At 41.0% G+C, this 43,361-nt stretch carries 47 protein-coding genes and 1 pseudogene (1 of these 48 cut by a window edge); 24 read left to right on the plus strand and 24 right to left on the minus strand.

Annotation, left to right across the window (positions count from 1 at the left end):
- From KME09_15075 to KME09_15090, 4 genes are all read left to right on the plus strand, one after another.
- A protein-coding gene (locus tag KME09_15075; GenBank protein MBW4535256.1) for a glycosyltransferase crosses the window boundary here: on the plus strand, nt 1-316 show its 3' portion. The gene continues 923 nt to the left of window position 1, outside the view; 316 of the gene's 1,239 nt are visible here — the last part of the coding sequence; its start codon lies off the left edge, out of view; its stop codon occupies nt 314-316.
- A 165-nt stretch (nt 317-481) separates the two neighbouring features.
- Entirely contained in the window at nt 482-2,425 is a 1,944-nt protein-coding gene (locus tag KME09_15080; protein ID MBW4535257.1) for a right-handed parallel beta-helix repeat-containing protein, read from the plus strand.
- A 148-nt stretch (nt 2,426-2,573) separates the two neighbouring features.
- Nucleotides 2,574-3,728 (plus strand): glycosyltransferase family 4 protein, encoded by a 1,155-nt coding sequence (locus KME09_15085; protein MBW4535258.1) that lies wholly within the window; start codon nt 2,574-2,576, stop codon nt 3,726-3,728.
- Between the two features lie 164 nt (nt 3,729-3,892).
- Nucleotides 3,893-4,624, plus strand: a complete 732-nt coding sequence (locus tag KME09_15090) for a pyridoxine 5'-phosphate synthase (protein MBW4535259.1) — start codon at nt 3,893-3,895, stop codon at nt 4,622-4,624.
- 210 nt (nt 4,625-4,834) lie between these two features.
- Here the strand turns inward: KME09_15090 and KME09_15095 are convergent, their stop codons facing one another.
- Nucleotides 4,835-6,019: an aminotransferase class V-fold PLP-dependent enzyme gene (locus KME09_15095; protein ID MBW4535260.1), complete on the minus strand. Its 1,185-nt coding sequence runs from the start codon at nt 6,017-6,019 to the stop codon at nt 4,835-4,837.
- A gap of 152 nt (nt 6,020-6,171) precedes the next feature.
- Between KME09_15095 and KME09_15100 the strand changes: the two genes are divergently transcribed.
- From KME09_15100 to bioF, 3 genes are all read left to right on the plus strand, one after another.
- Entirely contained in the window at nt 6,172-7,722 is a 1,551-nt protein-coding gene (locus tag KME09_15100; protein ID MBW4535261.1) for a TM0106 family RecB-like putative nuclease, read from the plus strand.
- Nucleotides 7,723-7,958: 236 nt separating this feature from the next.
- The gene (locus KME09_15105) at nt 7,959-8,180 is read left to right on the plus strand and encodes a hypothetical protein (GenBank protein ID MBW4535262.1); all 222 of its coding nucleotides are present in this window, start codon (nt 7,959-7,961) and stop codon (nt 8,178-8,180) included.
- 111 nt (nt 8,181-8,291) lie between these two features.
- The gene (gene bioF / locus KME09_15110) at nt 8,292-9,440 is read left to right on the plus strand and encodes an 8-amino-7-oxononanoate synthase (GenBank protein MBW4535263.1); all 1,149 of its coding nucleotides are present in this window, start codon (nt 8,292-8,294) and stop codon (nt 9,438-9,440) included.
- A 27-nt stretch (nt 9,441-9,467) separates the two neighbouring features.
- Here bioF and KME09_15115 read toward each other — a convergent pair whose 3' ends face one another.
- The 3 genes from KME09_15115 to argC all read right to left on the minus strand — a co-directional run bounded on the left by KME09_15115 (nt 9,468) and on the right by argC (nt 12,616).
- A complete protein-coding gene (locus KME09_15115; GenBank protein MBW4535264.1) occupies nt 9,468-10,340 on the minus strand; it encodes a sulfotransferase in 873 nt (290 codons plus the stop codon).
- Nucleotides 10,341-10,435: 95 nt separating this feature from the next.
- Nucleotides 10,436-11,272: an amino acid ABC transporter substrate-binding protein gene (locus KME09_15120; protein ID MBW4535265.1), complete on the minus strand. Its 837-nt coding sequence runs from the start codon at nt 11,270-11,272 to the stop codon at nt 10,436-10,438.
- Nucleotides 11,273-11,563: 291 nt separating this feature from the next.
- Complete coding sequence (gene argC / locus KME09_15125) at nt 11,564-12,616, minus strand: N-acetyl-gamma-glutamyl-phosphate reductase (GenBank protein MBW4535266.1); 1,053 nt, start codon at nt 12,614-12,616, stop codon at nt 11,564-11,566.
- 305 nt (nt 12,617-12,921) lie between these two features.
- Between argC and KME09_15130 the strand changes: the two genes are divergently transcribed.
- The 4 genes from KME09_15130 to KME09_15145 all read left to right on the plus strand — a co-directional run bounded on the left by KME09_15130 (nt 12,922) and on the right by KME09_15145 (nt 15,448).
- Entirely contained in the window at nt 12,922-13,959 is a 1,038-nt protein-coding gene (locus KME09_15130) for a metallophosphoesterase (protein MBW4535267.1), read from the plus strand.
- A gap of 27 nt (nt 13,960-13,986) precedes the next feature.
- A complete protein-coding gene (locus tag KME09_15135; GenBank protein MBW4535268.1) occupies nt 13,987-14,475 on the plus strand; it encodes a GNAT family N-acetyltransferase in 489 nt (162 codons plus the stop codon).
- The gene (locus tag KME09_15140; GenBank protein MBW4535269.1) at nt 14,462-14,989 is read left to right on the plus strand and encodes a GNAT family N-acetyltransferase; all 528 of its coding nucleotides are present in this window, start codon (nt 14,462-14,464) and stop codon (nt 14,987-14,989) included. Before KME09_15135 ends, KME09_15140 begins: the two co-directional genes overlap by 14 nt.
- Nucleotides 14,990-15,085: 96 nt before the next feature.
- Nucleotides 15,086-15,448, plus strand: a complete 363-nt coding sequence (locus KME09_15145) for a YdcF family protein (GenBank protein MBW4535270.1) — start codon at nt 15,086-15,088, stop codon at nt 15,446-15,448.
- 219 nt (nt 15,449-15,667) lie between these two features.
- Here the strand turns inward: KME09_15145 and KME09_15150 are convergent, their stop codons facing one another.
- From KME09_15150 to KME09_15205, 12 genes are all read right to left on the minus strand, one after another.
- The gene (locus KME09_15150) at nt 15,668-17,773 is read right to left on the minus strand and encodes a TIGR00300 family protein (GenBank protein MBW4535271.1); all 2,106 of its coding nucleotides are present in this window, start codon (nt 17,771-17,773) and stop codon (nt 15,668-15,670) included.
- A gap of 53 nt (nt 17,774-17,826) precedes the next feature.
- Nucleotides 17,827-18,537 carry a class I SAM-dependent methyltransferase gene (locus tag KME09_15155; protein ID MBW4535272.1) on the minus strand — a complete coding sequence of 237 codons (711 nt, stop codon included), beginning with the start codon at nt 18,535-18,537 and terminating at the stop codon, nt 17,827-17,829.
- Nucleotides 18,538-18,752: 215 nt separating this feature from the next.
- Entirely contained in the window at nt 18,753-19,019 is a 267-nt protein-coding gene (locus KME09_15160; protein ID MBW4535273.1) for a hypothetical protein, read from the minus strand.
- Nucleotides 19,020-19,181: 162 nt separating this feature from the next.
- The gene (gene dusA, locus KME09_15165; protein MBW4535274.1) at nt 19,182-20,174 is read right to left on the minus strand and encodes a tRNA dihydrouridine(20/20a) synthase DusA; all 993 of its coding nucleotides are present in this window, start codon (nt 20,172-20,174) and stop codon (nt 19,182-19,184) included.
- Nucleotides 20,175-20,214: 40 nt separating this feature from the next.
- Nucleotides 20,215-20,565, minus strand: a complete 351-nt coding sequence (locus KME09_15170; protein MBW4535275.1) for a helix-turn-helix domain-containing protein — start codon at nt 20,563-20,565, stop codon at nt 20,215-20,217.
- The gene (locus KME09_15175) at nt 20,558-20,881 is read right to left on the minus strand and encodes a type II toxin-antitoxin system RelE/ParE family toxin (GenBank protein ID MBW4535276.1); all 324 of its coding nucleotides are present in this window, start codon (nt 20,879-20,881) and stop codon (nt 20,558-20,560) included. The genes KME09_15170 and KME09_15175 overlap by 8 nt, the downstream gene beginning before the upstream one ends.
- A gap of 307 nt (nt 20,882-21,188) precedes the next feature.
- Nucleotides 21,189-22,013, minus strand: coding sequence for a class I SAM-dependent methyltransferase (locus KME09_15180; protein MBW4535277.1), 825 nt, complete (start codon nt 22,011-22,013; stop codon nt 21,189-21,191).
- Nucleotides 22,014-22,220: 207 nt separating this feature from the next.
- Entirely contained in the window at nt 22,221-22,673 is a 453-nt protein-coding gene (locus KME09_15185) for a type II toxin-antitoxin system VapC family toxin (protein MBW4535278.1), read from the minus strand.
- A gap of 2 nt (nt 22,674-22,675) precedes the next feature.
- Complete coding sequence (locus KME09_15190; GenBank protein ID MBW4535279.1) at nt 22,676-22,912, minus strand: hypothetical protein; 237 nt, start codon at nt 22,910-22,912, stop codon at nt 22,676-22,678.
- Between the two features lie 138 nt (nt 22,913-23,050).
- Nucleotides 23,051-24,043 (minus strand): hypothetical protein, encoded by a 993-nt coding sequence (locus KME09_15195; protein MBW4535280.1) that lies wholly within the window; start codon nt 24,041-24,043, stop codon nt 23,051-23,053.
- Nucleotides 24,036-25,013, minus strand: a complete 978-nt coding sequence (locus tag KME09_15200) for a hypothetical protein (protein MBW4535281.1) — start codon at nt 25,011-25,013, stop codon at nt 24,036-24,038. The genes KME09_15195 and KME09_15200 overlap by 8 nt, the downstream gene beginning before the upstream one ends.
- A 5-nt stretch (nt 25,014-25,018) precedes the next feature.
- Nucleotides 25,019-26,023, minus strand: a complete 1,005-nt coding sequence (locus KME09_15205) for a serine/threonine protein kinase (protein MBW4535282.1) — start codon at nt 26,021-26,023, stop codon at nt 25,019-25,021.
- A gap of 264 nt (nt 26,024-26,287) precedes the next feature.
- On the opposite strand from KME09_15205, the gene KME09_15210 reads away from it, so the two are divergent.
- The 3 genes from KME09_15210 to KME09_15220 all read left to right on the plus strand — a co-directional run bounded on the left by KME09_15210 (nt 26,288) and on the right by KME09_15220 (nt 28,698).
- A complete protein-coding gene (locus KME09_15210; GenBank protein ID MBW4535283.1) occupies nt 26,288-27,412 on the plus strand; it encodes an aminoglycoside phosphotransferase family protein in 1,125 nt (374 codons plus the stop codon).
- The gene (locus tag KME09_15215) at nt 27,409-27,939 is read left to right on the plus strand and encodes a DOMON-like domain-containing protein (GenBank protein ID MBW4535284.1); all 531 of its coding nucleotides are present in this window, start codon (nt 27,409-27,411) and stop codon (nt 27,937-27,939) included. Before KME09_15210 ends, KME09_15215 begins: the two co-directional genes overlap by 4 nt.
- Before the next feature lie 207 nt (nt 27,940-28,146).
- On the plus strand, nt 28,147-28,698 hold the full coding sequence (locus KME09_15220) for a Uma2 family endonuclease (protein MBW4535285.1): 552 nt from the start codon (nt 28,147-28,149) through the stop codon (nt 28,696-28,698).
- A 98-nt stretch (nt 28,699-28,796) separates the two neighbouring features.
- On the opposite strand, the gene KME09_15225 is transcribed toward KME09_15220, so the two are convergent.
- Nucleotides 28,797-30,134: a histidine phosphatase family protein gene (locus KME09_15225; GenBank protein ID MBW4535286.1), complete on the minus strand. Its 1,338-nt coding sequence runs from the start codon at nt 30,132-30,134 to the stop codon at nt 28,797-28,799.
- A gap of 79 nt (nt 30,135-30,213) precedes the next feature.
- On the opposite strand from KME09_15225, the gene KME09_15230 reads away from it, so the two are divergent.
- Complete coding sequence (locus KME09_15230; protein ID MBW4535287.1) at nt 30,214-30,372, plus strand: hypothetical protein; 159 nt, start codon at nt 30,214-30,216, stop codon at nt 30,370-30,372.
- A 333-nt stretch (nt 30,373-30,705) separates the two neighbouring features.
- On the opposite strand, the gene KME09_15235 is transcribed toward KME09_15230, so the two are convergent.
- Nucleotides 30,706-30,900: an NblA/ycf18 family protein gene (locus KME09_15235; protein MBW4535288.1), complete on the minus strand. Its 195-nt coding sequence runs from the start codon at nt 30,898-30,900 to the stop codon at nt 30,706-30,708.
- A gap of 620 nt (nt 30,901-31,520) precedes the next feature.
- On the opposite strand from KME09_15235, the gene KME09_15240 reads away from it, so the two are divergent.
- From KME09_15240 to KME09_15255, 4 genes are all read left to right on the plus strand, one after another.
- Nucleotides 31,521-31,982 (plus strand): RNA-binding protein, encoded by a 462-nt coding sequence (locus KME09_15240; GenBank protein ID MBW4535289.1) that lies wholly within the window; start codon nt 31,521-31,523, stop codon nt 31,980-31,982.
- A gap of 243 nt (nt 31,983-32,225) precedes the next feature.
- Nucleotides 32,226-32,927, plus strand: coding sequence for a ribose-5-phosphate isomerase RpiA (gene rpiA, locus KME09_15245; protein MBW4535290.1), 702 nt, complete (start codon nt 32,226-32,228; stop codon nt 32,925-32,927).
- A 92-nt stretch (nt 32,928-33,019) separates the two neighbouring features.
- Complete coding sequence (locus KME09_15250; protein MBW4535291.1) at nt 33,020-33,478, plus strand: HXXEE domain-containing protein; 459 nt, start codon at nt 33,020-33,022, stop codon at nt 33,476-33,478.
- A 45-nt stretch (nt 33,479-33,523) separates the two neighbouring features.
- Complete coding sequence (locus KME09_15255) at nt 33,524-33,952, plus strand: c-type cytochrome (GenBank protein ID MBW4535292.1); 429 nt, start codon at nt 33,524-33,526, stop codon at nt 33,950-33,952.
- 11 nt (nt 33,953-33,963) lie between these two features.
- On the opposite strand, the gene KME09_15260 is transcribed toward KME09_15255, so the two are convergent.
- Entirely contained in the window at nt 33,964-34,503 is a 540-nt protein-coding gene (locus KME09_15260; protein MBW4535293.1) for a dual specificity protein phosphatase family protein, read from the minus strand.
- 194 nt (nt 34,504-34,697) lie between these two features.
- Here KME09_15260 and cofH point away from each other — a divergent pair, with 194 nt between their 5' ends.
- The 4 genes from cofH (at nt 34,698) to KME09_15280 (ending at nt 37,376) form a co-directional block, all read left to right on the plus strand.
- Complete coding sequence (cofH, locus tag KME09_15265) at nt 34,698-35,846, plus strand: 7,8-didemethyl-8-hydroxy-5-deazariboflavin synthase subunit CofH (protein ID MBW4535294.1); 1,149 nt, start codon at nt 34,698-34,700, stop codon at nt 35,844-35,846.
- Nucleotides 35,847-35,932: 86 nt separating this feature from the next.
- Nucleotides 35,933-36,280 carry a type II toxin-antitoxin system HigB family toxin gene (locus KME09_15270; protein MBW4535295.1) on the plus strand — a complete coding sequence of 116 codons (348 nt, stop codon included), beginning with the start codon at nt 35,933-35,935 and terminating at the stop codon, nt 36,278-36,280.
- A 69-nt stretch (nt 36,281-36,349) separates the two neighbouring features.
- Nucleotides 36,350-36,520 carry a hypothetical protein gene (locus KME09_15275; protein ID MBW4535296.1) on the plus strand — a complete coding sequence of 57 codons (171 nt, stop codon included), beginning with the start codon at nt 36,350-36,352 and terminating at the stop codon, nt 36,518-36,520.
- 520 nt (nt 36,521-37,040) lie between these two features.
- Nucleotides 37,041-37,376 (plus strand): hypothetical protein, encoded by a 336-nt coding sequence (locus KME09_15280; GenBank protein MBW4535297.1) that lies wholly within the window; start codon nt 37,041-37,043, stop codon nt 37,374-37,376.
- Nucleotides 37,377-38,081: 705 nt separating this feature from the next.
- Here KME09_15280 and KME09_15285 read toward each other — a convergent pair.
- The 4 genes and pseudogenes from KME09_15285 to KME09_15300 all read right to left on the minus strand — a co-directional run bounded on the left by KME09_15285 (nt 38,082) and on the right by KME09_15300 (nt 40,863).
- Complete coding sequence (locus KME09_15285) at nt 38,082-38,462, minus strand: hypothetical protein (protein MBW4535298.1); 381 nt, start codon at nt 38,460-38,462, stop codon at nt 38,082-38,084.
- A gap of 224 nt (nt 38,463-38,686) precedes the next feature.
- Nucleotides 38,687-39,073 carry a nuclear transport factor 2 family protein gene (locus tag KME09_15290; protein MBW4535299.1) on the minus strand — a complete coding sequence of 129 codons (387 nt, stop codon included), beginning with the start codon at nt 39,071-39,073 and terminating at the stop codon, nt 38,687-38,689.
- Between the two features lie 134 nt (nt 39,074-39,207).
- A complete protein-coding gene (locus KME09_15295) occupies nt 39,208-40,029 on the minus strand; it encodes an SDR family oxidoreductase (protein MBW4535300.1) in 822 nt (273 codons plus the stop codon).
- 77 nt (nt 40,030-40,106) lie between these two features.
- Nucleotides 40,107-40,863, minus strand: a pseudogene (locus tag KME09_15300) (SDR family oxidoreductase).
- Nucleotides 40,864-41,121: 258 nt separating this feature from the next.
- Between KME09_15300 and KME09_15305 the strand changes: the two are divergent.
- Nucleotides 41,122-41,736 (plus strand): TetR/AcrR family transcriptional regulator, encoded by a 615-nt coding sequence (locus KME09_15305; GenBank protein MBW4535301.1) that lies wholly within the window; start codon nt 41,122-41,124, stop codon nt 41,734-41,736.
- Nucleotides 41,737-42,094: 358 nt separating this feature from the next.
- Here KME09_15305 and KME09_15310 read toward each other — a convergent pair whose 3' ends face one another.
- Nucleotides 42,095-43,078 carry a proline iminopeptidase-family hydrolase gene (locus KME09_15310; protein MBW4535302.1) on the minus strand — a complete coding sequence of 328 codons (984 nt, stop codon included), beginning with the start codon at nt 43,076-43,078 and terminating at the stop codon, nt 42,095-42,097.
- Nucleotides 43,079-43,361: the final 283 nt, after the last annotated feature.

The raw sequence follows: 43,361 nt of genomic DNA on the forward strand, positions 1-43,361 counted from the left end.
GAGCCTGCACGATACAGGTGGCTGGGTGATTTTAGAAGCTATGGCATCAGGCAGACCAATTCTTTGTTTGGATTTAGGAGGGCCTGGAGAAACCGTAACCCCTGATATCGGCATCAAAGTTCCTGCTCATGATCCTGAACAGGCAGTAAGAGATCTGGCCAAAGCCATGGTGAAACTAGCCCAAAACCCAGATTTATGTGTGCAAATGGGCAAAATAGGACAGCAGCGGATTCAAGAGCTTTATAGCTGGTCGGCTAAAGGCAAGTGGCTGTCTGAAGTTTATCAAGAATGCGTTGATGAGTTTCACCACCGCTAACTACAGCAGTTTTCAATTGAGTAGACACATTAATTTATCGAAGTAATGGGTAATGGGTAATGGGTAATGGGTTCTATCAACTGAAATTCGCTGTAACTTCTATTCATTGCTAACTCTAGAGACAGAGATAACTTTAGCTGTTGGCTTCACTACTAATTTTGCGTTATGTCAATCAAAAAACTAAGAGCTGTAATTATTTTCGTAGGTGCTATTACCAGTTTAGGAATGTCTGGATGTGAAGCAGGGGGATATGAACTGGAGGGATATTTTGTCTCATCCCAAGGTTCGGATGATAATCCTGGCACGATTAAGCAACCTTTCAAAACAATTCAAAAATGTGCGGATGCAGTTCAGCCAGGATCTACCTGCTGGATTAGACAGGGAACTTATCGGGAAACGGTTCGACCCCTGACTTCTGGTTTTGACCAAGAGCCGATTACTTTTGCTGCCTATAAATCAGAACAGGTAACAATTTCGGGTACAGAATTAGTTCCTAACTGGTCGCCAGATCGTGATGCCGTTTATCGAGCCAAGGCTAAGTTACCCGTTAATGGCTACAGCGATACGGGATTTTTTGCCAATCAAATATTTGTCGGGGGAAAAATGATGCCCGAAGCTCGTTTGCCCAATCTCAGTCCAGAACATGATTTTTTACGTCCTAATCTTTTGGGTGGTGGCGTAGAAAGTTTGGGGGGAACGACGGCAAAAATTCAGAATGAAGCAATTCCCGAACTGACTGAAGGCTGGAAAGGTGGCAGAGTTTGGGCTAATGAATGGTACACTACCCGCACTGGAGAGATAACTGGAGGAACGGCAACGCAACTACTAGCAGAAATGACTGCTGCCTGGGATCGAGGTGCATATTGGTTTTATCTCTTTGGCAAGCGGGAGCTACTAGACGATCGCGGTGAATGGTTTTATGACGGCAACAATCAGGAGCTTTACCTCTGGTCTCCTGACAATCAAGCTCCCAAAACAGTAGAAGTAAAGCAGCGCAATCTAGCCTTTGATTTGAGCGATCGCTCTTTTATTACTATCCGCAATCTCAATCTGTTTGCCAATACAATTACTACTAGCGATCGCAGTAGTGGCATAATCATCGACGGAGTTCGCGCTAAATATGTCTCCCATCACATGACTCTACCACCTCCACCAGAGTCAGAAAAAGCCTATGAATCTGATGATGCAATGTTCTTAGCAGCTCATGCTCACGATACGGGCATTCAGCTACGAGGTAGCAATCATGTCTTGAAGAACTCTGTTATTGACTGGAGTTCGGGTAATGGAGTCTTGTTAGAAGGAAACAATCATCAGGTAATTAATAACATTATTGTTAATACCAACTATCAGGTTACTTATGCGGCTCCTGTCAGAATTAACGGCAATGGTCATCAAATTAGCCACAATACGATTAAGCGCACTGGTCGAGATGCAATGAACTTTGATTGGCATACCGCTGGCACTGATGGTCGCAACCTAGAAATTTCCTACAATGATATTTCTGAATTTGGCATGTTGAGTACGGATTTAGGGGCAATTTATGTCTGCTGTCACATCAACTTGGAAGGCGGTTCAATTAATCATAACTGGATTCATGATGCTCAGTCTTTCAGTCCGTTTTGGGGTACTCGCGGTATTTATTTGGATCTGGAAACTTTTAACAGCACCGTTCATCACAACGTTGTCTGGAACTTAAACGGTAGCGATCATAACTACGGCATTGTCGCTGGCAGTCCCAGGGGATATGACCGAGTGTTTAATAATACTTTTTTAGGCAAGGTCTGGCTAGAGGGAGAAAATGTTGAAGCCCGCAATAACATCTTTGCCTCCTCTGAAAGTATTGGTGCTAAAAGCAAATCGAATAATTTGTTTATTGATACCGACGCTAAATTTACGCGATCGCCTCAAGCAGAAACTAAGTCTCTTTCTGGTACTACTGCCGATTTTACATTACAAAAAGATTCCCCCGCGATCGATGTTGGAATTGAAATTCCCCAAATTACGGCTGATTTTACGGGCAAATCTCCAGATGTTGGTGCTTATGAACACAATACTCCTGCCTGGAAAGCTGGATCGAGCTTAAAATACGATTTTGAGAGTAACTATTAATTAATATATAGCCCTACGTAACAACGTTAGGACATCTTTGAAATACTACTTCCTATTTCCTATTTCCTATTTCCTATTTCCTATTTCCTATTTCCTACTTACGAGCCGATTACTATTAATGTCCTAATCTAACTTTGTACGACTATATATGCACGTTTTTATTGCAGCACTACATCGACCAGTAAAACCTACAGGTGTCTGCCGACACGCAGTCAATTTAGCCCGTTGTCTGGCAGAGCAGTCTGAGGTAACTAAAATTAGTCTGGTAATTGGTGACTGGCAGCAGCATTATTTTGAGACTGCCTTTACCTTAGATTCAGACAAAATTAAATTGGTTGTCGTTAAAATCAAAAACAGTTCGCTGGTCAGGAATCTTTGGTTTCTGAGCGGTTTACCGAAGTTAGCTAATCAGCTTGGTTCTGATGTAGTTCATTTATCCTTTCCCTTACCATTTTTACGAAGACAGTTTAATGCGCCAATAGTTACGACAATTCACGATCTTTATCCCTATGAATGTCCCGAAAACTTCGGTTTTCCACAGGCTTGGTTTAATCAATTATTTCTTAAGCAGGCGATTAATAATAGTAATGGCTTACCCTGTGTATCACAGGTTACTGCTGACAAGCTCAGGCTTTACTTTCCAAAACTAAGACCCGATCAGCTCGTTGAAGTAATCTACAATTATGTTGACTTTGAAGATCTTGAAACAAAAGTTCCTCAGACAGTAGCAGAAAACAGTAAATTTATCTTGTCTGTTGCTCAACATCGGCAAAATAAAAATTTAGATCTACTGATTAAGGCTTATGCTCAACTGCGATCGCATGGGCAAATTGAGTTAGATTATCAATTGATCATAGTTGGCACCAAAGGGCCAGAAACAGAAAAGCTGACAAATTTAACTGCTGACTTGAATTTAGAAACCAACGTCAAGTTTTTATCGGCGATCGATGATAGTGAATTAGGTTGGCTATATCAAAATTGCGAACTGTTCGTGATTCCTTCTTCTACAGAAGGTTTTTGTTTACCATTGGTAGAAGCTTTACATTTTAGCGATCGCATAGTTTGTTCTGATATTCCTATTTTTCGAGAAATTGCTACGGCTAACTGTGTTTATTTTTCCTTGTTTGGTGATGCTTTAGGCAATTTGAGCCAGGCAATTACCCAAGTCCTTTCTAACCAGGCTTCTCATGCTCAAGCTGCAAGCAAACGTTTTGATCAGTCCATCATTGCGCAACAATATCTCAACTTATATAGAAAAATAGGAAATAGCGCGAAATTCCGTTGCGCGGGTTCCCCGCGTTGAGGAAATTTCGTAAGACGGAAATAGGAAGTAGCGATCGCAACTTTTATTTTGAGCATCAAACAGCACTATTCTTGTATATATTTAAATAACCCAATCAAGCTAATAGCTAAGAACCAAGAACGATGAGCTTAGCTATTTTGTCTGTCAAATTACTAACGTCCAAAATGACTAATCTCAGCGTCAACCTCAATAAAGTAGCATTAATTAGAAACACACGTAATCTTGGTATTCCTAGTATTACTAAAATGGCGCAAATCTGTATTGATGCTGGCGCTAAAGGAATTACGGTGCATCCTCGTCCCGATCAAAGGCATATTAGACCAGGAGACGTTTATGACTTACTAGACGTGGTGAAAACTGTAGAATTTAATATTGAAGGCAATCCTTTGGAAGTATCTTTTATGGAGATTGTGCGTCAGGTCAAGCCAACCCAATGCACCCTTGTTCCCGATACACCCGACACTTTTACTTCTGATAGCGGTTGGGACTTAACCAAGGATCGAGAGCGTTTAATCCCAATTGTCCAAGAATTGCACAATTTAGGTAGTCGAGTGAGTTTATTTATGGATGCAGATATCGAACAGATTAGTCTGGTTCCCGATACTGGCGCTGAGAGAATCGAACTTTACACTGAACCCTACGCTACTGCTTACCGTGAGAACCAAAATTTAGACGCGGTTTGGCAACAGTTTGCTGAGGCAGCTAAAAAAGCTCAGTCGTTGGGCTTGGGAGTTAATGCGGGACACGATCTCAACCTAGATAATCTGGCTAAGTTCTGTACTATTCCAGGTATCCTCGAAGTATCAATTGGTCATGCTTTAACTGCTGAAGCTTTAGAAATGGGCTTTGCTCAAACAGTCAAAGAATATCTCAAGATTCTGGCTCAATCTGCTTAGAAAACAGTTTTAAAATCAGGTTCAGTTGAATAAGTTTGGATACTAGGGATTTAATGAGTTGGGGTGAATTCTATCTTAAGCTAAAAGCTGATAGCTAAGAGCTATATGCGAAGCGGTATCCTTTAGGAAAAACTAGTCAATCAGAACGAAAGTAATTCACATTAAGCGTAAATATAGTTTTAAATTGAATTTCTGCGTAATTAAGCACGCCTAAATATTCTCTTTAATCGCCTTGAGTAAGCTATCAATCTCTTCTGGTAAAGTTAGATAATGCACGCAGGCGCGGATACATTCAGGATCGGCAATGGTTCGCAGTAAAAAGCCTTGCTGTTCTAAAGTATCTACTAACTGTTTGTGTTCCATACCTGTAACCTGGAAAGAGACTAATCCTGCTTCGGGAGGTGTGGTTTTTAAGCAGCTTACTCGATCTATTTGCTGTAACTGTGACCAGAGATAGTTACTTAACTGACAAATCTGCTGATAGCGATCGCTTTTATTGCCCCAGGCTTGATGAATCGCGATCGCCCTGCGCAAACCCTCGTATTCAGGATAGGCAGAAGTGGCTACCTCAAATTTTGCCCCGTCTTGTTTCCAGGCAATTGGTTTTCCTTGGGCATTTATTTCCACGCCTCGCCAGCCAATAAAAGTTGGGTGCAAATCGGCAAAAGCTGACTGGCTGATGTATAGTCCGCCAACTCCAGCAGGGCCACAAAGCCATTTATGACCAGTGAAGGCATAGTAGTCGATTTCTAGTTCGGGTAGGTTTAAATCGAGGGAACCCACGGATTGTGCTGCGTCTACCATGACTTGAATCTTAGTTTTAGCAGGATAGTTATGACAGGCTTGGGCGATCGCTTTGAGGGGCAACACCTGTCCTGTATTCCACAGCAAGTGACTTAAAACCACCATACGGGTATTTTCGCTTAAGTGACTATGAATTGCTGCTACAGGATCGCCACTGTTTAAAGTATCCATGATCGAACAGATCCTTACCTCTACGCCAAAACGACGCTTAATTTCTTCGACTGTGGCGATAATTCCTGGATGTTCACAGTCCGTCATCACAATTTGGTCGCCTTGCTGCCAATCTATCCCCCACAGGGCAATATTACAGCCTGCGGTTACGTTTTCTGTGAGGGTAATTGTCTCTGGCGTTGTTTCCAGTTCTAAGGCGATCGCCTGACGTAAAAGATTAACCCGATCTGTTAGCCAGCCATTAATTTGACCCGAAAAAGGGCCTGTTGACTGAATGTATTGGTGAGTGTCAATGATCGCCTGCAAGGAGGCTTCGGACATTGTTCCTTGACCACCAAAATTAAAATAGGTCTTATTAATCAACCCAGGAAATTGCTGACGGTGTTCTTTCAGGTCGGTTTTAGATAAACTATTAGTCATACGTAAGATCTTGCTTTGTGGCGAACCATTGTTAGTATATCGACATTCTTTATTAAATATTCGGCGACATAATTTTGGGTCAAAAGTGCTGTTATGCAGCAAACTAGCAGGGAATTATTACTTTTTATTCTTTTCTCTGGCTTTGCTCTAAAATGCTAATTTCCGATCATCTGTTACTTAACTATAAACGTTGCAACCGTCGCACCTTTCTCGAAATATTTGGCAATCCTCAAGAGCAAGATCCCGCTAAAGACTTTTTACTTAAGCTGAGGCGAGAAAATCAAACCCACCTGCGGAACGTAATTGAGGCGCGATCGCTTACACCTCATCGCCCGCAATCATCTCGTCATGATTGGCAGCTAAACACCAAGCAAACTATAGAGTTGATGCAGCAAGGAGTAGACTGCATCGTCGGCGGAACTTTAAGCGTCAGTCATGCTCAATGGCAATCCGCCATTCCAGCTATATACAATCCCCAGATTACCAATAATCAAGCCGATTTATTCGCCAAAATTACTTTTACCGCAGCACCTAGTCTGTTAATTAAACAGTCGGGAGCATCTATTTTTGGCAACTGGGAATATATCCCTGTAAACATCAAACTTGGTCGTAAACCCAAGCCAGAATACAAGTTAATCGCTGCTTTTCATGCTCAGATTTTGGCGATTATTCAGGAGCAAATTCCTGAGCGATCGCAATTAATCCTTAAAGAACACAATTCTTATCAAATCAATTTAGTTCATGGACTAACCAAGATGCAGGAAACTGTAGCCGAGTGTTTAATCATGCTGACTGAGAAAAATGAACCAGAAGTATTTATTTCTCGTCAACGCTGTAGTCTTTGTAGTTGGTATGGCTATTGTCATCAAGTTGCTAAATCAACTGAGCATTTATCTCTTATCCCTGGGATAACTCCCAAACGCTATGAATACCTCCAGTCAATAGGTGTAAACACCGTTCAATCTCTCCTTGATATTTCAGCAACCAGCCTGGAAGAAACATTAGGCTACGAGACTACTCATCAACTAAAACAACAAATCTCTGCCATTAAAAGCGATCGCCCTGTAGTGCGCTCAAATTTTGATCTAGTTAATACTCAGCCGATTCCCAGTGGTGCGATCGAGCTATATTTTGATATTGAAGCAGAACCTGAAAGGCAAACTGATTATCTATTAGGGGTGCTGCTGGTAGATCGAAGCAATAATAGCGAGCAGTTTCATGCTTTTCTGGCAGAAAATTTAGCAGACGAAGGCAAAATCTGGCAAGAATTTCTCGATTTTATTGCCCTATATCCCGATGCCCCAATCTTTCATTACTCTGAATATGAAGCGGATACGATTAAGCGTTTAGCGAAACTTTATGGCACTTCCAGAGAACAAAAAAAAGACATTCTCTCTCGCTTAGTCGATCTTCATTTTTGGGTGATGGCATCGGTCATTTTTCCTGTAGAAAGCTATTCTTTAAAATCTTTAGCTAACTGGATTGGATTCTATTGGCGTGAAACTACTGGTAGTGGAGATCAGTCTGTATGCTGGTACGATCAATGGCTAATTACACAAGATCGAACTTTGCTAGATTTAATTCTTAGTTATAATGAGGATGATTGTCGGGCAACTCGCTACTTAAAAGATTGGCTTTTAAACTTTATGGAATATCAACGTAATCAAAAGCTTGAATTGATTATTGAAAACTATAATTCTTAAGTTATATAAAGAAGTTTAACAATATCAGTGATTTACTCATAAATCGTATTTCATCCCAGGGATCATGCGTTAAATTGAGCATATAGATAAACAATTATTATCTAATTAATAAGTGCAGTTTATCTTCATGCTTGTTATTGACATGTTGCGATCGCAAAGGACGGACGCGAGACGCAAAGCTTATCCTTTAGGGTAACTGCAAGATAATCGCCCATCAGAACCAAATAAAACTTATTATGTTTTTAATTCTCTTACTTGTCACGGCTTTAACTAGTATTATTATTTATCTTCGTACCGATAATGATATTTTTGGTTTGCTAGCAGTAGTCATGTCGCTAATCTGTCTAATTTGGGGATTGGTGATCGCTCATTGGTCAGTTCATGTGCTGGCATTATTCGCTCTACTATTCTTTGGGAAGCCAGTAACCGTGGCTACGGTAGAATCTCGGCAGAGATAAATCGGGCAATTAATATTTAAAGCGGGCGGTAATTTACCATGATGGATATAAGTTACCGCTTTTTTAATGTCTTATTACTTTTGCTCAAGGGCATAAACTAACAATTTTAAAGTGTCAAATCCTTACAGTTGGCTCAATCAGTCTCTAGTTATAATCCAGCGTGCAAATTGGTATCGTTCAGTTAAAGCGATCGCGGGTAAACCAGGTGCAATAGTAGAATTAGCAGGTAAACCCGTAGTTAATTTTGCCAGTAATGATTATTTAGGTCTAAGTAGCGATCAAAGATTAATTAATGCTGCGGTGGCTGCAACTCAGGCTTATGGTACAGGAAGTACTGGTTCGAGATTGTTGAGTGGACATAAAGCACTGCACCAAGAATTAGAACAGGCGATCGCCTCTTTAAAACAAACAGAAGCTGCCTTAGTCTTTAGTTCGGGTTATTTGGCTAACTTGGGTACAGTATCGGCTTTAGTAGGGCAACGGGATTTAATTTTAGGAGATCAATATAATCACTCAAGTCTGAAAAAGGGTGCAATCTTAAGTGGTGCAACAGCTATTGATTATCTCCATAATGATCTTGCCGATTTAAGAGCAAAATTAATTAATCAGCGTGCTTTATACCGTCGGTGTTTAATTACGACTGATAGCGTTTTTAGTATGGATGGCGATTTGTGTCTTTTGCCTGAATTAATGGCGATCGCCGAAGAGTTTACCTGTATGCTATTAGTAGATGAAGCTCACGCTACAGGAGTAATGGGAAATAATGGTGCAGGCTGTGTTGAATACTTCAACTGTACGGGTAAAGCGTTAATTCAGATAGGTACTCTCAGCAAAGCTTTGGGCAGTTTGGGCGGATATGTGGCGGGAAGTGGCGAATTAATTGACTTTCTGCGTAATCGTGCAGTAACTTGGATTTATACAACTGCCTTATCTCCAGCCGATACCGCAGCAGCGCTCAAAGGTATTGAGGTTGTTAAACAAGAGCCTTCCACAAGAGAGCAACTTTGGCAAAATATTAACTACCTTAAACAGCAACTATCCCATTTAGAGTTGTTACCATCAGAATCACCTATTCTCTGTCTTAATCTCGATACTTCTGAAGCAGCATTAGATCTCTCTCAAAAGCTGCTCGATGCGGGGATCTTTGCTCCTGCTATTCGCCCCCCGACAGTGCCAACTAGCCGTATTCGCTTATCTTTAATGGCTACTCATGAACAGCAACATCTCGATCTGTTGATTGAAAATCTGAAGACACACTAGTGGAAAATAATGTATCAAGGGTATTGATTAAGCAAAAAAATTCTCGTAACCGTAAGCAATTACCGAATCGTGACATATTGAAGTAATTGATTTAATTTCCCCTGCGGATAGATTAGGCTTTCGTTTCTGATTAGCTAGATTTATTGCTCTATTGCCACGAGTTCCACCTGGATATTTTTTTCGATCATTTTTGTAGTATTGTTGATGATTGAGAACAATATTATCCCAATCTAAATCCAGAAAATATAAGATTTTGTGAATAACTTTTTGCGGATTAGTTAATAGCTCTTCATACTTAAAAGTAAAAACATCAAATCCTAATTTCTGATATTTATTAAGCGCCATATTTTTGTATTTCCAGATATAAGCTCCTAAAGAAATTTCGTCTAAACTATCTACATCAAGATCTGCAATATCAGGCAAAAAATCAGCATCTATTCCTAAAAGTTCTTTTTTGGCAAAGCAATTAAGCCAATTGCCCTGTTCAGTTTTAGTTTTAATCGTAAATGAACGCATAGAAGAAACAACAGAATAAGGATTACGAATTGGGAAAATAATTTTGGTTTGTGGATAGTGCTGTTTAATATATTTAAAATTAAACGTTTGGTTGGGCAGCTTAAAACAGGTCAAATAGTCCTTGACTGAGTTTCGATATAAAATGTTTTGATGAGGGAAAGAATAACCAGTTTCTGTCTCATCAATTCCTTTAATTTGAGGATGAGAATTAAGTATTAAAAATAATAGAGTAGTGCCACTTCGTTGACATCCTAAGATTAGAGCAGACTGTTTTGAAAATTTTGAATATAAAAAAGGAGGCTCTACCAGGTTACGAATTAATCTAGTTTGATTACTGTTGAGATTTTTAGTAACTAGGTTTTTTAAAGAATAAATTACATTCATTACACAAAAGAGATAAATTCTCAATAAGTAAGCAAGAGTAGCCTAAATGATTTCACTGATTTTGTCTAGACACTTAAGGTTGATGTTTATTATAGTTATTGTTGACAACCATCTTGAGCCAATTGAGTATAGCTAAATAAGCTACCAAACCATTGATTTGATAGAGCTTCTGCTTCTGGGCTATCAATTACCGAATTAACAAACTCTTGCCACTGTGGATCGTTGCTATGAATAATCATGCCATAGCGATCGCAAGTTAGAGGAAGCTCGGGTACTAAAGGATATTCTGCTGCTGATAACCCCTGCTGTTGAGCTTCGGCGCGTAATAAAATTCCGTCGCTAATCATCGCGTCTATTTTGCCCTGTGCCACCGCCTGGATACCTCTAATTCGAGCAGTCACTCCCTTATACTGCTGAAGAGTTGCCAGAGGATAGCGTTGAGCCACAACTTTGGCAGTAGTGGTATTAGCAATTACACCTAAAGTGGCACCATTTAAATCATCTTCAGGATTAAGAGAGTTATCCTGCTTGACTAAAAATTGTGTTCCTGTCAGAAAAAAAGGATGAGAAAAATTAGTGTTTTCTGGAGGATCGGGGCGAATTGTATTAGGGCCACATTCAAGATTGACCAGGCTATCTGCTACTAAGCCAAAACGATTAGTTGCAGTTGATTTAAGTAGCTTAATACTAAGCGTATTTCGTTCTAACTCCTGAGTTAATTGTGATTGCAACAAAGCAAAAAAATCCAAACAGTATCCCTGTATGTTTTCCTGGGCATCTAAATAGCCAAAAGGAGGTGCATCTTCTCGAATGGCAACGCTTAAGACTCCTGTACGTTGAATTTTTGCCAAAGTATCTTCTGCCTTGACTGAAGATATAGAACTCAAAAGACACAGACTACTAGTAACCAAAAATACTAAATTACGATTCATTGCCAATAACTCTCTTGAGTCTCAGACTAAAGTTAATATCTCATTTTAAAAAGCTTAGAGCTGCGGACGCTACCGTGTCCCAGTCGTCTTACGACGATCTGCGCTTAAGACTTATACAGGGCTAGAGAATAAATTCTCTGTCTAAGTACATTAAGTCCGTTTAAACGGACTTTAATTTTCAGCCAAGAAATTTATTTCTTGGTTCACTACAGTTAGAACGAAATAGCACTGAGACTTATAGCTAAAAACAGATTAACTTCAATAAAGCTATTTCAAAAAAATCGATCGAGATTAAGGATAAAAACCTAGTTTAGGTAAACCCAAAGATTCTGACCAATCCATCATCAGATTTAAGCATTGTACTGCTTGACCTGCCTGACCTTTAATTAAATTATCGATCGCCGATAGCACAATTACTCTACCAGTACGACGATCTACCTGAATACCTATGTATGCCAAGTTAGTGCCACAAGCCCACTTAGTTTGCGGATAGATACCGCTGGAGAGAACTTTCACAAAGGGAGAAGAACGATAAAAAGCGTTGTAGATGGTGATTAGATCTTCTCTAATTAATCCAGGATCTCTCAAAGTGGCGTAGACGGTAGACAAGATTCCCCTAACCATGGGGACTAAATGAGGCGTAAACTGCACAATAACTTCTTGACGAGCTAATATACTGCAAATTTGCTCAATTTCAGGAGTATGACGATGACTAGCAACTCCATAAGCGCCGATAGAGTTATCCGCCTCTGATAAAAGCATACTAATCTTACCTTGACGACCACCACCAGACGTACCCGATTTAGCGTCGATAATGGCAGTAGAGGGATCGACCAATCCTTGCTTGAGTAAAGGCGAAAGAGCCAATAAACTAGCAGTAGGATAACATCCAGGGCAGCCAACTAATTGAGCTTGTTTAATCTGTTCACGGAAAAGTTCGGGTAAGCCATAAACCGCAGATTTTGCCGTATCTTGGTCTGTTCGCTCTTTTTTATACCAGTCGGTGTAGGTATCTAAATTACTAAAACGATAGTCTGCCGAAAGATCTAAGACCTTGCAGCCTTTAGCAATTAAAGCGGGAGCCAGATCGCAGGCCAAACCATTGGGTAAACCGAGAAAGACAGCTGCACACCGTTCGGCGATCGCATCTACGTCAATTTTTTCGACAGTCAGATCGACACAATGATCTAAGTGAGGATAAATCGAACTATATTGCTTGCCCGCACTACTATCACCACCCAGATAGGCAATTTCAACTTGAGGATGTTCTAATAAAAGTTTGACTAACTGAACTCCGCCATATCCAGATGCTCCTACAATCCCAATCGGCTTTTTGTCACTCATGCTGCTGTGCCTCTGGCTAATCTTTAACTACGTTAACTTAATATCTTCTCTGAAGATCTATAGTTTAAGCACAATTAGACAATCTTCAACAATAATTTTTGCTAGGCAGCGTATAGCCGTACAAAGTTAGATTAGGATATTCATAGTAATCGGCTCGTAAGTAAACGAGCGACCCCGCGTCGGCGTAAGACGCAAGGGAATGCGCGAAGTAGGAAGTAGGAAGTAGTATTTCAAAAGTGTCCTAACGTTTTAACGTATGGCTATATATTAAATCAATAATTGTTTGAAATTTGAGATTTTGGTAGATGAAACGGCGATTTACTTGGTGGTTATTAGTCGGACTATTATGTATTTTGATGCTTGGCTATCTAACAGCTAAGAGTAATCGAGCAGCAACTAATAATAGTGATTTAGCTGTACCTCCTCGCCAAGATTTTCGGCTGGTGGTTATTAGCGATCTCAATAGTCAGTATGGTTCGACAGAATATGAGCCAGAAGTCACCCAGGCGATCGCCTTAATACCTCAATGGCAACCCGATCTCGTACTTTGTGGCGGAGATATGATCGCTGGACAAAAAGCCAGCTTAACTAAGTCACAGATTGAGTCGATGTGGGCAGCTTTCGATCTTAAAATAGCAGCACCTCTAAGACAGCAGCAGATTCCTCTTGGTTTTACTATCGGTAATCATGATGGATCTGGGGCGATTAAAGATCAAACCTTAATTTTTCAAGCAGAAAGAAATCTGGCTCAAGCTTATTGGCAGCAGCAAAAGCACTATTTAAATTTTGTCGATCGCACTCATTTTCCCTTCTACTATAGTTTTCAGCAAAACAAGATCTTCTTTCTCGTTTGGGATGCTTCTAGTTCTCAAATCTCACCCCAACAGCTCAACTGGATCGAGCAGACATTAAAAACTCCAGCAGCGCAACAGGCAAGCGCCAGAATAGTTTTAGGACACTTACCCCTCTATCCTGTGGCAAAAGAGAAGAATAAACCAGGAGAGTACTTAAACGAGGGAGATAAACTGCGATCGCTGCTTACAGAGAATAAAGTATTGATGTATGTTAGTGGACACCATCACGTATACTACCCAGGGAAGATCGATCATCTCGAATTACTCCATGCAGGGGCATTGGGACAGGGCCCAAGACAGTTAATCAACAGCGAGTTGTCACCCCGTCAAACGATTACTATCATTGATTTGGATCTGTCTAAATTGGCACTTACTTATACTACCTACGATGCCACCACTTGGCAAAAAATATTCCTCGAACAATTACCAGCCTCTATTCCCAACCCAGATGGCACTATCTGGAGACATGATCTCAATGGGCAAAAATAAACAAGAAATAATTCTTTTACTTTGACTATGAATTTTGTTATTCGTCCTTTGATGCTCGAAGATGAATTGATTGTGTGGAAGATGTTGCGATATGCATCTCATGAATCTTCCATCGAATCGGTTCGACAGCAGCCGTATTTAGCTCGTTACGCTTTGAATTGGGGCAGAATTGGTGATTTTGGTTATGTAGCTTCTAGCGATATGAGTCCCATTGGTGCAGCTTGGCTGCGTTTATGGCTGGGGAAAGATAAAGGGTTTGGTTATGTCAAAGATGAAATTCCCGAATTAGCGATCGCTGTTTTGCCAGATTATCGCGGACAAGGCATTGGCACTAGGTTATTGACAAAAATTTTAGGTGCAGCGAAGAGCGAGTATTCAGCAGTAAGTCTGAGTGTTCGGGCTAATAATCCAGTTTTGCGACTATATGAGCGTACAGGATTTATTCAGATTCCAGGGAGCGAAGTTGTCAATCGGTCTGGTGAAGTATCATTTAATATGATGTATGAATTCAATTAGTGTGCGCCTACTCACTCCCGCCGATGCTAAAGCTTATCGTTCTGTAAGGTTGCTTGCCCTCGATGAACAACCCTTCGCCTTTGGTTCGCTACCCGAAGACGAGCCAAATCTTTTGGAGACTGCCACAAGACTTGTAGAGAGCGATGATCGATGTTTTTTTGGAGCATTTCAAGCTGAACAACTCATAGGCATTATCAGGCTGTCTCGCTATTCAGCATCGAACGAGAAGCATCGTGCTTATCTGGGAGGACTCTATGTTATGCCATCCTTTCGTTGTCAAGGCTTTGGTAGGGCGCTCATCCAAGAGGCTTTAAGTCGAGCAGCGAATACTCCAGGCATCAGAAGGGTCAATCTAACTGTTGTAACCCAACAAGAAGGGGCAATCCGTCTTTATCGATCGCTTGGCTTCCGCATCTATGGTACTGAAGAGGAAACATTTTCGAGAGATGGACAATTCTACGACGAGTACTTGATGACCTTGGAACTCAACTCTGACAGTAATTACAACGCCTAACAACGATGGTTGTACCCATAGCGAGAATAGTCCTCTAGCCGAGATGAGGTATTTATAGCGATCGCCTAATTTAAAAGATTATGAGAATTAATATTCATGAAATTATCTGAAATTGATGTAGATAAATTATCAACAGAGCAAATAACAAAAATATTGTATGGTGAGGAAAAAGATAATGGAGAAAAAGGCGATTGCATCTTCGTGTATGGAGGTAGAGGAATAGAACGAGTACATAAAGCTGTTGAATTATTTAACTTTCAGCGTGCAGAACACATTCTATTTTCTGGAGGCTCAGGATATGGCAAATATACCTATCCTTTGTTTTGGACAATGCGAGATAATGCTTTAAAGCTGAAAGTTCCAGAAGACAAAATATTAGTTGAAGATCGTTCAAATCATTCAAAAGATGGTGCGATCGCTTCGTTATTTGTTTTAGAAAATACGGCGTTGCTGGATTGAGGTATGATTATTGAACTTGCGATCGCTAATTTGAAATAAGATTTCCGAAAAATGAATTGTCCTGAGTGTCCTAGAGGACTAGCTTCGCGTCGTAAGTCAACTAAAATTCAGAAAATATGAGAGCGATCGCCTATACCTAAATTCAGCTCACCCCCAAAGCTAAATATGTATATAGATAGGGGTGATCCAATTAACACTAGACCGTGATAATTTTAAAACCTAAACTTGGTGATAAGGACTAGTCAGTTTATCTAGTTGATTGACCAACAAACTCAGGAATAAGCCCACATCTGTTACTACACCGACTGATTCGACTGAACCGCGATCGCTTAACTTGGTGACCACCGCTGGATTGATATCTACACAGACCATTTTTACACCCGCAGGGGTCATATTCCCCACGCCGATCGAATGCAGCATCGTTGATAGCATGAGGATCATGTCTGTTCCTTCTAAGAGTTGGGCATATTCTGACTGAGCCTTAATTAGATCCATTTGAGTATCGGGTAAAGGGCCATCATCGCGAATTGAACCAGCTAGGGCAAAGGGGACATGATGTTTAACGCATTCATACATAATGCCGTGGGTAATTATTCCCGCCTCAACTGCTTGAGCAATGCTGCCGTAACGTCGTACTGTATTGATTACTTTTAAATGATGGCGGTGTCCCCCACGAACGGGAGTACCTTTTTGCATATCTACCCCCAGGGAAGTACCCATCAGGGATTGTTCTATGTCATGAACGGCGATCGCATTTCCTCCTAGTAAGCCTTGAACATAACCGTCCCGTATCAAACGAGAAAGGTGTTTTGCCCCTCCTGTATGAATGACCACAGGGCCTGCTGTGACGACGACTTTACCCCCGCGATCGCGAATTTGGCGCAATTCCCAAGCAATCTGTTCGACTACTAATTCGACTCTTCTTTCACTTGATACCCCCGCACCCATGAAGCTGAATTCTTCTTTGACTTTAGGTTCTCGATTAGACTTTTTCCGCACAGTACGGATACCTTCTACACCGACCACAACGCGATCGCCTTTGTTTAAATCCCTGAGAATGCGACATTCTGCCGTTACGCCATGGCTACCATCACTAATGACAATTGCCCCATCCATGCGTTGCTTTTGGACTCGAATCCATTGACCATTAATATTGACTTCGGTGGGGTAGATATTGCTGACATAGAAGTCATCGGGGGCAACTCCATCGAGATCGCAAGTTTCCACGATCGCATTATCCACCTCCTGGTTAGTAGTAACCGCCCCCAGTTCAATCAACTGAGTCATGATTTTTTCCATCACTTCATGGTCAGGGGCTGATACGCGCACTTCTGCACTAGAAGTACTTTGTCTTTCTAGACCCAGGTTAAAGTTCAAAACTTTAAAGCTACCGCCATTGTCTACTACCAAGTCTAAAGAACGATTCATGATCCCTGCATCCAAAAGATGTCCTTCCATGTGCAGTACACGGCTTTCTACAGGAGTACTGGCATGAACATCGGGCAATACAGGTTCATTAATTCTCAGAGTGAGACATTTAGCTGCACCACCAGCCTTGAGAAATTCAGTTAGGGGAGTCTCAATCACTTCAAAGCCAACATCAGCTAAACGTTGTTTAAGACTATCACTCGCCTTATTCATCACTACCGACTGTCCAACGTTGACAGAATTACAGGCAAAATTAATCGCATCTGTTTCGGCGATCGCAATTCTTTTTTCGGCGGGGACACGTCCTTCGATGATGTGATTGGAATAGGAGTCAAAAGCCCCAGGATAGTAAAGCAGATAGCCTCCCGATAGCGGACAGAAACAGGTATCTAAATGATAAAAGCGCTCGTCAATTAAACGCAGGGATAGCACTTCAATATCTAACCACTTAGCTAGATAAGGATGGGAATCTAATTCAGAACGAAAACCATAGCCTGCCCATAGCCATCGTCCCTCGCGGTCTAGTAAAGCATCTCCCGCGCCTTCAAAGGGTAAGTCTTGAGGTAGTTCAAATACATTAAAACCATTGTCTTCAAACCACTGTTTAAAATAGGGTTCTTCTCCCTGGCGTTCGGGATGGTAAAAGCGACTGAGAACCGCATTGTCTCCTAGCACTAAACCCGCGTTGGCAGTAAATACCATATCAGGTACACCTTTTTGTCCCTGAACTAGATCTACCTGGGCAATTTCATTGAGGACAAAATTCAGTTTTGACCATTGTTCTACCGCTTTATCCCGAGAAGACTTATGAATATTGCCTTCCATCCAGGGATTAATCACGTAATCTACATCGTAGTGATCGGGAGCGCACATTAAGATGCGAATTGGTTCAGTCATAGCGATTTATGTGTGAGTAGGTAAAAAAGATCGAACAGTTTCAGAATTAAGCATTAGCTACCAGTGTATTGAGCAATCCAACCCCCAAATAAGAAAGCATTGTAAAACTTGTTAATCTGATTAAACCCAGCAACCTCTAATAGTTCAATAATTCTGGCTTCAGTGACAAAGTGAATTGAGTTACTAATAGAAGTCTGAAATTTCTCTTCTGCTTTGGTTCTAGTTTCATCATCTAACTGACTAAAATAAAGAGCCTGCCAAGCTTTAGTAAATTGACTAAAGTAAGACGCCGATCGATCCCCATAAAGATCGGCAAGGATAAATTTTGCGCCAGGCTTTAGACGTTGAGCAATGTCTTTTAATAGCTGCAACTTAGCTCCATCATCAGTCAGAAAATGCATCACTAACATCAGGGTAGCTGCATCCATCGGTTCGGTTTCAGGTAAGCTATTCACATAACCCGAATGTAAATTAACTCGCTTTTGCAACCCTTGAGCAGCAAGTTCTGCTTGAGCGATCGCCATCATCTCAGAGGCAGGATCGACACCCGTTAATAACCATTCTGGATTAGGCTTTGAGTAATTAACCAACTCCATCCCCGTACCCGAACCAACAATCAACAGTCTTGCTGATTTACTGAGGCTAGTCTTTAATAGACTCTGTGTCATGCCATGGAGAGACTCATAGCCTGGAATCGCTTTACGGATATCAAGATCGTATTGAGTAGCGCGATCGCGATCAAATTCAATTTTTGCCTCTGCCATAGCTATATTTTAGCCAAAATCAATTGCACGTTGGACTCTATCAGACCTGAATTATCCTACTATGAAAAGCGTCTGCTTAATGTATCTTAAGTCTCAATCATGTTAAGCAATGATGACATCTAGTAAATAGGGAGATAGGGAGATAGGGAGATAATTATTGTCCTAAATCCCTAAATACAATATTTAACTGTTCATCAGAACCCGACATAAAACTTTTAGCTCTTATTTTTAGGTGCTGTACGATGTTCGCCAAAATATTTTTCACTGCGATAACGTAGCCAAATTCTTAGCTGTTGTGGAATCTGCTCTTTTTGTTCTGGGGTCAAAGTGTTGTATAGGGCGATCGCTTTCTCTCTTTCCCCGCGACAAGCAGCATTATTATGAGCATCCCAGTAACTCCTCGCTACTCGAATACGCCGACATACTTCCTTAACTAATTCTTTGCCCTTTAATTCTTGATTCTTCTTTTTCTTAGCAACCATTATTTATAGCCGTATAAAATTAGATCGGGACATTAATAGTAATCGGCTCGTAAGTAGGAAATAGGAAATAGGAAGTAGTATTTCCAATACGTAGGGCTACAGTTTCAAGGCAACTCTATTTACTTTTTACCTCTTAACTCTCATCCAGTAATTTTCTCTATCCTAGCGATAAACTTGAGCCAACGCAGCACTAATAACCAAAGAATCGGCACCTGATAAACAAGCCTTCTCGGTAATATAGCGTTTCCACGCTTTTGTACCTGGCTGTTCGGCAAATAGTTGTAACATATGACGAGTAATCGAATTAAGTCTTATTCCTTTACCCAGCCAATAGTCGATATAGGGTAACATCCCTTCAACAATTTCTGTTCGAGTTTTAGCGATCGCATCTTCACCAAATATATCTCGATCCACCGTGGCAAAAAGGTAAGGGCGATCGTAAGCAGCACGCCCGATCATGACTGCATCTACAGATTTTAAGTGTGCTTGAGTTTGCTCAATGGTAGTAATACCTCCGTTAATTTCAATAAAGAGGTGGGGAAAATCTTGCTTCAGACGATAAACATCTTCATAACGTAATGGGGGGACATCGCGGTTTTCCTTGGGACTCAAACCCTGTAGCCAAGCCTTACGAGCATGGACACTAAAGTTAGTACAGCCAGCTTCAGACACAATTCGGACAAAGTTAACCATGTCTTCATAGCGATCGCATTCATCTACGCCAATTCGATGTTTAACCGTCACAGGAATCTTAACCGCCTGCTGCATCGCCTCAACCGCCGTGACAACTAATTCTGGTTGAGTCATTAAACAAGCCCCAAAGTTACCGTTTTGCACTCTCGGACTAGGACAACCAACATTGAGATTTATGGCATCATAGCCCCAATCTTCGCCAATTTTGGCACATTCCGCTAACAAAGTCGGATTATCTCCCCCAATCTGCAACACCAAGGGTTTTTCGGCGGGGGAAAAGTCTAGTAGCTTAGGGCGATCGCCGTGTAGAATTGCCTGAGCAGTAATCATCTCGGTATACAGCAGAGTACGTCGAGTAATTTGGCGCAGAAAGTAACGATAATGGCGATCGGTTCGATCCATCATCGGTGCAATACTTAGAGGTAAATTAATTTTGGTTTGATTATTGTAGCTACTGTTCATTTTTACTTTCAATCTCGGTTAGTTTTGCAACCGAATAATTTCACGATCCTAATGCTTCTGCTTCGACAAAACCTACAGCTTGGAATGGTTCACCTTCATGATGAGGACTAATTTCAATTGTTACTTTCTGATTTAATCGTCTAAGAAAGTCTAAGAGTTTATCGGTAGTAAAACGACTGAAATGACCATTCATCAAGTGCGATACATCTGGCTGTTTGATATGCAGTAATTTTGCAGCTTCTTTTTGCTTGAGATTGCGCTCTTTAAGGATAGTCGCCACATGAAATCCTATTTGTGCGCGTACCAGGAGTTCCTCTGCATTTTCCATTCCTAAATCAGCAAAGACATTACCTGAACTTTCTTCAAATTCAATATGTTTTATATCAGTCATCTTTAGCTATCTCCTTGGCATTACTTAATCGCTGTTTAATTAAATCAATATCCTCTTTTGGGGTAGAAATACCTTTCTTAGATTTTTTCTGAAAAGTATGAAGCACATAAATATAATCCCCTAGTTGAACAGCTACTACAGTTCTGTACGCTTCCTTGTCATATTTAATGGCAATTTCAAAGACACCAGATCCAACTCCTTTAAACGGTTTTGCATTTTTTGGTATACCACCGAACTGTATATATTGAAGTTCATCACCTATTATCTTCATAACTTCAGGCGGGAATTTCATTAGGTTTTTCTTTGAATTTCCCATCCATCGCACAGGTCGTACTACTGGCGTATTCAAACTATTTGACACTAGCTACTTCCCAAGTATAGCAAATTTACTATAAAGCTAATTACAGGTGTTGGTGGGCAAATTAATTATTTGTAAAACGTGCGTTTTTTTCTTGAATTTTGCCCACCCTACTAGCACATCCACATTAATTTGTTGGGTTGAAATAATTAAAATCGGTAGTCGGTAGTGCGAGGCACACCCCACGCTACTTAAATGAACCCAATATTTTAGCCTAGACACGCTACTACAAAGGCGCGATGCTCTAATTTTATAGCGTCAATGACTATATATTTGTCTTTTTCACCACGCTAATAATGTGTGTTCCGTTATCCAAACAGCCATCTTCAGCACAAAAATCTAGCTCCCAGCTAAGAAATCTCACCCATGCATCGGTAGTTAATATCTGTTCTAAAAATTCATTACGATTAAGACTTAAATAATTAGAAGCTGACATCGCCACAATTTCGCCTTGATGGCTTTGGCACAACTGCTTTAACTCTTTTGCCCGATACATTTTTAACTGATGTCCATTATTATCGCCTCCATCAAGAAAGCCATTAGCATTCACTTGATCGACAAGTCGCGTAAAATTAGGGATTCCTGTTATGGCTTCAAAATTTGCTTGAGTTGTGCCAATTAAAGACATCACGCTGAGTAATAAATAGCCTTCAGGTTTTAATACTCGTAGCATTTCATCTAGAGCAATACCAGCTTGTTCCAAAACATAGCTTAATGCGCCACCATAACAAACGACGACATCAAAGGTTGCTGCTTCAAACATACTTAGGTCAATAATATCAAGCTGTAAACGCGAACTAACCGATGTTTCACTCTGATGTTGCAAAACATACTTCTGGTTGAGTTTAAGCTGTTCTGAAGATATATCCCCAACCGTAATTGATGCACCTAGTTTAGCAAGTTCAATCGTAAATCGACCTGCACCTGCACCGACTTCCAGCACTAAATCAGTTGATTTGACATACTTTTGAAGATAATGCTGGTGAATATGAAATGAAACTAAAGCAGCAGGATTTTTGCTAAGTCTATCCCACTCTTGTTCGCCATAAGAATCGTAAAAAGCTGCAACTTGCGCTGGGTTATATTTCACAATCAATCAAGATAATTTTGTTCGAGCTAGCCATTTCAAATTAAAACCTATCACAATTCATTAGTAATACCAAGTTGCAAAAATAACTGTAGAGATAAAATTAAATTGTAGTAGCGCGTCTAAGCTGAAATGCTGAGTTTATCAAATGTATAAAGTTTTTCTTTCATTAGAGTATTGAGGTCACTGTGTAGGAAAATTGTTGATTAATCATGTTGTTGGTTCGATGTCGTCTGGATGAACAATTGTAATCTCTTTAATTTTAGTAAAGTCTTTAGGGTTAAAAGTTAATATATGTGTGATTGAAAATGCGATCGCTGTTGCCATTAATCGCGCATCATGGGTTCTTTTTCCTTTAATTTGATATTTGGTGGCTAGATCTAACCATCGTGGAAAAATCGCCTTTGTTTCTTCAACTAACGTAAATTGACTTATGAGTTGATTAATTTTAGACTCTGTTCGTTCGACACTCCATCCCAGTCCATTTACGTCTATCGGACGGGTCGCAACCACCCAAAATTCAATCAAAACTTGGGGTGTAATGACGCATTCATGTCCTTGAGCAATCAAACTGGCTACGGAATTGACCGCTAAACTATAGCGCGGTGAAATACGATCGCTTGCTCTTAATAAAATATTGGTATCGAGTAAGTATTTAGTCACAATCAATCTTCGTTATAGATACTATCGCGACTTAACGCTTCATCGGGTAGTCCAGGGCTATCATCGGGATTATCCGAAGCCCAATCCATCCACTGTTTGACTCGTGAGGACACGACTCCTTGGGATTGATTCTCTATGAGTGATTTTTGGGCGATAAAATCAACAAAATCTAAAACGAACTGTTGCTGTACAGAGTTTAGATCGCGCCACTTATTGATTAATAATTGTTCGCTATTCATTTTTTCGCTAAAAATAATCTTCGTACTCTAATAATATGTGTCCCGCTATCCAAACAGCCATCTTCAGCATAAAAATCTAGCTTCCACCGAAGAAAGTTCGCCCATGCATCGGTGTTTAACTAAAAGCTTATAGCTTATCTAAAACCAATCTTGTTCACTTTTATGAGAATCCGACTTCTTTTTTTTAAAGCCAAATTCAGGCTCGTTTGCTGCGCGATCTAACTCTTGTAGTTTGGTTTCATTAGCATGATTCCAATCAGCGAGATGGTTAATTAACTCTTGACCAGCGATCGCCATTTTATTAGCCTGCTGTAGAGTAAGATCGAGATCTTCTTTGGCGCGAGCGGAAATTTTTTGGGAAAGTGATGTATTTTGGGGAGCATCAACATGATTAGAGTTGTCTGCATCCAAGGCGTGATATTTGCCCTGAGTCGTCCCCCTGTCTAATATTTTAAACTGCTCTGTTTGAGTTGTAGATTGATTGAGAAAAGGACTATTATTTAAAGCTTTACCTTGAATGTTTAGACAAGTAGCAATATTTGCTGAAGATTGAGCTGATACTTCCCACAACAAGCTATTTTGTTGGGTCGAACTCTGCCACAGGTATATTTGATCGGGACGCTGGGAGTGTTGGTTTAATTGAGGAAGTTCCTGAGTGGAAGGAGCGATCGCCGAATAATCGAAGTTAACGGAGCAATACTGACTGAGGGAGGGATAGGTGCTATTTAGTTCATAGTTTTTCACCAGCCAAACTTGCTCGATTTCTTGATAGAGAATGTTAAAGTTATCTAGGCAGTTTTCGGCATAAGGAGGTAAATTCTGGATTGCTTGGTTTTTTGTTAGCTGCGTCACATAACCGACAAATACGTATAAAGGTCTACCTTGATCATCCCTGACGCGATCGCCAATTAAATCTTTGACCGTGCAGGTAACACCAACAATACAGTAATTATTATTTTTAAATAACGACCAACGAGGAGAACCAACCAGGTTGCGCGCTCGCTGAGTAGTAGCGACGATATGCTGTGATGCCCAATCTAGATCTGGTTGGGTAAAGTCGTGAGGTATGGTAATCAAGCGAAAATCTAAATGATAGGTGCGTCCATAAACAATTGCCGCCCATTTAGACATCTGCTGTCACCTCACTACCATTGAAGTAGAGAGAAGCTTGCTGTAATTCTCGGCAAAGCAACTTCATATTTTCTTCTACCGCCATGATTTCGGTTTTAGTGGTTTCTAGCTGAGTAGTTTGTTCCCTCAGTTGATTCGCTCTAATTATTTGCCACAGTGCATTCTTTTGCCTGGCTACGTCTACTTCGAGGATTTGGCGATCGCGATCGCCCTTGAGCTTTAAACCATAGGCTCGTAGCTGGGAATAAACAGCAAAAACCACAGGAAGATGCACATTTACTGGCACAATTTTAGCGTGATCGGGATCGTCGCCGAGATCTCGTCCTAAACTTACGGGACAAATCATCACTAGCCAGCCAGAGTTGGGGGTAAATAATGCTTGAAACAGCTTTTTGACATCAGCAATGATCTCTTCTCGCTCTCGATGGTGGCAAAGGTCATATTTGGTAATCACGATCGCCACAGGGAATGGTTGTTGCGGATTGGGCTGCTTATTATTGCTAATGTATTGCTGAATAAATTGGTTCATGCGATCGCTTTTGATTTGTCGCACGGTATTGGGAGTCAGCTCGCTAGTGAGGTATTCCCCTGAAATACAGAGAAATAAGCAAGCAGATTCTTGTAGATATAGTATTAGATCGGCAACATCTTGTTCGGTCGAGCGATCGCTTAGAGCTAAACCGCGATAATCGAGCCACTGAAACCCCATTAACGGTCGAAAGCCATAGCTAAAGTCAAAACCATAATACTCCATTGCTGCGGCATTAGGTGTTGGCCAGCGGTCTTCTCCCTTAAGAGAAATTAGTTTTTCCCACCTCTGGGTTAACTCTAAATCTAAGTCCATATCCTTGGCAGCCAGAGTAAATCCTTGGATTCCTGTTTGCATTACGGCATACATACCGAGCAAATAACTAGTTTTACCTGCTCCCGTAGTACCTAACATGGTAATCTTGATTTCGTCGAGCTGCATATTATTTAAAACCATTTAGTTTGCTGGGAATCGTTAGGACGTTGGGAAGCAGTTCCTTGACCAAAAACTCCCCAAACATCTTGATTAGAGCTATAAAAGCTTTTGGATTTAGTTAGAGACGATAATTGACTAGCATCTTTAAACAGTAGATCAAAAAATTCCCGCACCGACTGTATCCGCTGAGTTACATCCATGGACATCGCTTTAGCGATCGCCTTACTTACACCCAGACTAACATGAGGCGCAATTTCTTTAACGGTTTTTAATTCTACTCCTGCTGCTCTCTCGATGGCGGAGATCGGTGCTTCCCCTGTCAATAAATGATACAGAGTTGAGCCTAAAGCATAAATATCGGTAAATGCCCCATATTTCAGCGATCGCCCATATTGTTCCAGCGGAGCATAGCCAGGAGTCAACATGGTCGTATATCTCGCGGTAGAAGAAGTGGTAAAATCTCGTGCTGCCCCAAAATCAATCAAAACTACCCGACCATCATCTGCCAACATAATATTCTCTGGCTTGATATCTCGATGGAGAAACTGAGCTTGATGCAGGATTTCTAATGCTTCCCCTACTTTAGCAATATACTCCAAAGCCTTAGCCTCTGACAGCTTACCTTTTCTTTGCTTGAGGAATTCTGCCAGGGTTTGACCTTGAAGGTACTCCATGACCATGTAGGCAGTGTTGTTTTCTTCAAAATAATAGAAAACTTGGACAATTCCAGGGTGATGAAACTGACCGAGGGTTTGACCTTCAAGTAAAAATTTTTGTTTGGCGTTGCTATAGGTGTCTAAATTCCAACGACCCGCAGATACTACGGTTGAACCTTCTCGCCAACAACCTTCAGGAAAAAACTCTTTGACTGCTACAGCTCTATTTAATCTAGTATCGATACCCTGATAAGTAATCCCAAAACCACCTTGACCGAGAGGTTGTTTAATCCGATACTCCCCACTAGCCAAACAAGCACCAGGACTCAATATGCCGTTAACCCTGGTAAATTTTCCCATGAACTAAACTCCTTAACAACTCTTACCTATGAATTTGCCCATATTTTAAGTTTAAATTTGTTACCCTATATGCTGCCAAATAATCTCTAATAATTTTAATCTGTATCCTGTTAGTTTTTTGATTAGTTTAGATCAGTGTAAATACTTACATTATTTAATTTGCGCGAAAATCAGAATCTAGATGACTTCAACCATTAAAATGTTCTAATTGTGGAGGGTATCTTAATAGCATAAACTACGCCTGTAGAAGTATTTGAGGAGGATATGACAGATCGGCCTGAGACAATTAAACAAAGCCTTGACAAACTAGTTGAAATTGCCCATCAATTTGAACCAGACGCGCAAATTACCGACATTCAGCAACATGGTAGTGGCAATATTAATAGTACCTTTTTAGTTACTTTAAAGCTTCAACCGCCCTTTATTCTGCAGCGTCTTAATACTGTCGTATTTTGTCAACCAGAATTAGTTATGAATAATATCTGTATTTTATCGGATTACGTTCATCAAAAGCTAGAGCAAAATAATTTCTCTTCTCAGCGTCGTTGGCTAATACCAAGGGTGCTATTTACGAATCAAAATCAAAATCACTACGTAGCAGAAGATGGTACTTTCTGGCGGGGGATCAGCTTTATCGATAATTCCCAGTCCTTTGATACGATTCAAGATTTACACCACGCTCAGGAAATTGGTTATGGCTTGGGTATGTTTCACCGTCTACTGACTAATTTGCCGACAGAACAACTAGCAGATACTCTAGCAGGATTTCATATTACCCCTGGATACCTCAAACATTACCATCAGGTGAGAGAGAAGGTGCAGATTAACTATTCCCCTGAAGTTAACTACTGTCTTCAGTTTATTCGCGATCGCCCTAACTTACCTTATATTTTAGAAAATGCTAAAGCCAAAGGAAAACTTCGCTTAAGAACGATTCACGGCGATCCTAAAATTAATAATATTATGATTGACTGCTCCACTAAAGAAGCAGTGGCGATGATCGATCTCGATACAGTTAAGCCAGGTTTAATTCATTATGACATTGGTGATTGTTTGCGATCGGGCTGCAATTCTTTGGGGGAAGAAACTAGTAACTGGCAAGAGGTCAAGTTTGAACCAAAACTTGCTCAAGCTATCCTCAAGGGCTATTTAGAGGTAGCACGGGACTTTTTAACCCCAGAGGACTATCACTACATTTATGACTCGATTCGCTTACTGGCGTTTGAATTAGGACTGAGATTTTTTACCGATCATCTAGAAGGGAATGTTTACTTTAACGCTAATCATGCCAAACACAATCTAGCTAGAGCTTTAGTACAGTTTAAACTGACTGAAAGCATTGAAAGTCAGCAGGAGACAATTGAGCAGATCATCGCTGAAATGATATGAAATCTAGCTTTTCTTTGATCCCTTTTACTCCAGATACTGCACCTTCGGTTCAGATTACGGGTAATATTGAGCGTCAGCACAACCAGTTAAATATTGAATATACATTAGCAGGGCGATCGCAAATTCTGATCCCCGAAACTTCTAATAAGCCGACTCGCCAATTTAATCTATGGCAACATACCTGCTGTGAATTTTTTTTAGGCTTGCAAGACTCAACCCAATATTGGGAATTCAATCTTTCTCCCGCAGGACATTGGAATATTTATCGTTTTCTCGACTATCGACAAGATCTGGTGGAAGAAATAGCCTTTGATTCTTTACCTTTCCAGGTGTTGCTAGAGAATGATACTTTACAGCTTAAATTACAAGTTAATCTCGATAAAATTATTGCTCCCGAACAAAGTTTAGAAGTTGGTATTACTACAGTTATCGAAGATCGAGAAAGTCAAATAAGTTACTGGGCATTAACCCATCCAGCCGAAGAAGCCGATTTTCATCTAAGAAATAGCTATCTTCTCAAACTTTAAGCGTGGTGTAAGTTTCTCAAATATTTTTACCGTGATTTCTCTAATTGATCAATTAATATGAAATACAAAAAATAATGATACAAATTGATTTTCCCTATTTCCCTACTTCCCTACTTCCCCATCCATAGCAAACATTAAAATATTTCATGTAAAATATTCAGGCGCTAAAATTACAGATATTAAATCCTTACACATAATCAGTTCTTCATGACTGTAACTCTAGCAAAATGGACAATTGATGAATATCATTCGATGATTCAAGCAGGATTACTAGATAATCGTCAGGTAGAGTTGCTTAGAGGAGAAATAGTCGAAATGTCCCCCGAAGGTGAAGCTCATGCTTATTTTAGTAGTGAGGCGGAAGAATACTTACGAGAATTGTTAAAGAGCAAAGCTACAGTCCGTTCAGGCAAACCGATTACTTTGTATGACAACAGTGAACCTGAACCTGATATTGCGATCGTGCAAAAGTTAGGACGAGAATATTTAGCTCATCACCCCTATCCTGAGAATATTTTTTGGCTAATTGAGTACTCTAATTCCAGTTTAGACAAGGACTTAAATCTAAAGACTAAAATTTATGCAGCAGCAGGTGTTCAAGAGTATTGGGTGGTTAACCTGAAAAAAAGACAGTTGATTGTCTTTCGGCAACCTCAAGATTGTGAATATCTAGCAAAATCAACTTATAGCGAGGGTACTATTTGTTCTGTGGCATTCCCTGATATCTCTATTACCATTAACTCAATCATAAGTAATTAAAGCGATCGCCTGGATTACCAAAAAAGCTTTTAGCTTTTAGCTCTCAGCTATTAGCCCTTGACCAACTCTCAATCGCCCTAAAATCTCAACCCAATTATTTATAATGCTCCTGCGGCTGTCTTGTCGATAATACTGCCATCCCCTAGGTGGCTAGTAAGATTAATCGCTTGCATTACAGGTTTACCCAATCTCCCTTGAGGATAATCAATCACACTGACAGCACAATTACCCTGTTTGATATTCCAGAAGTTGCTGGGTTTGAGACCAAGAAGATAGCAAAGAATCACTTTATTAATGGCATCATGAGCCACCACCAGTCCTGTTGTTGGTGTGTCTGTGTTGCTGTAGTCTGCCACGATTTTATTCCAGGCAGCAACACCTCGATCCCAGACTTGCTGTAGGTTTTCTCCTTCAGGCATTTGGACGGTTTCAGGCTTATCTTTCCACTGTTGAAGCAGTTCGGGATATTTGACTTTAATTTCGGTCTCCAGCATTCCTTCCCATAAGCCATGACCAATTTCGATTAGTTCAGGAGTAGTGGTTAATTCGACACCATCATGGTGTTCGAGAATAATTTCAGCAGTTTCTTTGGGACGCATCATCGGACTAGAAACGGCAAAGTCGATGGGGATATCTTGTAAAAAGATACTCGCTTTACGTCCTTGCGATCGCCCGTGATCGTTTAAGGGAATATCTTTGATCCCCTGAAAACGGGATTCTTTATTCCAGTCGGTTTCACCATGACGTACCAAGAGTAAACGCAACCCTGAATGATTTGGACGCACGGGAGGAAGAGTCATCCCGACATGGGAAGTTTGGTTTAAAGATTCCAGTTGTACTGGTTCGCCAAATTTACCTGGAAAGTTCAGAATATTAATACAGCAGTTGGACTGTTGAAGTTCATGGTAGCGATTCATACTGATGCCAATGGCACTCATAATTAGACAGCGATTGATGCCATTATGGGCAGTAATTAAAATAGTTTGATCTTGGTGTTTGGCGATCGCCTGTTGCCAAAACTCTTGTGCCTGTTGATATAAAGAGCGTACAGGATAATAGTCTTGCCCTTCAACAATCATCTTAAAGTCTTGAGGATTTGTTTTCCACTGCCGATAATCAGCACTAAACTTAGAGATTACTTCGTCTTTTTTCATCTCCGACCACAAAGATAGATCGATCTCCAGTAATTGCTCAGTCGGTTCTAAAGCTGGAGGGTTAGGCAAACACTGATGAATTATCTCGGCTGTCTGTTTGGCACGCTGTAGAGGACTGCAATAGAAAGCATCAATTTTAAGACCGCTCAAAGCCTTTCCTACCTGTTGAGCATCGCTAATTCCTTTGTCGGTCAAGATTGACTTATCACAACGACCCTGAATGATCTTTTGGGCATTATAAGTACTTTGTCCATGACGAACGATAATTACGCGAGTAGCCAACCTCTTATCCTCTCCATAAGTTAATAAGTCGGGTAGGGCAAGGACATTGCGGTCACTTTCTCTCCCCTCAGAACCGAGCATGAAACTTGCAAAGCACTCGGCTCAAGCAATGTCGCTCAATCTTGTTTACCCTGCTAGTGTACTTGATGATGACGAAAAATTACCAGGAAAACAAAAGATAAAAACTCGGCTGCTGACTGCTTCTCAAATCGTTTTTGTGGCGAAAATAACAGAATGAAAAACCAGCTACTACACAATCATGTCATTAACAAAGCTACGAACTGTCCACTGCACAAGACTGTTGGGATAATCAGTGGCGATCGCCAACTATCTTTTAAGACTACTTTGAGCCAAGTTATGTACGCAGTTGACTTATGGAGATAAAGCGTCGGTAAAATTCTTACAGATTAGACAGCTTGGAAACATACAAGCTAAATAGCAAAAAAAAGTTTAACCTTTGCCATAATCTTAATTTTTTGATTTGTTCTTGAGTTTTGACCCCAACATCCCCAGCTACTTTACTGAAACTTAGCAAGAGAAGGAGGCTTAACCAAGAAGTTTTCCTCAATATTTAAATACTGGGAGGAGAATCTAGCCCCCACTGATGACGAATGAAATCTTTATACATATTATCCTTGACGATCATTTGCTCGTAAAGTTTGACTAAAAAATCTTGAGCCTGCTCGTGACTCATCGATCTTACTTGAGTCTCGAAAGAGCGAATATTAAATTTCTGCTCTAAAGACAGCTTAATTGAATCTGACATATAAACCACACTCCTGAGTTTGAAATTGGTAATCGATTTGCCTTGTTTAATGTAAGCTATTATTACTTTAACTTGACAAATACTTTCCTTAGTTATATTGACTAATATATTTGATTGTCAACTATCAAGCTAAATCTCAGCTCTCTCTGAAGACAGAAATTTAGGGGAAGAAACGTAAATAAATTGAATAAATTGGTTAATAACGTAAACATTCTGTAATAATTTAGCTAAGGTGCAAAATTTTGGCATTAAATTCAACTTATAATTTTGATTAGCTGGCGCTGTTTTCATCGACAAATTGCGCTCAAAGATTATTACGTCGTTTTGGGGTAAAATTTGCCTTGGACTTTGATTAAACTACTATGGCAATAATTAATAGTAAGATTAGGTTATATAACTAAATCATCGTCAGTGTTAGCTTTGCTGAATTAAGACCTTTAAAAAAGTTGTCTTATATAATTAATGTCTGGCACAAAATAAACTTGATTTGGTCTACGAAAAAATCCATTGATAAACAACCTTTTCGATAATTAATTTATATATTGGCTTAATTGCCTTTAAAAAAGCGTTCGCTCTGCACACATTTTTGGAATTCAATCAGCTTGGGAGACTATAGTTTTATGTCTATTCGTTTATATGTGGGTAATTTGCCCAAAGAGGAAATTGAACGCGATACCTTAGCAGCAATGTTTGCTGATGAAGGAGAGCAAGTTTCAACTAAAGTAATCAAAGATCGTAAAACAGGTAAGTGTCGTGGCTTTGCCTTTGTTACCGTTCCTACCGATGAATTAGCCGATCAGTTTATCGAAAAATATAACGGTCAGTCTTTTATGGATAATCCCATCAAAATCGAAAAAGCTTTGCCTCGTTCTAAGGGCGAAGATGGTGAAGCTGCACCCGAAGCTAATAATAGCAGTAGTAACAATGCTGATGCACCTAAGCGCAAAACTGCTAGCAAACGTAGTAGTGGTAAAAAACCCAGTACTACTCAAAAGCAGCAACAGGGAACTATTCAGCCAGATCCCCGTTGGGCAGACGAACTAGCCAAGCTAAAAGAAATGTTAGCAGCAGCCAATAACTAATGCTGATTGATAGAGATATATCCCAGCAAAGCTCAATTATTTCGAGTGAAGCAAGAGCAGTAATTTAACTTGATCAATAGCGGTGACGATAACTCAGAAGGAAACTTAGGGTGATTGTCACCGTTATTTTTGGGGAGCAAGTTGTTAAGCTGTGAATCATTCTTTTTTTAGGCTTTGGGACGAATATCTGAGAAAATAAACTCCAGATTAAATAATCAATATATAGATAAGGAAATTAAATTCATGAGCGATCCTGTCACAACGATGAAGCAAGAAGTAGGTAGAGCAGCCGCAGCGCGAGTCAAGTCTGACTCAATTGTGGGATTAGGATCGGGTTCTACTGCCGCCTATGCTATCGAGTATATCGGCGATCGCCTTGCTAAAGGAGAAATCAAAAATATTCAGGGTGTTCCTACTTCGTTTCAGGCAGAAGTATTAGCCAAACAATTTAAAATTCCCCTAGTTACGCTTGATGCGATCGATCATATCGATATTGCGATCGATGGTGCTGATGAAGTCGATCCACAAAAAAACCTGATTAAAGGTGGTGGTGCAGCCCACACGAGAGAAAAAGTTGTCGATTCTTTAGCTAAAGAGTTTATTGTCGTGGTAGACGGCGGTAAATTAGTTGACAAATTGGGTTCAACATTCCTGTTGCCAGTCGAAGTTATTCCTATGGCAGTTGCCCCCGTGATGAGGAGTTTAGAGAAATTAGGAGGGAAGCCAGAGTTAAGAATGGGAGTCAAAAAAGCGGGCCCTGTAGTTACAGATCAGGGTAATCTAGTGATTGATGTTAAATTTGACCATATTCAAGATCCTGGGACAATGGAAAAAGAAATTAATAATCTGCCTGGAGTTCTAGAAAATGGTTTATTTGTAGGAGTAGCAGATATTATTATGGTGGGTGAGGTTAAGGATGGTAAAACCGTAATTCGTGAGTTTTAGTGAATAAAACAGACATTTAAAGAGAAACTTAAAAGAAAGGCGATCGCTTTAATGATTATTGATTGAATCAATTTAATTTCTTAAAAGTGATTATGGATATTAAAGATTTAGCAATCTGGTCATTAGCATTTGCTCTAATCATCCATACGATTGATGAAGCATGGCTACCCGAATATCAAAAGGCTAAACCGAATTGGCGCTCAGTGGTCTTTAATCGCGCTCTTTTCCTGGAAAACCTGCCTGTTTTCATTTTTTCCATTGGTTTAGCAACAATTGGCTGGCGATGGTCGCTCATGGGCGGTATTTTGCCAGCGGTGGGGCTGACCCATCCACTGTTAGATCATTTAGGATTGAGTTGGCAGACACATAAGATGCGACCAGGCAGTTGGACAGGACTCTTTTTGCTTTTGCCTCTTAGCATTTGGGTTTATGCTTTAAGCAATACCTATCATCTGTTTAATTTACCTGAATTCTTAATTAGTGGTGCGATCGGTTTAGGGATATCGATCTGGTTATTCTGGATTGTTGCTCAAGAGTCCCAAAATCTTTAAAAATCAATTGGGTAGGATGGGCATAATCAGGATTTATAAAGTGCAATGAACAATTTCCTTAATGCCCACCACAATAATTTTGCACGATATATTTGGTGGACAATAAACTATTCTAGAAAAGAGAGAATTATTTTGTTGAAATTTATTGCTTTTGTCACCATTTTTTTGGTCTCATACACTTTATCTATTTCTCCTGTCCATGCTGAGACTATAAGTAATTTTGATAGTGGCGCAGTAGTGTTTGAAGCTAACTGTGCTGGCTGTCATATAAATGGGGGAAATATTGTGCGACGGGGTAAAAACCTTAAGTCTAAAGCCCTACATAAATATAAGGTAGATAACGAAGAGGCGATCGCTAATATTGTGACTAATGGCAAAGGTCTAATGTCAGCCTATGGTGATAAACTTAGTCAGCAAGAAATAGCAGATGTCAGTGCCTATGTATTGCAACAAGCAGCAAAAAATTGGCAGTAAATAACCTGAAATTAGCCAAAAGCATGACGACAATTGTTGAGAAGATTATCCAATTGTTGTTCAACTCGAACAGGATTTTTTAATCTAAACCAGGCTGCAATTATTGCTTCTTTGGGGTTTCGTTGGTTTTGTTGAACAGTAGAAATAGCCTCTTGATTTGAATATCCGCGCTGACTGACTAACCAACTAGCTAAAACTATTCCAGTCCTGCCAACTCCACCAGAACAATGAACTACAGTTTTTTGCTGATTTTGCTCTGCGGAAATCAAAAAAGGAATAATGCGATCGATCAATATTTCTGCGGGAGGAATTTGAAAATCTTTAATTGGTTGCCACAATACATATTTAGCAGCAAATTCTTGTCTATAGGTTTCTAATAAATTGATCGGATAACGAGCAAGTTGCTTACTCTCCAACAGACAGCAAACTCTACCAATTTCCTGTTGTCGCATGAACTTAATCCATTGCGCAATTGACTTTTGTGTATATCTAGGTCTTGCAGCACCAAAGATTATCGATTCTTGACGAGTGGCAGGGGCAAATTTATACAGCATACTAGACAATGTTAGGACGTTTTTTACTACCTATATGCGAAGCGGTATCCTTTAGGACTACCTACTACCTACGAGCTAATCACCCCAATTGTCTATCGCTAATTTTGTACGGCTATACATACTCTAGCCTTGAGAATCATATAATAACCATAGGGAAAAATAATATCTTTAAATCTTACTAATTATCAAACGTGATCGATCAAGCAAAAGATGCCATTACAGTTACAGATATTTTAGACCAGGCAGCCAAGGGAATAGATATTTCAATCGAAGACGGAATTTCTCTAATTCAACAACAAGATCCATCAATTAGATTGAATATTGCCCAAACCGCAGATCGTCTTCGTCAGAAGCAGGTAGGCGATACCGTAACCTACGTGATTAACCGTAATATTAATTTCACTAATATCTGTGAGCAACACTGTAGTTTTTGTGCTTTTCGTCGTGATGCCGATGAAGCAGGCTCTTTTTGGCTTGATAATGCGCAAATAATTGCTAAAGCAACTGAAGCCGTGGCAATTGGCGCAACGGAAATTTGTATGCAGGGGGGTTTAAATCCTCAAGCAAAAATCGATGGTGCATCTCTAGCTTTTTACCTAAATTTAATCAGAGAAATTAAGACGAACTTTCCTCAACTTCATCTTCATGCTTTTTCACCCCAGGAAATCCAATTTATTGCCCGAGAAGATGGTCTTAGCTACGAACAAGTACTGTTAGCTCTAAAAGAAGCTGGGTTAGGCTCAATGCCAGGGACAGCAGCCGAAGTATTAGACGATCGCGTCAGAAAGATTATTTGTCCTGAAAAAATCAACAGCGCCACCTGGTTAGAAATTGTTGGCTTGGCTCATCGCTTGGGTATCAATACCACTAGTACAATGCTATCGGGACATATTGAGACTCATCAGGAGCAAATTGAACATCTGGCTAAATTGCGATCGCTGCAACAAACTGCCGTAGCCAATCATTATCCTGCTAAAATTACCGAGTTTATTATTTTACCTTTTGTTGGGCAAGAAGCACCTGCTCCAATTCGTAAGCGCGTTGGTAGAGATCAGCCTGATGTAGCAGAAGTATTGCATTTGACAGCTGTTGCTCGTATTTTTTTGGGAAACTGGATTGTTAATCATCAACCAAGCTGGGTCAAAATCGGCTTATCTGGGGCAAAACAAGCCTTAAACTGTGGTTGTAACGATATTGGTGGAACTTTGATGGAAGAACACATTACCTCGATGGCGGGAGCGCAGGGAGGAACTAACATGAGCGTGGCTACATTACGTCAGGCGATCGCCGATTTAAATCGTCCAGATCGACAAAGAACTACTGAGTATAAGTATTTCTGAACCTCCCATCGGCATGTGCTGTCGGGATTCCCATTTAGACTCGACTCTAGACACCTAAATGTCCCCGATAGAACGCCGTTACTGGGCTGTTTGTTTTACTTCCACTTGAATACTCATGCCAGAGCATCTTTACAAGGAATAACTTTGATAGTCTTACTCAACTTAGAGCAACTTTTCCCAATGCCGATTTAGTTGGCACCCTCGACAGTTCCTTCAAGTCGGGAAACCCGCCCAACGGACTGTCTCGCAAATTAACCGTCTTTAATATTGGAGGAAACAAATATAGGTTAATTGCTGCTATCCACTTTAATCGCCACAAAGTCTACATTCGTCATATATTAACTCACGCTGAATACGACAAGCGGTGCGACCCCGCGTTATGCGAAGCGGTGACGCGATATGCGGAGCGGTATCCTTTAGGACGAAGGAGCTAATCCTTTAGGAATCCTTTAGGACGGCGAAAGACGCAAGGGAATGCGCACCAAGAAGGATAATTGGAAATTATGACTACTATTGCACCAGAATTAAAACGACAATGGAAAGCGATCGCGCCTTATTTAACAATTAGCAATGAGCAAGAATACGACGAAGCGGAAGAAAGGCTTAATGTTCTGCTAACGGAATATGATAAACACCATAAATTATGCAATGTCCTGAATGGGAATCAAAAATAATAGTCAAGAATGGTCGCCGAAAAGGTAAACAGAACTACCTTTGTCCTAAAGCGATTGTCTTGAATGTCAAGTTTAATTTGTCTTCAAAAGCGATCGCTAAGAACTAAATTAATCCAGGGTAATTGGTCATCACAGTAAGTTATGACTGCGATTTAAAAAATCAAAAATAACAATGCAATTTAATTAGGCGATTTGAGGTTACCCTAAAGAATGTTATACCCTTGTCTTAAAGCATAAACTTCGTGACCAGAGGGAATCCTTTTATTTTTACAAAATATGTAAATTCAAGATTGCAGCAAAATATGAGTCTCTTGAATATTAATATTGAGGGCTGCTGCTACTGCTGCTATACGCTGAAATCCAGCCGAACTATAGCGAGCGCCTGTTCGATCTGCAGCATATCTTTCACGAGAAAGTAGGAATTTTCACTGATAGCAAAGGCGATCGCCTTGCTTTTAGTGGTTGGTCGGATAATGTCGAGTCGTTTCATGTTTATTGTGATTGGGAAGGCGATCGCGATTTGGAAAGAGTTAACGAAGAAGCCTATCGTTTTGAGCAATTATGGAATGACTATACTCCCCTCAAAGATTTAATGTTTCGCCATACCCGCGACACCTTGAGGCAATATTACAAGTTGGGTATCTTAGACCGAGATATTCCCCGAAGAATAGTTAGTGATAATGCGATCGCTCTCGAACCAAATCGTGAAGTTCCTTTATACCAGGCTGTAAGTGATTATGTTCGCCATTTTTACAGACTAGCTCAGAAAGAAAACCGCAAGGCTTTGGGCTTTTTAATGACCTTATATGGATTATCTGAGAGAAAACTTACAGCAGACTATATGGTTCTCAAGTAGCTTGTTATTCGGGAAGAGGGGGCGAATTATGTCAAGCAGGACGGACATCTCACGGTGCGGAGGCAACCTCCGCACCCCTGTCCTCAGAATGGCAAACAGTACCAAAAGAACAAATCAAACGTCAATTTCGAGAAGAAGACATCAAAATCTTACTCTGTACGGAATCTGCCAGTGAAGGATTGAACCTGTAAACCTGTGGGGTATTAATAAACTATGATCTACCTTGGAATCCTATGAGGGTAGAACAACGTATCGGTAGAATCGATTCAGCCAAGTCATCATATTCGCATCCCTAGCTAAAGCTGCCTCAATCCTCAAATGCAGGTTCGCCACCAACTTTCTCAAATATCCAGGCTGAGTTGCTTTGTTCTTTATCTTATCCAGCTTACGGGCGATCGCTTTTTCAGGGGACTTAATTCAGACTGATTCATTTCGAGTTTTTCATACTTAATCTTCATTCATTGTGCCAAATACTTATCCCTCTTATGTCACTCTCCGAGTTTAACTAGTAACAAATCAAAGAGATTACCCAGAAAGAAGCAAGGGTTGAAATTGATTCATAGTATGAATTAAACGATGAAGTCCGAGTAATAAATAAGAATTAGGAAAGATTTCTAGCCAGGGAAAAATCAACCATAACAGAAGGGTAGGTTGTCCTAAAGGACTTGTCTACCGAACTAAGCGGCATATGCGGAGCAGTATCCTTTAGGACAAGTCGCATAGTTGGAGATACCGCTTCGCATAAATAATTAAACGAAAATTATTTAAGACATTCTTCCATCCTGTTTGATGATTCGATTGTGGATGAGAAGCAAAATCAATAGTTGTTTTAGGTCGGTCAGAATTAACAAGAGCCAATGAATTTAAAGATAAAAAAGGTTGAGTACTTAAACTAATCATTAAATAAGCACTCATGATGATTTCCCAGCATTTGTTAATCTCCTGAAAATTAGTAAATCTGTAATCAGTCCATCCTAGTTCTTGTTTACATTGTCTAAAGCTATATTCTACATAGGTTCTTAATCCATAAAGGTTGCCTAAAATCTTCTTCATCTTACTTCTTTTTTCCTGAATGTTTGTCATCATAAAAGAAGTTGAATTCTCGGAAAGTGACAGAATAGGGTTAAAGTGTAATGAATTCTAATGCTCGGTTTCTTTCAGATTCTTAGGACAGTTTGTCAGATTTTTATGGTGTTATTATGCGACTGATAAAATGGCTGCGATCGCCTTAGTAACATCTGAATTCCACTGCCTACTATTTGGCCGTGCCGTTGTACAAAACGGCCTTCACACTACCAGCACTCAACTATTCAAAACATCGTATTATCGTTAGCCGACGCTTCTGGGATGGTCTGTAACACGTCCCAATGCTCGACTATCTTACCTTGATCATCCAGGCGGAAGATGTCGATGCCCGCCCAGTCATTGTCGCTTGGCCATTGTTGGTAGCAATGCAAGACTACATAATCGCCTTCAGCGAAGACGCGCTTAAACTGGACGCACTTGCCCTGATATTCTTTCGCCATCCTCTCGAAATATTCGATGAAAGCCTGCTTCCCGTCGGCCACCGCTGGATTGTGCTGGATGTACACATCGCCGACATATTTCTCGACGGCTTTTGCGGGCTGACACTGATTGAACATCAGGTCATAAAATGCCGTGACCGTCTGTTTGTTTTGCTCAAGTTTATCTGTCATTCGTTCTACACCTCACATTAACCGAAACTCCCAGCGGCTCAAATTAGCGGCGGGCAAAGAAACTCGAACGCAGCACTAGCGGCTTTAACCCGTCTGCTGCATTGTTAGGTGGCTGCTCTGGACACAGCACCCATTTAGATTTGTGCCATGCCACCATCGACGAATAGCTCAATGCCGTTTACAAAGCTGCTGTCATCTGAAGCAAGAAAGACAACCGCTTTGGCGATCTCATCAGGCGTGCCAACGCGTCCCAATGGGATATTGTTGACATCGCTCTTCACAAATTCTTTCACCTGCTCTTCACTGAGTCCGAAGAGATTGTAACCAGGAGTCGGAATGGTACCAGGGCTGACCGCATTCACTCTAATCTGGCGGTCTTTGAGGTCGAGTATCCAGTTGCGGGCAAACGATCGCACGGCAGCTTTGGTGGCGCTATAAACGCTGAAGGCTGGAGTACCCCTGATGGAAGCAGTTGAGGCATTCAGGATGATGGCAGCGCCCTCTGGTATCAGCGGCAGTGCCTTCTGCACAGTGAAAAGTAGACCCTTGACATTGGTGTTGAATGTTTTGTCAAAATGTTCTTCGGTGATCGATCCGAGCGGGATGAGTTCTGCACTGCCAGCATTCGCAAAGATGACATCGAGGCGACCTTGCTCTTGCTCGATCGTGGCGTAAAGACGATCGAGGTCTGCCAGATTTGAGACATCGCTTTTAACGCCCATCACGTTCTTACCAATTTCGTTTACAGCCGCATCAAGTTCCGTCTGACGACGACCCGTGATAAAAACATACGCACCTTCGACAACGAATTGCTTGGCAGTGGCAAGCCCAATACCGCTGGTGCCACCAGTAACGAGGGCGACTTTGCCTGAGAGTTTTTGTGACATCGTGTTCTCCTGGTCGAGTTTAGGGATTACAAATTTGATTACAGATTGTTCAAGCGGTAAAACCGCCATCAATTTTGAGGCTCGCGCCCTTGACAAAAGTGGGTGTTGATCGCTACTTGGTCGCAACGTGTCGCACTGCCAATCGACTACTGCGCTACATATCCACCATCTACCATCAATGTTTCACCTGTTATGAACGATGCCAGGTCAGATGATAAAAACAGGACTGCATTTGCAACTTCAAGCGGTGTTCCAACTCGTCCGATCGGGTGAAGTCCTGTCATGTAAGCTTTGGCTTCATCCTGCCCACCTGTAGCTGCTTCAAACATATCTGTTTCGATTACTGCTGGTGCAACGACATTGATGCGAATACCCGCTTTGGCATATTGGAGCGCAGCAGCTTTTGTTAAGCCTACTACCGCATGTTTACTCGCGGTGTAGAGAGGTACGCCAGGAAGTGCAATGACTCCATTCGCAGATGCCGTATTGACGATTGAACCACTTTCCTGTTTCAACATCTGAGCGATTTCATATTTCATCGACAACCAAACGCCTTTGACATTGACGTTCATCATGCCCTCGTATTCCGCTTGTGTTTGATCGATCAATGAGGGGTTTTCGCCGACAGTTCCTGCATTATTAAAGGCAATATCTAACCGACCAAAAACGCCAACCGCTTTATCAACCTTTCGTGACATCTGCTTGCACAAAAATCGCCTCTCCACCAGCGTCCTTAATCAATCGAACAGTTTCTTCACCTTCATCCATTCGACGACCCACCACCACCACCTTTGCTTGTTGTTGAGCATAAGCGATAACTTCGTTAAGCTTCGCTAACGCAGTAGCTCTACCAATTCCCAATGTGCCTCCAGTGAATAACGCCACTTTATCCTGAAGTATCATTCTATTTCTCCTTCTATTTCAATGAGCGTTGACTAAAAAAGTGATGCCCCGATGACTCAACTTGTAGTAAGTCACGCCAGATGATTATTTCATTGGTGGTGTAATCGTTGCCCAACATTCAGCAAGTTTGCCTGACAATGTTGTCGTCATGATGGACTTTTTTGGATGTATCACTTCTAAATCAGTGACTTATTTACCGATTGGTACATATTATCGCAGGACTTATCAAACTGTCAAGAAAGTTTTATACTGAACGGTATGGAAAAGAGAAAGTCTCATGGTGTGCAGGGTCGTCCTCGCACTTTTAATATCGACATCGCTTTAGAGCAGGCGTTGCTGCTGTTCTGGCGCAAGGGCTATTTGGGTACATCCCTCACAGATCTGACTGAGGCGATGGGCATTAACCGTCCGAGCCTTTATGCCGCTTTTGGCAATAAGGAAACTTTATTCCGCAAGGCACTCGATCGCTATCGCGATCGGCACACTACGTACTATCAGGATGCCCTTGAGGAACCAACTGCCCAAAGAGCGATCGAGCGGATGATGCAGGGTGCGGTGGATTTAGTGACCAATCCAGGCAATCCGTCCAGTTGTCTGTTGACACAGAGTCTGCTCGCCTGCGCAGATCCAGACGATCCGCTCCATCAGGAATTGGCAGAACGCCAAGCGGCAGCCGTAATTGCTATCCGCGATCGCTTCGAGCGGGCGGTATCAGAGGGGGACTTGCTGCCCGATGCTGACCCTGCTGTCCTTGCCCGCTTTGTGCTCACGGTCAACGCTGGACTGTCGGTGCAAGCAGCAAGTGGAGCAAGTCGTACGGAACTCCTACAAGTTGTTCAGACGGCATTGCAAGCCTGCCCAATATTAAATTAGGTAAATCGGTTTAATTATTATTTGAATTCAGGCAACCACAAATTTTTGGGGTTTGAAATTGAGTTATTAATTTTGATTTGTTTAATCTATCGCTCTTAACAGGGATAATTGAAGCGAGCATGTCACCAGGTGCAATTAGAACTAAACTGAAGTCTAAAACAGTGTAAATTCGTTAACCAGTAAAGGCAATTTGGGGGATACGACAGAATCTAATGTTAGGACGTTTTTTACTGATATCTATTTGCCCTCAAGGATATGCGTAGCGCTATGCTTTAGCACTAACTTCGTGTCGCATTTGCCCTATTGTTAGTTCTCCTTAACTTAAGGTCTCTAAAACTTTGCATCCCTGAAGTTAGGATTAGGCATCTATTCCTGCATCAATATCCTGAATAAATTGGCTCAGACCTGCAAAATAAACCTGCTGATCGTCGTAAATTGCCAAGTGACTGCCCTGTGGACAAAAAAGATAGCGTCCCTGACTAACTGTTTTTGCCATCCATTCCAGATGTGTGGGGTTCATCGTGTCGTGTCGGCTGCCAATAACCAGCATCGGCACAGCGATCTTGGCTAAGTCGGCAGTCCGATCCCAGTTTAAGAGCTTTCCCTTGACACCCAGTTCGCTCGGCCCCTGTAGCGGTACATAGATGTCTTGATTAAGGTGTTTGAAGGCGCGGTTTAAAGGCTCTGGCCACTGTTCAGATGGCATTCGTAGCACATGATGAACATAGTGGTGTGGAATCAAGAGTTCCATGTAGCGTGGATTGTCATAGTCTGCCTGCGCTTCTATCTGCTCGATCTCAGCTAAAACCTCTGGTGCGATCGCTGGCATTAGCACCTGTTGGGCGTACTCGTTGTAAGCGGGGATACTTGCCATCATATTGGAGATGATTAGTCCTTTGAGGTGTTGTTGATATTTCAGGGCATACTCGATCGCCAGAATCCCACCCCAGGAATGTCCATAGAGATAGAAATTGTCTTGCTCTAGTCCCAGAAATTGGCGTACCTGTTCAACTTCTTCTACAAAGCGAGGTAGTTCCCAGAGATCTGGCTCATCAGGGCGATCGCTGTAGTAAGAGCCGAGTTGATCGTAATAGTAGTACTCAAAACCAACCTGGGGGAAGTAATTATCGAACGCCTCCAGATACTCGTGAGTTAAGCCAGGGCCACCGTGCAGGAGCAGCACTTTAATGGTCGGATGATTGCCAATCCGCTTCGTCCAGACTCGGAATGTTCCTTTTGGGGTCTCGATAGGAATCATCTGCACGCCACCACTGAGAAGATCGTGGCGATTCACCTCAGAAAACTCGCGAAGCAAACCGCGTTCATCTAAATCGGTGTTCATATTTTATATCTCGGTTAGTAGAAAGTTGCTAATTGGTTCATGATTTGACCTCTAATATTAATGTAATATGACTATTATGAAAGAACTCCATAGTTTCTAGTTGTGTAATGTTCTATCTATCCGAATTATGGTGAGTCTCAATACTTGACTGCTTTCAGATTCTGATGGTGAAGGGCGCACCTGCTTTGGTGTCATGCCAGTGAATCGCTTAAACTGTTGCGTCAGATGACTTTAGCTAGAGAAACCGACTTGTAAGTTTAGCAGATATTTGGAAGTAGTTTTT

The organism is Pleurocapsa minor HA4230-MV1, assembly GCA_019359095.1.
Taxonomy (GTDB): Bacteria; Cyanobacteriota; Cyanobacteriia; order Cyanobacteriales; family Xenococcaceae; genus Waterburya; species Waterburya minor.

Coding starts and splice junctions, on each gene's coding strand:
- KME09_15080 (MBW4535257.1), top strand. CDS start 482: ATGTCAATCAAAAAACTAAGAGCTGTAATTATTTTCGTAGGTGCTATT.
- KME09_15085 (MBW4535258.1), top strand. CDS start 2,574: ATGCACGTTTTTATTGCAGCACTACATCGACCAGTAAAACCTACAGGT.
- KME09_15090 (MBW4535259.1), top strand. CDS start 3,893: ATGACTAATCTCAGCGTCAACCTCAATAAAGTAGCATTAATTAGAAAC.
- KME09_15095 (MBW4535260.1), bottom strand. CDS start 6,019: ATGACTAATAGTTTATCTAAAACCGACCTGAAAGAACACCGTCAGCAA.
- KME09_15100 (MBW4535261.1), top strand. CDS start 6,172: ATGCTAATTTCCGATCATCTGTTACTTAACTATAAACGTTGCAACCGT.
- KME09_15105 (MBW4535262.1), top strand. CDS start 7,959: ATGTTTTTAATTCTCTTACTTGTCACGGCTTTAACTAGTATTATTATT.
- KME09_15115 (MBW4535264.1), bottom strand. CDS start 10,340: ATGAATGTAATTTATTCTTTAAAAAACCTAGTTACTAAAAATCTCAAC.
- KME09_15120 (MBW4535265.1), bottom strand. CDS start 11,272: ATGAATCGTAATTTAGTATTTTTGGTTACTAGTAGTCTGTGTCTTTTG.
- argC (MBW4535266.1), bottom strand. CDS start 12,616: ATGAGTGACAAAAAGCCGATTGGGATTGTAGGAGCATCTGGATATGGC.
- KME09_15130 (MBW4535267.1), top strand. CDS start 12,922: ATGAAACGGCGATTTACTTGGTGGTTATTAGTCGGACTATTATGTATT.
- KME09_15135 (MBW4535268.1), top strand. CDS start 13,987: ATGAATTTTGTTATTCGTCCTTTGATGCTCGAAGATGAATTGATTGTG.
- KME09_15140 (MBW4535269.1), top strand. CDS start 14,462: ATGAATTCAATTAGTGTGCGCCTACTCACTCCCGCCGATGCTAAAGCT.
- KME09_15145 (MBW4535270.1), top strand. CDS start 15,086: ATGAAATTATCTGAAATTGATGTAGATAAATTATCAACAGAGCAAATA.
- KME09_15150 (MBW4535271.1), bottom strand. CDS start 17,773: ATGACTGAACCAATTCGCATCTTAATGTGCGCTCCCGATCACTACGAT.
- KME09_15155 (MBW4535272.1), bottom strand. CDS start 18,537: ATGGCAGAGGCAAAAATTGAATTTGATCGCGATCGCGCTACTCAATAC.
- KME09_15160 (MBW4535273.1), bottom strand. CDS start 19,019: ATGGTTGCTAAGAAAAAGAAGAATCAAGAATTAAAGGGCAAAGAATTA.
- dusA (MBW4535274.1), bottom strand. CDS start 20,174: ATGAACAGTAGCTACAATAATCAAACCAAAATTAATTTACCTCTAAGT.
- KME09_15170 (MBW4535275.1), bottom strand. CDS start 20,565: ATGACTGATATAAAACATATTGAATTTGAAGAAAGTTCAGGTAATGTC.
- KME09_15175 (MBW4535276.1), bottom strand. CDS start 20,881: ATGGGAAATTCAAAGAAAAACCTAATGAAATTCCCGCCTGAAGTTATG.
- KME09_15190 (MBW4535279.1), bottom strand. CDS start 22,912: ATGAATAGCGAACAATTATTAATCAATAAGTGGCGCGATCTAAACTCT.
- KME09_15195 (MBW4535280.1), bottom strand. CDS start 24,043: ATGTCTAAATGGGCGGCAATTGTTTATGGACGCACCTATCATTTAGAT.
- KME09_15200 (MBW4535281.1), bottom strand. CDS start 25,013: ATGCAGCTCGACGAAATCAAGATTACCATGTTAGGTACTACGGGAGCA.
- KME09_15205 (MBW4535282.1), bottom strand. CDS start 26,023: ATGGGAAAATTTACCAGGGTTAACGGCATATTGAGTCCTGGTGCTTGT.
- KME09_15210 (MBW4535283.1), top strand. CDS start 26,288: ATGACAGATCGGCCTGAGACAATTAAACAAAGCCTTGACAAACTAGTT.
- KME09_15215 (MBW4535284.1), top strand. CDS start 27,409: ATGAAATCTAGCTTTTCTTTGATCCCTTTTACTCCAGATACTGCACCT.
- KME09_15220 (MBW4535285.1), top strand. CDS start 28,147: ATGACTGTAACTCTAGCAAAATGGACAATTGATGAATATCATTCGATG.
- KME09_15230 (MBW4535287.1), top strand. CDS start 30,214: ATGAAACTTGCAAAGCACTCGGCTCAAGCAATGTCGCTCAATCTTGTT.
- KME09_15235 (MBW4535288.1), bottom strand. CDS start 30,900: ATGTCAGATTCAATTAAGCTGTCTTTAGAGCAGAAATTTAATATTCGC.
- KME09_15240 (MBW4535289.1), top strand. CDS start 31,521: ATGTCTATTCGTTTATATGTGGGTAATTTGCCCAAAGAGGAAATTGAA.
- rpiA (MBW4535290.1), top strand. CDS start 32,226: ATGAGCGATCCTGTCACAACGATGAAGCAAGAAGTAGGTAGAGCAGCC.
- KME09_15250 (MBW4535291.1), top strand. CDS start 33,020: ATGGATATTAAAGATTTAGCAATCTGGTCATTAGCATTTGCTCTAATC.
- KME09_15255 (MBW4535292.1), top strand. CDS start 33,524: ATGAACAATTTCCTTAATGCCCACCACAATAATTTTGCACGATATATT.
- KME09_15275 (MBW4535296.1), top strand. CDS start 36,350: ATGACTACTATTGCACCAGAATTAAAACGACAATGGAAAGCGATCGCG.
- KME09_15285 (MBW4535298.1), bottom strand. CDS start 38,462: ATGATGACAAACATTCAGGAAAAAAGAAGTAAGATGAAGAAGATTTTA.
- KME09_15290 (MBW4535299.1), bottom strand. CDS start 39,073: ATGACAGATAAACTTGAGCAAAACAAACAGACGGTCACGGCATTTTAT.
- KME09_15295 (MBW4535300.1), bottom strand. CDS start 40,029: ATGGCGGTTTTACCGCTTGAACAATCTGTAATCAAATTTGTAATCCCT.
- KME09_15305 (MBW4535301.1), top strand. CDS start 41,122: ATGGAAAAGAGAAAGTCTCATGGTGTGCAGGGTCGTCCTCGCACTTTT.
- KME09_15310 (MBW4535302.1), bottom strand. CDS start 43,078: ATGAACACCGATTTAGATGAACGCGGTTTGCTTCGCGAGTTTTCTGAG.